Origin of the sequence: Amycolatopsis sp. NPDC088138, assembly GCF_044741685.1 — a bacterium.
Lineage (GTDB): Bacteria > Actinomycetota > Actinomycetes > Mycobacteriales > Pseudonocardiaceae > Amycolatopsis.
On sequence record NZ_JBIUTB010000002.1, the window covers coordinates 162,139 to 217,966 of the forward strand.

Below are 55,828 nucleotides of genomic sequence, written 5' to 3' on the forward strand. Positions count from 1 at the left end.
GTTGCGCCCAAAACTAAATCACCCCCCCCGTTATCCCCGGGGTGGTGGCCCGGGCGCGCTCCCCCCCGCCCCGCGTGTCGTGTGTGTTGGGGGGGTTACCACCCCCCCAAAACACCCACGACCAGCCGCGGCAGACCCCTCGGGCGACCCGGCGCGCTAGGAAACCGACGTCGTCGCGGACGCCGGGGCGGGCTCGACGCGGGGGTCGGCGGGTGGCTGCTCGACAGCCTCCCGCTCCTCGCGCCGGGCTTCCTTCCGGGCGATCACCCGCTTGCCGGCGTTGATCAGGGGCTTCTCCACCCAGCGGTGGATCAGGTCCGCGATCGCCAGTGCGACCAGGAACACCGTCACCGCCGTGACCGTCCGGTTCACCGAGAGCCCCGGCACGGCCTGGACGACGACGAAGTGCACCGGGCCCTGCAGCAGGTAGAGCGAGTACGACCGCTCGCCGACGAAGCGCATCGGGGCCGTGCCCAGCAGCCAGCGCAGCGGGCCCGGGCTGACCAGCACGATCAGCAGCAGCATCGTCAGCGCCGTGTACCCGACCAGCAGGAGCATGTTCTGGTCCGACGCGTGCCACAGGGTGTCGAAGTTCGTGTGCAGCACCGCGAACGCGGCGACGATCGGGATCGCGGCCAGCGGGTGGGTCAGCGGCTTCAGCACCGCGTACCCGCGGCCGTAGTGCAGCAGGATCGCCAGCAGGCAGCCGCCGGCCAGGATGAAGTAGTGGATGGTCGAGGTGTAGAGCGCGACGGGCGATGACCCGACCGTCCAGCCGCTGGTCACCGGCACCAGCGCCAGCAGCACGACCATCGCGGTGCCGACCAGCAGGAACTTGCGCTTGGCCGCGCCGATCCCGATCGCGACCAGCAGGAACGGCCAGACCAGGTAGAACTTCTCCTCGATGCCCAGCGTCCACGAGCCGCTGAAGAAGTTGTCGGCGCCGTTGCCGCCCGAGCCGGGGAAGAACTCGTTGAGGAACGTCAGGTAGTACTTCAGCGCGTGCGGGAAGTCCCGGGTGAAGAACTCCCCGCGCAGGAGCACGTACGCGACGATCCCGCCGAGGATCACCAGGTACGGCGGCAGGATCCGGAAGACGCGCCGGATGTAGAAGTTCGACAGCGAGATCCGGTCGGTGCGGTCCTGCTCGCGCAGCAGCAGCGTGGTGATCAGGAAGCCGGACAGCACGAAGAAGATGTAGACGCCGACCCAGCCCGACAGCCAGCCCCAGTTCGGGCCGCCGAAGTGGAAGAAGATGACCATCGTCGCGGCCAGCGCGCGCAGGCCGTCGAGCCCGGGGAAGCGCCGGCTGCCGAGGTAGTCCTCATGACTCATCGTGCGCAACTCGGTCCCCCGTCGGTGTGATCGTCGGGGGCGAGTATATGGCGTCGCGAAGCGTGATCGAGTCGTGCCGTCACCTCAGGAAGGCCGGGGCAGGTGCCTCCTGGCGAACGCGATCAAGGCCCTGGCCGCGGGTCCGGCGGGGCCCGGATCACGCCACGCCAGGGCCAGCACGCCGCGCAACCGCGGGCGGACGATGTCGAGCACCCGGACGTCGCCCTCGTGGTAGCGGGCGAGTGACTCCGGGACGACCGCTACGCCGAGTCCGCGCAGGGCCAGCTGCACCAGCACGTTCGGGTCGGCGGCCTCGAACGCGATCCGCGGTGTCAGGCCTTCGGCGGCGAACGCGCCGTCCAGCGCGGTGCGCAGGCCCGTGCCCTTCGGCAGCGCCATCAGCGGCGGCCCGGCCAGGTCGGCCAGCGCTACCTCCGTCCGGTCGGCCAGCGGGCCCGACGGCGCCGTGACCGCGAGGAACGGCTCGTCGATCAGCACCTGCGTCGTGATGCCCGGCGGCGGGTCCGTGGCGAGGCCGACCACCGCCAGGTCGAGCCGGCCCTCCCGCAGCGCCGTCAGCATCGTGTCGGAGTTGGCCTCGGCCAGCGTGATCTCCACCGCCGGGTACCGCTCGTGGAACCGGGCGAGCAGGTCCGGCAGGCCGACCGGGCCCGCCGAGGTCACGGCGCCGAGCGCGACCTGGCCGCGGACGAGCCCGGCCAGCTCGTCGACGGCCTCGCGCACCCCGCGCACCGCCGCGAGCGCGGCCCGCGCGTGCGGCAGCGCGGCCGCGCCGACGTCGGTGAGCCGGACCGTGCGGCCGGACCGGTCCAGCAGCTCCTGGCCGAGCTCCCGTTCGAGCCGCCGGATCTGCGCGCTGACCCCGGGCTGGGCGACGTGCATCCGCTCGGCCGCGCGCGTGAAGTTGCCTTCCTCCGCGACCGTGACGAAGTACGCGAGCTGGTGCAGTTCCATAAGCACTGATTCTAGCTACCAGACAAACCAGATCTTGGACTTCTGATCGTCGCAGGCCGAAGGTGGAAGGAGCACCGAAGGAGGAGTTCGCGATGGACGTCACCCCGCTCACCGGCCAGGTCTTCCAGCCCGGCCAGGACGGTTACGCCGAGGAGGTCGCCGGGTTCCAGCTCGCCGTCGCCAGCCGGCCCGCCGTGGTCGTCGGCGCCGAGACCGACGGCGACGTCGTCACCGCCGTCCGGTTCGCCGCCGCCCACGACCTGCCGGTTTCCGTGCAGGCCACCGGGCACGGCCTGACCGCGGGCACCGAAGGCCTGCTGATCAGCACCCGCCGGCTGACCGGCGTCGAGATCGACGCCGAGGCCGGCACCGCCCGCGTCGAGGCCGGGGTCCGCTGGGGCGCGGTCCTCGAAGCCGCCGCGAAGCACGGGCTCGCCCCGCTCAGCGGCTCGTCCCCGGACGTCGGCGTCGTCGGCTACACGCTCAGCGGCGGCTTCGGCCTGATGGCCCGGAAGTACGGCCGCGCCGCCGACCACGTGCGGGCGATCGACGTCGTGACCCCCGACGGCGAGCTGCGGCACGCCGAGGCGGGTGCCGACCTGTTCTGGGCCCTGCGCGGTGGCCGGGCGGACTTCGGGATCGTCACGGCGCTGGAGTTCGACCTCGTCCCGGTGGCCGAGCTGTACGGCGGCGGCCTCTACTTCGGCACCGCCGACATCCCCGCTGTGCTGCGGGCCTGGCGCACGTGGTCGGCGGCCGCGCCGGACACGCTGACGACGTCGCTCGCGCTGATCCCGTACCCGGACCTGCCGATGGTGCCGGAACCGTTGCGTGGCAAGCACATCGCGCACGTGCGCGTCGCCTACCTCGGCGACGGCGGTGACGAGCTGGTGGCGCCGCTGCGGGCCGCCGCACCCGCGCTGATGGACACGCTGAAGCCGATGCCGTTCAGCGAGTCCGGCTCGATCGCCGCCGAGCCGCCGCACCCGCACGGCTACCACGGCACCAACGCGACGGTCACCCAGCTCAACGACGCCATGCTCGACGCGGTCGTCGAGCACGCCGGCCCCGGGGCGGACGTCGGCACGGTGCTGATCGTCGACCGGCTGGGCGGCGCGCTCGCCCGGACGCCGGAGGTGCCGGGCGTGGGATGGGACAGTACGGCCGAGTTCGTCGTGCGAGCGCTTTCGGTGGTCGGCGACGACGGGATCGACCCGGTCCGCCACGCCCACGCGAAGCTGTTCGACGCGCTGGCGCCGTGGACGAGTGGCCGTCTCCTGCCGTTCGTGTACGGCGAGCATGACCCGGCGGAGGTCGCCCGGAGCGTCTATCCGGCCGACGACCTGCGGAAGCTTCGGGAGCTGAAGCCGGGGTTCGGCTCTTGACATGACGTCAACAGCGGCGTTTCCTGGGACGCGGAACCCGCTCACGCGAGGAGGCGTCCCGATGGCCGCGACCGCCCTCCGCGACGCCGTCCTCGGCGCCGGGCTGCTGGCCGGCAGCGCGAACGTGATCATGCAGCTCGCCCGCGCGCCGGTCGGCTACGGCGTGCTGGAGAGCCGCGTCGACAGCGGAAACCTCTTCCGCCACCCGGCGAAGCGGACGCGGACCACCCTCACCTACCTCGCCGTCGCGACCATGGGCACCGACGCCGAGCGCGCCGCCTACCGTCGCGGCGTCAACCGGGCCCACACCCAGGTCCATTCGACGCCGGACAGTCCCGTCGCCTACGACGCGTTCGACACCGATCTCCAGCTCTGGGTCGCCGCCTGCCTCTACAAGGGGTTCGAGGACGTCTACCTCGCGTTCGTGGGCGGCGATCCGGAACGCTTCTACCGCGAGGCCGCGACGCTCGGCACGACCCTGCAGGTCGACCCCGGGATGTGGCCGGGGGACCGCGGCGCCTTCGAGGAGTACTGGACCGACGGCGTCGCGGAGGTCGCCATCGACGACACCGTCCGCCGCTACCTGACCGACATCGTCGAGCTGCGGTTCCTGCCGCCCGCCGCGGCCGCGCTCGGCCGCCCGTTCCACCGGTTCGTCACCACCGGCTTCCTGCCGCCGCACTTCCGCGCGGAGATGCGGCTGACCTGGACCCGGGCCGACCAGCGCCGGTTCGACGCCCTGCTGCGCGCGCTCGGCGTGGTCGTCCGCCGCAGCCCCGGCCCGCTGCGGCGGTTCCCGTTCAACCTCTGCCTCTGGGACCTGCGCCGCCGCCTGCGTACCGGGCGCCCGCCGGTCTGACGAAGCCCCGCAGCGAGTTGACCGCTTCGCGCGCGGAGGCGAAGGTGGGCCGATGAGCAGCGATGAGCTCCGTCACGGCGTCAAGTTGAGCAGTCTCGACCAGGAGGTCTTCCCGGGTGCGGGGGCCACCAAGCGGGAGCTGCTCGACTACCTCGAAGCGGTCGCCGACCGGATGCTGCCGGAGCTGCGCGACCGGCCGCTGTCGGTGGTGCGGGTGCTGCGCGGCCAGGAGCCGTTCATGCAGAAGAACCTGCCGAAGTACACGCCGGACTGGGTGGCGCGGGCGTCGCTGTGGGCCGACCGCTCGCGCCGCGAAGTCAGCTACGGGCTGGCCAACGACGTCCGCACGCTGGTCTGGTTCGGCAACCAGCGGGCGATCGAGTACCACGTGACGCTGTTCCGCGGCGAGCCGGCGACCGGGCCGACGCACCTGGTCCTGGACCTCGACCCGCCGGAGGACGGCCCGTTCACGCTGGCGATCGACGCCGCGAAGCTGGTGCGGGAGGCGCTCAAGGCCGACGGTCTCGACGGCGCCGTCAAGACCAGTGGTTCGAAGGGCCTGCACGTCTTCGTCCCGCTCGCGCCGGGCCAGTCGACCGAGGACATCGCGGCGGCCACCCGGGCGGTCGCGGCCCGGGCCGAGCGCATCGACCCGGCCCGCGGCACGACGGAGTTCGTCAAGGAACGCCGTGACGGCAAGGTCTTCCTGGACTCGACCCGCTCCGGCGGCGGCACGGTCGTCTGCGTCTACAGCCCGCGCGTCCGCCCGGGCGCGCCGGTGTCGTTCCCGGTCCGCTGGGCCGACCTGGACGGCGTCAAGCCGTCGGACTTCACGGTCCACACGGCGCCCGGCCTGCTTGCTCAGGGTGACCCGTGGACCGAGGAGATGCCGGAGCCGTTCGTGCTGCCCGCGGACCTGGTCGAGGAGGGCCACACGATCCCGATCGCCCGGGTCGCCGCGATGCACGAAGGCAAGCGCCGCGCCAAGGCGGCCCGCGAATCAAGCTGAGGTTCCGCCCAAGTCCGTGAAGGCCACATTGAGGGACTCAGAGTCCCTCAATGTGGCCTTCACGGACTTGGCGTTAGGCGGCCTGGTTGTGGCCTGGCCAGGCGGGGCTGTGGCTGGGGGTGGTGCGCAGGCGGCGGGCGCGGGTGATCGTCACGATCGCGCTCGGGCGGGCGGCGGGGACTCGCGTCCGGGCCAGCCAGACGACGTCGCGGCCGAACGACCAGACCAGGGACGCCAGCGCCAGAACCACCGCGGCGAACGTCCAAAGAAGCGGCAGGATCTCGGAGACCGCCACCACCAGCACCACACCCTGGACCGCGGCCACCGTCTTGCGCGCCATGCTCGGGTACAGCGGCGCGGTCAGCCAGGGCATCGCCCACGAAGCCGCGACGAACGCGTACCGCATCAGGCCGATCGCGAGGACCCACAGCCCGGCCGTCTCGGCCACCTGGACGCACATCAGCAGGATCAGGAACGCGTCGACCTCCATGTCGAAGCGCGCGCCAAACTCGGACGTCGTGCCGGTGCGGCGGGCGACCTGGCCGTCGACGCCGTCCAGGAGCAGGGCGACGGCGATGAGCCCGACCAGCCAGGCGTGCGGGTGACCGCCGTCCGCGATCAGCTCGGCGGCGCAGCCGACCAGCGTCGCGCGGGCGAACGTGATCCAGTCCGCCGGGCCGAAGCTCCCGCGCCCGGTGCGCCGCAGGCCCCAGCCCGTCAGCAGCACCAGCGCGAGGCCGAACACGAGCCCGGTCGCCCAGGCGATCGGGCTGACGCCGCCGGCGACGGCCCCGCCGGTGAGCACGCACGCCGGCACCGCCGCACGCACGAGAAGTCCCTGCTTGATCATCGTCTGCTCCGCGAAATGCTCATAGGGTGGCGGCGACACCAGCCTCCGGTCGCCTGCTAGGAGAAACACGTGGAACGTGCTTTCTGGGTTCAAAGTCCCGGCGAAGGCGAGATCCGCGCCGTGCCGATCCGGGACCCCGGACCGGGCGAAGTTCTCGTCCGCACACTGTTTTCCGGCGTCTCCCGCGGCACCGAAACCCTCGTGTTCCGCGGCGGTGTCCCGGCCAGCCAGCACGACGTCATGCGCGCGCCGTTCCAGGAGGGCGACTTCCCCGGCCCCGTCAAGTACGGCTACCTCAACGTCGGCGTCGTCCAAAACGGAGAGCTCCAGGGCAAGACCGTCTTCTGCCTCTACCCGCACCAGACCGCGTACGTCGTCCCGGCGAGCGCAGTGACCCTCGTGCCCGACGACGTCCCGCCCGGCCGCGCGATCCTCGCCGGCACGGTCGAGACCGCGGTCAACGCCGTGTGGGACGCGCGGCCGCGGCTCGGCGACCGGATCGCGGTGATCGGCGCCGGGATGGTCGGCTGCAGCGTCGCCAAGCTTCTCTCCGGCTTCCCCGCGACGCGCGTGCAGCTCATCGACGTCGACCCGGAACAGCAGGAGGTCGCCGACGCGCTCGGCGTCGAGTTCACGACGCCGGAGGACGCGCTGGGTGACTGCGACCTCGTCGTGCACGCGAGCGCGACGGAAGCCGGGCTCACGAAGGCGCTGGAGCTGCTCGCGCCGGAGGGTGAGGTCGTCGAGCTGTCCTGGTACGGCGACCGGCGGGTGAGCGTGCCGCTCGGCGAGAACTTCCATTCGCGGCGGCTGACGATCCGCAGCAGCCAGGTCGGGACGGTCGCCCGCCCGGACCGCGACTACGCGCAGCGCCTCGCCGTCGCTCTCGATCTTCTCGCCGACCCGGCGTTCGAAGCGCTGGTCAACGGCGAATGCGCGTTTGACGAGCTGCCGTCCGTGTTACCCCGGTTGGCCGCGAATGAACTTTCCGCCCGCTGCCTCCGTGTCATGTATCAGCCGCAGTAACCACGTCCACCCGAACGCATCGGAGGTCTTGGTGTTCAGCATCACCGTCCGTGACCACGTGATGGTCGCCCACAGCTTTCGCGGGGAGGTCTTCGGACCCGCGCAACGCCTGCACGGCGCGACCTTCGTGGTGGATGCCACCTTCCGCCGCACCGACCTCGACGAGGACAACATCGTCGTCGACATCGGCAAGGCCACGGAAGAGCTCGGGGCGGTGCTGAGCGACCTGAACTACCGCAACCTCGACGACGAGCCGGTGTTCAAGGGCATCAACACCTCGACCGAGTTCCTCGCGAAGGTCATCGCCGACCGCCTCGCCGACGCGATCCAAGCCGGACGTCTCGGCGAAGGCGCGCGTGGCCTCGAAGGCATCACCGTCTCGCTGAAGGAATCGCACGTCGCCTGGGCGAGTTACGAGCGTGCACTGTGAGCGCCATTTACGTGATCCTGCCGGGTGACGTCGACGACCCGGCCGTCCCGAGCGGCGGCAACACCTACGACCGCCGGATGTGCGACGGCCTCTCCGCGGCCGGGCTGGACGTGCACGAGATCGCCGTCCACGGCAGCTGGCCGCGGCCGGACACCGAGGCCCGCGCGGTACTCGGCCACCTGCTCTCGGCGCTGCCCATCGGGTCCGCCGTGCTGCTCGACGGCCTGGTCGCGTGCGGGGTGCCCGAGGTGATCGTCCCGCAGGCGCGGCGGCTGTCGCTGTCGGTTCTGGTGCACCTGCCGCTGGCCGACGAGACCGGCCTGCCGCCCGCGCTCGCCGCCGAGCTGGACGCGCTGGAGCGCGAGACGCTGCACGCCGCGAGCTCGGTCATCGCGACCAGCGAGTGGGCCGCGCGTCGGCTGATCCGCCACCACGGCCTGGCCCCGCACCGCGTCCACGCCGTGACGCCCGGGGTCGACCCGGCGCCGCTGTCGATCGGCACCGACGGCATGTCGCGGCTGGTCTGCGTGGCCAACGTGACCCCGCGCAAGGGCCAGGGTGTGCTCGCCCAAGCCCTCGAAACCGTCGCCGACCTGCGCTGGACCTGCGAATGCGTGGGCGGGATCCGCCGTGAGACGAAGTACGTCGAGCGCCTGCGCGAACACCGCCTCGGCGCCCGCTTCACCCTCACCGGCCCGCGGTCCGGCCAGGCGCTCGCCACGACCTACCACACCGCCGACCTGCTGGTGCTGCCTTCGCGCGCCGAGACGTTCGGCATGGTCGTCACCGAGGCCCTCTCCCGTGGCGTGCCCGTGCTGACCACCGACGTCGACGCGCTGCCCGACACCGTCGGCGTCGCGCCGGACGGCTCGGTGCCCGGGATGCTCGTGCCGGGCGACGACGTCGAAGCGCTCGGATCCGCGCTGCGCCGCTGGCTGACCGAAGCCGACCTGCGCAAGCGTTTGCGCACCTCGGCGCAGCTGCGGCGCGAGACGCTGACCAGCTGGGACGACACCGCGCGCCGGATCGCCGAAGTCCTCCAGCGGCAGGAGGCGGCGGCATGAGTGCCTACTCGCCCGAGTGGCTGAGCCTGCGGGAGCCCGCCGACGCGGCGGCCCGCGCGCCCCAGCTGCTCGAACCGCTGCGGGACTACCTGACCGACGACGACGAGGTCGTCATCCGCGACCTCGGCTGCGGCACCGGCTCCCTCGGCCGCTGGCTGGCCGCGCGGCTGCCCGGCACCCAGCACTGGATCCTGCACGACCACGACACCGACCTGCTGGCCCACGCCGTCGCCAGCCTGCCGCGGACCGCGCTCGACGGCAGCCCCGTCGAGGTCGTCACCGAGCAGCGCGACGTCACGGCGTTGCGGGCCGCCGACCTCGACGGGACGTCGCTGGTCACCGCGTCCGCACTGCTCGACCTGTTGACCAAGGACGAGGTCACGGCGCTGGCCGGGGCGATCGTCGAGGCCGGCTGCGCCGCGCTGCTGATGCTTTCCGTGGTCGGCCGCGTGGAGCTGGCGCCCGCCGACCCGCTCGACGACGAGATCACCGCCGCCTTCAACGCCCACCAGCGCCGGATCACCGGTGGCCGCCGCCTGCTGGGCCCGGCCGCGCTGGAGGTCGCCGCGACCGCGTTCGGCCGGCTCGGCGCCACCGTGCTCCGCGCGGACAGCGCCTGGCGGCTCGGCCCGGACCAGGCGGAGCTGCAGGGCAAGTGGCTCGAGGGCTGGGTCGGTGCCGCCGTCGAGCAGGTCCCGGACCTGCTCCCTGCGGCCGACGTCTACCTGCAGCGACGGCTGGAGATGGCCGCCGCCGGGGAGCTGTACGCGGTGATCGACCACGGCGACCTGCTGGTCCTGCCGCCGAGCCTGGAGGTGGCGGCGTGAAGCGCGCGCTCGCCTGGCTGCGCATCCTCGGCGCCGTCGGCATCCTCGCCGTCCTCGTCTGGCAGCTCGGCAGTGACGCCTTCCTCGACGGCCTCGGCCGGATCGACACGGTCGGCGTCGTCGCCGCGCTCGGCATCGGCTTCGCGACGACGCTGTTCAGCGCGGGCCGCTGGCAGATCGTCGCCACCCGGCTCGGCCTGCGGCTTTCGCTGCGCACCGCGGTCGGCGACTACTACCGCGCGCTGTTCCTCAACGGCGTGCTGCCCGCGGGCGTCCTCGGCGACGTCCACCGCGCGGTCCAGCACGGCCGCGAGTCCGGCGACGTGCCGCGCGGCGTGCGCGCCGTCGTCCTGGAGCGCACGGCCGGGCAGGTCGTGCTGATCGGCTCCGCCGTCACCGTCGTGCTGGCGTGGCCGGGGGTCGTGCCGGGCGCGTTCCGCCAGGTCGTGACGCTCTGCGGGGTCGTCGTGGTGCTGCTCGCGGTCGCCGCGGTCGTGGTCGGCCGGGTGGCAGGCGGCCGCTGGATCCACAGCCCGTCGAAGGTGCGCCGCGGTTTCGCCGCCACCCTCGCCGACGTCCGGCTCGGCCTGCTGACCCGCGAGACGTGGCCCGCCGTGGGCTTCCTGTCGGTCGCGACGCTGGCCGGGCACCTGGCGCTGTTCGTCGTCGCGGCGCGGGTCGCCGGGGTGGACGCGCCGGTCGGGCAGCTGCTGCCCCTGATGATCCTCGCGCTGCTCGCGATGGGTCTCCCGCTCAACGTCGGTGGCTTCGGCCCGCGTGAAGGCGTCTGCGCCCTGCTCTTCGGCGCGGCCGGCCTCGGCGCCGCCCAAGGTGTCACCGTCGCCGTCGTCTACGGCGTGCTCTCGCTGGTCGCGAGCCTGCCCGGCGCCGGTGTCCTGCTCGTCCGGAGCGTCGCCGGGTTCCGCCTGGCCCGCGCTCCGCACGCCGGAACCGTCGTGCCCGCCCCGCGCAAGGCAGCCGACGCTCCTGTCGAATCGGAGATGGGATTGAAGTCATGACCGCAAGCGAAGCCGTCGAAAACCTGTCGCACCGGGCCGTGGTCGAGCGGGTGGTCGACACCCGGCTCCCGACGCGGCACGGGACCTTCCGCGCGGTCGGCTACCTCGACCGGACCGGCACCGAGCAGGTCGCGCTGGTCCACGGCGAGATCACCGAGCTCGGGACGCTCACCCGCGTCCACAGCGAGTGCCTGACCGGGGACGTCTTCGCCTCGACGCACTGCGAATGCGGCGACCAGCTGGCGGCGGCCCTGGACCGGATCGTCGAAGAGGGCGCCGGCGTGCTGATCTACGTCCAGGGCCACGAGGGCCGCGGGATCGGCCTGCTCGCCAAGCTCAAGGCGATGCGCCTGCAGGACGAAGGCCTCGACACGGTCGACGCGAACGTGGCCCTCGGCCTGCCGATCGACGCTCGCGACTACCACTCGGCGGCCGGCATCCTGGCCGATCTGGGGGTCCGCTCGGTGCGGCTGCTGTCGAACAACCCGGAGAAGGCCAACCAGCTCACCCGCTACGGAATCCGGATCAGCGAGCTGGTTCCGTTGCTGGTTCCGCCGAATCCGGAGAGCCTCCGCTACCTCCGGACGAAGGCCGAGCGGATGGACCACCTGCTCCCGCACCTGTCAGGCGCTTAACACCTCGAGCACCGCGGAGAAGCGCTGGACCAGCGTGTCCAGCACGACGTGCCCCTTCGCCGCGCTCGCCAGCGACGGACGGCCGACGACGCCCGACTCCGTGTACGCCCGCAGGCCCAGCGTCAGCAGGTGTTCGCGGTCGGTGACGTGGTCGGCCGTCTCGTAACCGGGCCGGACCAGGTGCGGGTGCGCGTGCAGCAGGATCGACGTCTCCAGCTCGCCCGCGTGCATGTCGTCGTCCAGCGACGTCCGCAGGCCGGCCGCGGTGTGCGCGGCCTGCCAGTCGGCGACGCCGGGGAACAGCGCCATCGACCCGTTCGACTCCTGGACCACATTGGACAGTACGTAGTTGCCGCCGTGCCCGTTGACCAGCACGAGCCGGTCCACGCCGGACGCTTTGAGCGAGTCCGCGACGTCGGTGACGAGGGCGTGCAGCGTGCGCGCGGAGATGCTGACCGTGCCGGGCCACGCGGCGTGCTCGTGCGAGCAGGAGATCGGGAGCGGTGGCAGGTGCAGCACGGGGTGGGCGTCGGCGACGGCTTGCGCGAGCGTCGCCGCGATGACCGTGTCGGTCACCAGCGGCAGGTGCGCGCCGTGCTGCTCGAAGCTGCCCACCGGCAGCACCGCGACCTTCGCGCCCCGCTGCAGCTCGTCGGCCGTGGTCGCGAGCGGGAACAGGTCGGTCATGGCGCGTCCCTTCTCTATGTTGGGTGGCATGAGCGAGCATGCCGCACTACTGGACGTCGCGCGCGAGGCCGTGGCGAAGGCGACCGGGATCATCCGGTCGCGCCCGAACTTTTCCGTTTCCGCGAAAGGCGATCGCGACCTGGTGACCGACGTAGACACCGCGGTCGAGGACGCGCTGCGCGAGTTCCTCGCCGCCGAGACACCCGAGATCGGCATCCTCGGTGAGGAGCGCGGGCGCAGCGGCGACACCGGTGACCTGTGGTGGGCGCTCGACCCGATCGACGGCACCGCGAACTTCGCGCGCGGAATTCCACTCTGCGGGATTTCCCTGGCGCTCGTGGACGGTGCGCAGAGCACGGTCGCGGCGATCACCCTGCCTTATCTGGGCGTCACCTACACGGCCGCGCAGGGCGAAGGGGCTTTCGCGAACGGAGAGCGGGTCGCCGCTTCCGCCGCGTCCGAGATGCCGGACGCCATGATCGCCGTGGGTGACTTCGCGATCGGCGAACTCGCGGACGAGAAGAACCGCGCCCGGCTGTTGCTCCTTTCGGACCTGGGCGCGCGGGCGCAGAAGATCCGGATGTACGGCAGCGCGGCGATCGACCTGGCGTGGGTGGCGGACGGAAAGCTCGACGCAGCACTGATTCTGTCCAACAACCCGTGGGACACGATGGCCGGCGTGCTGCTCGTGCGCGAGGCCGGCGGCGCCGTCGTCGACCGCGACGGGAGCGAGCATTCGGTCGATTCCGCCGCGACGATCGCGGTCGGTGCCGGGCTGCGCAAGGAGATCGTGGACGCGCTTGATCGTGCGTATGGGGTTGTTCGTTAAGATTTCGGGGTACACGGTGGGCAGCGCCACGTGCGTGATTGCACTGTCCGCGCAAGGTTTTCGGTTACGTTGGTACCGGTCGGCGGATGAGCCTGGCATGCTGGCCGGATCTCGTGGGCCGCTTCGGAGAATGGTGGATGCTCGTGGAAAGTCGCCGGATCCGCGATCGGTACCGGCTGATCGAGCCGATCGGCGGCGGTGCGATGGGCACGGTGTGGCGCGCGCAGGACGAGATGCTCGGACGCACGGTGGCGATCAAGGAACTCCTGCTGCCGCACGACCACGACGAGGACCGCACCGAAGAAGCGAAGAACCGCGCGATGCGCGAGGCGCGGATCGCCGCCCGGCTGCAGCATTCCCACGCGATCACGGTGTTCGCCGTCCTCGAGGAAGAGGACCGGCCGTGGCTGGTGATGGAGTACCTCGCGTCGAAGAGCTTCGCCGTCCTGATCCAGGACGAGCCGGTCCCGGTCGACGACGCCATCCGCATCGGCGCGCAGATCAGCTCCGCGCTGGCCGGCGCGCACCGCGTCGGGATCGTGCACCGCGACGTGAAGCCGGCCAACATCCTGGTCTCCGACGACGGCACGGCGAAGATCACCGACTTCGGCATCTCCCGCGCGATCGGTGACGTCAAGCTCACCGCGACCGGCGAGATCGCCGGAACGCCCGCGTACCTCGCGCCCGAGATCGCCCGCGGCGAGGACGCGAGCTTCGCCGCGGACGTCTTCTCACTCGGCGCCACGCTGTACGCCGCCGTTGAGGGCTCGACGCCGTACGGCACCTCGGACAACCCGATCGCCTTGCTCTACAAGGCGTCCAGCGGGGAGATCGAGCCCCCGGTCAAGGCCGAGCGGCTGACCCCGCTGCTGCTCCGGATGCTCGCCACCGAGCCGGACGAGCGGCCGTCGATGGACGAGGTCGAGCGGGAGCTGCGGGCGCTGCTGACCGACGAGGAGCCGGGGGAGGCCGTGCTCGCGGCGACGATCCCGGAGGCCCCGGCCGCCGTGCCCGACATGCCGGCCTCGGCCGCCATCCCGCCCCCGGCGGGCGAGGTCGCTGCCGTGTCACCCGGCGCGCGCAAGGGCATGATCGCCGTCGGCGCGGGCGCGGCGCTGCTGTGCGTCGCGGTCGTCGTGGCGATCCTGCTGGTCGTGCGCCAGAGACCGCCGCAGGACAACGCCGCCCCGGCGGCGCCGTCCGTGCCCTCCACCTCGGCTTCGGCCGCCCCCTCCAGCTCGCCGTCCCCGACACCCGCGCCCACGTCGGCGCCGTCGACCTCGGTGCCGCCCACGTCACCGACGGTGTCGACGGTGGCGTCCGCGAAGACCGCGGCCGACGCCCTGTCCGCCTACTACCAGTTGCTCCCGGGTAACACCGCGGAGGCGTGGAAGCTGCTCACGGACAAGTTCAAGGCGTCCCGCCACCAGACCTACGCGACCTACACGAGCTGGTGGCGGCAGTTCAAGACGGTGCAGGCCACCAGCGTCACCCAGGCCGGGCCGGACCGGGTCACCGCGCACGTCGTCTACGACGGCAAGCAGCCGGAGACGGACACCTTCACCATGGTCCAGGTGAACGGTGTTTGGATGATCGACGGCCAGAGCTGAACCGAACCGCCGCCGCCCGCGTGTGACAGATGAGCCGTCATCGTCGTCGACCGCGCTGGAGGTAGCCGTGTCCGATTCCACCGCTGTACCCCGGCGCTCACGATGAGGCCCGCGGACCCGATGGTCTTCATCCTGCCGGCCGCGCCGCCGGGCAGTGACACCTACGACAAGCGCATGTGCCAGAACCTGCCCGCCGTCGGGCAGCCGGTGCTGGAGCTGCCGATCGACGGTGACTGGCCGGAGCCGGACGCGACGGCCCGCAGACGGCTCGCGCGGTCCTTGACCGCGCTGCCCGACCGGACGGTGGTGCTGCTCGACGGCATGATCGCGTCCGGTGTGCCCGAGATCGTCGTCCCGCACGCCCGGCGGCTGCGGCTGGCCGTGCTGGTGCACCAGGCCCTCGCCGACGAGCCCGGTCTCGACCCCGCGCACCGCGCCGAACTGGACGCGTGCGAGCGCGAGACGCTGCGGATGGCCGGCATGGTCGTCGCGACCAGCCCCTGGCTGGCCCGGCAGCTGATCGACCGCCACGACTTGGACCCGGGCCGCGTGTACGTCGCCAAGCCCGGCACGGACGCGGCCCCGCTGGCCGCGGGCGCGGACGGCGTGTCCCGCCTGCTGTGCGTCGGCGACGTCACCCGCCGCAACGGCCAGGACGTGCTGGTCGAAGCCCTGGGCGAGGTCGACCACCTCGCGCTGTCGTGCGTCTGCGTCGGCTCGTTGTCCGTTTCTCCCGGCTACGTGGACGAGCTGGGCTGGTCGATCGAGCGCCTGGGCCTGGGCGGCCGAATCACCTTGGCCGGCGACGCAGTGGATTTGGGAGCGGCCTACAACGCGGCGGACCTGCTGGTCATCCCGTCCCGCGGCGGCGCGTCGGGCATGTTCGTCGCACAGGCCCTGGCCCGCGGCATTCCGGTCCTGGCGACCGAGGTAGGCGGGGTCTACGACGCACTGGGCGTCGACGCCGATGGTGAGATGCCGGGACTGCTGGTCCCGCCGAACGACCCGTTCGCCCTGGCGGACGCGCTGCACCGCTGGTACGCGGACCCGGAGCTGCGCCGCTCGTTGCGCACGGCGGCGTTGGGTCGCGGAAGTGCGTTGGAGGAGTGGGACGTAGCGGCGCGGCGGCTGACGCACGTGTTGTCGCGGCTGGCGTCGGAGCCGCGCATCGTGGCTTGACCCTTGCCGCGGGGGCGATGGGTCCGAGAACCTGGCCGGATGTGGCCCAGACGCCGGACCTCGTCGCCGACCGAACTCACTTCCGAGCGAGGCTATTTGGAGCTGGTCGGGCGGCAGCCCGACCTCCCGCTCCGGGACGCTTTCCTCGGCTTCCGCGATCTCGTCTCCGCGGACATCGAGTGGATCGACTCCCGGAAGAAGCGGTTCAAGCGGCCCGCTTCGCGGGTGCGGGTCGCCACGCTGGCGCTCACGGGGTTGTCCACGATCGTGCTCGGCATCCCGGAGATCCCGGCGCGGGCGTCGATCGCCCTGCCACTGGTCGCCTCGGTCACGCTGCTGGCCGGGCTCGAAACCTTCTTCACCTGGCGCTCGCGCTGGCTGCTCATGGAGGAAACGCAGTACCGGATGAACCGGCTGCGTGACGACATGGACTACTACCTGGTCACCACGCCTGCCGCGGATCTCCGGCGGGACCGGCTCGATGGCTTCTACGCCGAACAGCAGGACCTGTGGGCCGACGTGAGCCGCCGGTGGGTCGAGTTCCGGAAACACGACCGAGCACCCCAGCCGGAAATCCGGCCCACCTGAGGCGATTCCTTTCACCGCCCCCGCCGGTCAGAGCATCATGACCGTCGTGACTCCGGACTTCGAGGCCTTCCGGCGTGAGCTGCTGGCGCACTGCTACCGCATGCTCGGCACTCCCGACGAGGCCGAGGACGTCGTCCAGGAGACCTACCTCCGCGCCTGGCGTGCCTACGACCGCTTCGAGGGCCGCGCGTCGCTCCGCAGCTGGCTCTACCGGATCGCCACCAACGCCTGCCTGACTGCTCTCGAACAGCGCGGACGTCGCCCGCTGCCGTCCGGGCTCGGCGCCCCCACCACCGACCCGGACGCCCCGCCGATCGCGGCCGAGGCGGGTGACCTCTGGCCGAGGCCGATCCCGGACGCCCTGATCACCCCCGAAGACGAAGACCCGGCGGCGATCGTCGCGGCCCGCGACGGCGTTCGCCTCGCGCTCATCGCCGGGCTGCAACTGCTCCCGCCGCGGCAACGCGCCGTGCTGATCCTGCGTGAGGTGCTGGCGTTCCCGGCGGCCGAGGTCGCGGAGCTGCTCGGCACCAGCGTCGCCGCCGTGAAGAGCACCCTCCAGCGCGCCCGCGCGACCCTCAACACCACGCCGGACGTCCAAGAACTCACCGAGCCGGAACAGCGCGAACTCCTCGACCGCTACATGACGGCGTTCATGAACTCCGACCTGAACGCCCTGGAGCAGGTCCTGCGCGACGACGCCGTGATCGAACCGGTCCCGTCCCGCACGTGGTTCGCGGGCAAACGCACCTGCGTCGCCTTCCTGCGGCACGTCATGGGCGAGCCGGGCGAGTGGCACATGACGCCGACCCGAGCGAACGGCCAGCCCGCGGCGATCACCTGCTACCGCGGTGAGCCGTACGGCATCGCCGTCCTGACCGTCGCGCCCCGGGGCATCGCGCGGATCACCGTTTTCGGCTTCCCTGACCTGGTGGAACGGTTCGCCGGCGCACCGGCGAACCGAACCGTCACGCCAGGGTGAGCGCGTAGATCTCGACCCGCGGGTCGTTCGGCAGGCTCACCGACTGCAGTGTCTTGCCCGCGTCCAGCGCGGCCGAGACGCCGAACAGCCGCACCGGCGGTCCGTCGACGCCGCTGCCCGCCTTGATGCGGTGCGGCATCTCGAGCACCACCGGGCTGCCCGAGCCGGCCCAGTCGCCGAACGTCGCGGCCAGGTCGGCGCTCGTGCCGTCGGTGTAGTGCGCCGTCAGCGTCGTCGTCACCGGGCCGTTGTGCGACGACCCGGACAGCCGCAGCGCACCGTGCGCACCCGCCGGGAGCAGCAGCGACTGCCCCCGGGCCTCGACGAAGTTCGCCGCGGTGCCCGACGCGTCCGGCGCCGCGTACGTGACGCCGTCCCAGGTCACCGGGCCCGCCGGCGGCAGGAGCGAAGCGTCGTAGCTCCAGCCGCCGCCGTCGAAGTTGCCTTCGGTGGACGCCGCGACCGTCGCCGTGCCGTCGTGGTTGTAGTCACGGCCGAGGTCGACCGCGCACTGCGTCCCCGAGGTCACGCACGCCGACGGCGTCCGCACCTCGATCGTCACCGAGCGGGTCACCGTGTTCGCGCCCAGCCCGGCCACTTTGATCTGCACCGGGTACGTCCCGGCCGCGGCACCCGCGGGCACCGTCACCGTGATCGGCACCGCCTTCTGCACCGGCAGCCGTCCGGACCAGATCAGGTCGACCGGCTGGACCTTGGCCTTCCACCCCGACGGCGCGGTCGCCGTCACGGTCACCGGCTGCAGCAGCGGGTTCTGCGCGAGGACGTCCAGGTCGAGGTGCACCTGCTGCGCCGCGCCGGCGGGGATCACCACGGACGTCTGCCGCAGCGACGCGTCGACGTGCCGCCGCAGGTCACCGACGGCGTTGTTCACCGAAGGCGGCTGGGCGCCGGCGGAAGTCCCCCACGAAGACGGCTTCGACCCGAGTTTGTGCGAAAGCGTCCCGCCGTGGGCCAAAGCAGACCAGTCCAGCGACGTCTGCCGGACGTCACGGCCGTTGAGCGAAACGCTCTGCACGTACCGGTTGGTGTCGCTCGCCCCCGGCGCGTTCACCGTCAGCGTGCCGCCCTGCGAGCGCCCGTACTGTCCGATCCGGACGGTCGCCGACTCGAACTGCGGGCTCGACACGGCGAGGAAGTTCGCGCCGCTCATCGTCGGGTACAGCCCGAGCGACGAGAAGACGTACCACGCGGACATCGTGCCGAGGTCGTCGTTGCCGGTCATGCCGTCCGGGCCGGTGGTGAACAGCGTCATCGCCGCGCGGACGACCGTCGCCGTCTTCGCCGGCGCGCCGACCCAGTTGTACATGTACGGCGCGAGCAGGTCGGGCTCGTTGTTCGGGTTGTACGTCGCCTTGCCGTAGTAGTCGTACGGGCTGGAGATCCAGTCGTTGCGCGCGGTGCCCGCCGGGTCGGTGAGCAGCTTGTCGTAGGCGAAGAACGAGTCGAGCCGCTTCTGCGTCGCGGGCTTGCCACCCATCAGCGAGACGAGCCCGGCCGGGTCCTGCGGCACGAGCCACTGGTACTGGTAGGCGCCGCCCTCGTGGAACTGGTGATCGGCGTCGACCGGGTTGTACGGCGTGAGGAACGTGCCCTCGGTGGTGCGCGGCCGGAACTGCTGCGTTGTCGAGTCCCACAAATTGCGATACCACTGGCCGCGGTCGGCGAACATCCGCGCGTCGGCCTGGTGGTTCAGCCCGCGAGCCATCAACGCCAGCGCCGCGTCGGCCGCCGAGTACTCCATGGTCGCGGACGCCGGGTGCTCGCAGTCGTTGTCGCCGCCCTTGGCCGCGCAGTCCGTACCGAGCGTCAGGCCGCTCGGGATGTAACCGCGGTCGTTGTAGTAGTTGACGCCGGAGCGCCCGTTGTACGGCGAATCGGCGGGTGGCGTGCTCGTCGCGTTCTTCTTGAGCAGCGCGTACGCCTCTTCTTCGTGCCCGGCGAGAAGGCCCTTCGACCACGCTTCGACGAGGAACGGCGTCACCGGGTCACCGGTCATGATGTTGGTTTCGCTCTCGGCCAGCGCCCACCGCGGCAGCCACCCGCCGTCGCGCCCGATGGCGACGACCGACAACGCGACGTCCCGCGCGACCTGTGGTTCGAGCATTTCGAGCAGCTGGTTCTGCGGCCGGTAGGTGTCCCAGAGCGAGAAGTTCTGGTAAGGCGTGTAACCACTCGCCGTGTGGACCTTGCCGTCGAAACCGGTGTACGCGCCGTCCGTGTCGCCGGCGAGGTTCGGGTGCAGCTGCGAGTGGTAGAGCGCGGTGTAGAACGCCGTCTGCCGCTCGGTGGTGCCGCCGCCGATCTTGATCGCGCCGAGCCGGTCGGCCCACTGCTGGTGCAGTGCGGTCTTCGTGGCGTCGAAGTCGAAGTCCTTGGTCTCCGCCGCCAGGTTCTTCCGCGCGCCGTCGAGGCCGGTGTAGGACAGGCCGACCTTGAGGACGACGTCGTGGTCGGTGGTGGCGTCGAAGCTCGCCCAGGCGCCGTTGCCGCCGGTGCCCGCGGCGTCGCGGCTGCCCGGCGTGCGCGTCGAGTCGCGCCAGGTGCCGTACGAGCTGAACGGCCGGTCGAAGGTGGCGGTGAAGTAGACGGTGTGCTCGTCGTGCCCGGCGCAGAACCCGCCGGCGCGCACGCGGCCTTCGAGCGTCCGGTCGCCGACGACGTGGATCTCGGAGTCCTTGACGGACTGGTTGGCCTGCCCGGTGTTGAACAGGACGTTCGCCTGCCCGGTCGACGGGAAGGTGTAGCGCTGCCAGCCGGTGCGCGCGGTCGCCGTCAGCTCGGCGTTCACGCCGTACTTCTTGAGGCCGACGCGGTAGTAGCCGGGTTCGGCGTGCTCGTCGTCGTGGCTGTACTCGGACTTGTAGGCGTCCTTGTCAACGTTGTCGACGGCGCCGGTGGTCGGCATGATCGGCAGCTCGCCCATGACACCGCAGCCGACGCCGGACAGGTGCGTCTGGCTGAAGCCGTAGATCGCGTTCTGCAGGTAGTCGTAACCACCCTGGCCGCCGGTATCGGGGCTGACCTGCACCATCCCGAACGGCGCGCTCGCCCCGGGGAAGGTGTTGCCGAAGTTCTGCGTGCCGACGAAGGGATTGACCAGGCTCACCGGATCCACCGGCGCCGGCGCGGCCTGCGCCACAGCGGGCGCCAGCCCGGTGACCACCACCCCCACCGCCACCGCGGCGGCCAACCGTCTGCTCTGCGACCACATGGGCGCACCTCTCCAGAGATGACAACGTTGTCAGAAGCGGACCTTTGGTCACGTCCTCGGTCCGGTGAGCACCTTTCCACCTCGATGGGCGTTTGAGAAGCCCTCAACCGGCCGCTTCGCGCAGTAACCGGGCAGCGTCACTGACAGCGTTGTCGGCCAGGTTGCCGTACCCGAGCACCAGCGCCGGGTCGCCGGGAGTCACGCGGTAACCGTCGAGATCCGCCACCTTGACGCCCTTGGCGCGCGCGCTTTCCGTCACGTCGGCCGCGTTCCGGTCGAGGTGCAGGACGAGGTGCAGCCCGGCCGCGGCGCCGGAAAGCCGCGCGGGCCCGAGCGCCTCGACGAGCCGGTCGCGCCGCGCCCGGTACCGCAGCCGCGCGGCCCGCAGGTGCCGGTCGTAGCCGCCGTTGTCGACGAACTCGGCGAGTGCCAGCTGGTCGACCACGGGCGGCGCGTGGCCGGGGAGAGTCCCCGGAAGAGTCCACTGTGGAGGGAGGGCGACCCAGCCGAGCCCGAGCGCCGGGCTGAGCGTCTTGGAGACGGAGCCGAACAGCGCGACCCGCGTCGGATCCATGCCCTGGACGGTGCCGACCGGCCGCCGGTCGTACCGGAATTCGGCGTCGTAGTCGTCCTCGAGGATCAGCCCGTCGACGTCCCGCGCCCAGTCGAGGAGTTCGGCACGCCGCCGCGGGGAGAGGACGCTGCCGGTGGGGAACTGGTGGGCCGGCGTGACGAGCACGGCCCGCGTCCCGCGCGGGATCCGTCCGGCATCGATGCCTTCCTCGTCGACCGGCACCGGATCGATCGCCATCCCGGTCGCCGCGGCGGCGCGCCGCAACCGCGTCCAGCCGGGGTCTTCGACGGCCAGCCGTGTGACGCCCCGTTCGCGCAGGGCGTGGCAGACGCGCGTCACGCCGTCGGTGACGCCGCCGCAGATCACGACGTCGTCCGTTTCGGCGCCCCGGACCCGCCGCAGGTACCCGGCGAGGGTCGTGCGCAGCCGCGGGTGACCGGCCTGGCCGGGGAGCCCGAGGTCGGCGTGCGGCACGGTGGTGAGCACGCCGCGCACGGCGTCCGCCCACCGCTGCCGCGGGAAGTGCCGCAGGTCGGGCAGCCCGGGCGCGAGGTCATACCGCGGCGGGAGTTCTTTCCGCGCTGGGGCTTTCGGCGGCGGTTCACTCGCGACGCGGCGCACGCGGGTGGCCGACCCGGTACGCCCGTCGAGGTAGCCCTCGGCGACGAGCTGGGCGTAGGCCTGCGTGACGACCCACCGCGAGCACCCGAGATCGGCGGCGAGCTGACGGCTCGGCGGCACGGCGACGCCGTCTTCGAGCCCGCGGATCGCCCGGCGCAGGGCGCGCGCGAGCTGTTCGTGCTTCGGCCCCGGCCCGCTCAGGTCGAGCAGGACGTCCCAATTGGTCTGTGATCCGGCCACACCATTGGACTGTAGTACCGGACCGATTCTCTTCTAGGTTCGTGGCATGAAGAAGGTGGAACTGGGCCGCACGGGCCGGCAGGTGAGCCAGGTGTCGCTGGGCTGCATGACGATGGGCACGTCGACCGACGAACAGACCTCGGCGCGCATCCTGGACGCCTACCTCGACGCGGGCGGCGACTTCCTGGACACGGCGGACTGCTACGCCTGGTGGGCGGGCCCGTCGTCCGTGGGCGGCGAGAGTGAATCGATGCTGGGGAAGCTGCTGCGCGGCCGCCGCGACCGTGTCTTCCTGGCGACAAAGGTGTCGGCACAGCCCACGGACCTCCCAGCGGCGCGCGCGGCGGCCCGCTCCGATGGCACGACGGACTGGGAAGCGAGGGAACGCACCTACGAAGGGGCGAGCGCCGCGGTGATCCGGCGTTCGGTGGAGGAAAGCCTGCGGCGCTTGGGAACGGACCACATCGACCTGTACTACATCCACGTCGACCTCCGTCGCGAACCGCTGGAGGAAACACTGTCCGCATTGGACACTCTGGTACGCGACGGCAAGATCCGTTACACGGGCTGGAGCAACGTCCGCACTTGGCGCCTGGAGCAGATCCACGCGCTGGCGCTGGCGCACGGGTGGTCACCACCGGTGGCGGTCCAGGTGCAGCACTCGTACCTGCGCCCGACCGGCGCCGACGTCCCCTCCATCGCGGGCGGCGAGTTACTGGACTGGCTGGCGGCGCACCCGGACGTCTCCCTCGCGGCGTATTCCTCGCTGCTGCGCGGAATCTACGACGACACGGCTTACCGGGAGTCCACTCCGGTCTGGCGTGCGTACGCAGGCCCGGACTCAGAATCCCGTCTGGCCGCGGTTGCCAAGGTCGCCTCCACGCTGGGCGCCACAGGCAACCAGGTGGCGTTGGCGTGGTTGCTCCACAAGGGAGTGATCCCGCTGATCGGCCCGCGCACCTGGGAGCACTACGCGTCGATCGCGCCGGCCTTCACCTTGGAGCTGTCGGAGGAGCACATGTCCTTGCTGGACAACGCGTAGGCGAGCAGCGCGGCGACGCTCGGCTTGTGCTCGTCGCGCCGCCGCCAGGTCATGGTGACGGTCGTCGTCTCGCCCGCCAGCGGCACGGCGACCGCTCCCGGGTGGTCGACGACGGCGGGCACGATGCCGCACCCCATTCCGGCGGCGACACACCGGGCGAGCGCGGCGAGGCTGCCGACCTCGGTGTCGACGACCGGCCCGTCGATCCGGTCCAGCATCTCCCGGAAGCCACAGCCCTGCGGTGTGGCCAGAAATCCGACCCCGCGGAGATCGCCAGGCCGGATCTCTTCCTTGCTCGCCAACGGATGTGCTGGCGGCACGATGACAACAAGGGGTTCTTCGCCGAGTGACGCACTGGCGAAGGCGGGATCGTCCGGCGCGTCCCCGAAGGTGAAGCAGACGTCCATTTCGGACGTTCGCACCGCTCGGTAGAGCTCGCCGCGTCCGCCTTCCTTGAGGGAGAGCCGCACGCGCGGCCATCGGTCCCGGTAGGCGCTGAGCAGGCCGGGCATCCGGTGCGCACACAGGGTTTCGAGCGCCCCGACGGTCAGGTCGCCGGCTGGCTCCCCGCGTTCGCCGTCCACGGCGGCCTTGGCTTCCTCCACAAGCGAAAGCACTTGGCCGGCGTACCCGATCAGCCGCTCACCGGCGGCGGTGAGCCGGAGCCGCCGCCCGCGTTCGAAGAGCTTCGACCCGAGTTCGGCTTCGAGGGCCTGGATCTGTTCGGTGACACTCGACTGCGCGTAGTGCAGCTCGGCCGCGGCGTGGGTGAAGTTGAGCGTCCGCGCGACCACGCGGAAGGTGCGCAGGTGGCGCAGTTCCATGGTTTCCCCCATCGGAGTTCCCGATACCGGCCATCGTAACTCCCTGCTTCCGCCGATGTCACGGAGTGTCCAGGCTGGACGGGTGCCAAGACTCCTCACCGGCCTTTCGCTGGGTTACTTCCTCGTCATGCTGGACACGACGATCGTGACGGTCGCGCTCCCCGCGCTGTCCGCCGATCTGGCGGACCAGCAATGGATTTCGAACGGCTACACCCTGACGTTCGCGGCGTTCCTCCTGACGGCAGGAGCGTGGTCCGACCGCTTCGGCGCGCGAAGGGTGTTCTTCACGGGCTTGCTCTCGTTCGCCGCGCTGTCCTTGGTGTCGGCGCTGTCGGTCTCCGCGCCGATGTTGATCGCCTTGCGTGCGCTGCTGGGTATCGCCGGAGCGTTGCTCGTGCCGTCGTCGCTGTCCTTGATCGCGGTCGCCTACCCGGCACCCGCGTCCCGAGCGAAGGCGATGGGCGTATGGGCGGCGTTGAGCGGGACGGGTCTGGTGGCCGGCCCGTTGCTGGGTGGCGTGCTGACGGAGGCGTTCGGCTGGCGGGCGATCTTCCTGGTGAACGTCCCGGTGGCGCTGCTCGCCCTGGCGTTGTCGGCCGCCGCCCCGCTGACCCCGCCCAAGCCCGGCCGTGTCGACTGGACCGGCCAGGTGTCCGTGATAGTCGCTTTGTCGACACTGTCGTACGCCCTGGTCGAGCACGCCTGGTGGGTGCTCCTGCCGTCCACGCTGGCGGCAGCGGTGTTCGTCGTGTCCCAACGCCGTCCGGACGCGATGCTCCCGCGCCGGCTCGTCTCCCGGAACCTGCTGGCCGGCGCGATCGTGAACTTCGGCCTGTCGGGTGTTCTCTTCGTCCTTTCCCTGTATTTCCAGGAAACCCGCGGCTATTCACCATCGGAGACGGGTTTGGCGTTTCTCCCGTTGACGATTCCGACGGCGTTCAACCCGATCTTCACCGGCCGCCTGGTGGCCCGGATCGGCCCCCGGATCCCGGCGGTGTCGGGCTTCCTGCTGATGTCGGCCGGCACGCTGCTCCAGGCATTCGCGCCCGTGCTCTCGGTGATCGCGTTGGCACTGCTGGGTTTCGGGGTCTCGCTGGCCATCCCGTCACTGCTGACCGCCGTGATCGGCTCGGCCCCGCCGGAACTGGCGGGCATCGCGGGCGGCGCGCTGAACGCGTCCCGGCAGACGGGCGCGGTCCTGGGAGTGGCGATCCTCGGCTCGCTGCTGACCGTCACCACGACTCCCGTTGTGCTCGCCGGAGTGGGTGCGCTCCTGCTCGTTTCCTGTTTCCTGTTCCAGTAGTAAACAGTCAACTCCTTGTCGCGCATTCCGGCGTGACGAATCCTGATTGCGGGGCGCGGAAATACCGCGAAAACCCCGGTCAATCACCTTTCCCCAGGAGGATTCGTCATGTCCTTTCCCAAGAAGCTGGCCAGCATCGGCGGCCCGGTGCTCGCGTTCTGCGTCATCGCGCTGGCCCCGCTGATCGGTTCCACCACGGCCTCCGCGGACGGCGACGGCGGGACCCCGCCCCCGCCGTCCACCAGCACCACCCCGCCGCCCGCGGGCACGGACAGCAACCCCTGGCACGGTTGACGGGCGCCGGGCCGGTCACGAGCGGTTCGTGATCGGCCCGGGAGATCACCGGAACCGGCAAGCACATTCCAGGGTCGCGCGTTCCGCACGCACTTCACCGGCCTCGGGCAGCTCGAGCGCGGCGAATCCGGTTTCGGCCGTGACCCAGTGCGTGACGGCGGTTTCGTGGTCGCCCATCGCGTGCAGCGTTTTCGCGATGCCGTGGTGGGCGTGGGCCACATAAGCGCGGTTTCCGTCCCCGGCGGCCAGGTCCAGGGCCGACTTGGCGGCGCTGAGCGCGTCCCGGTGCGCACCCCGGGCGAGGGCGGTCGCGCCGCGGTCGAGGTAGAGCTGTGTCTGCAGGTCGGCGTCGGGCGCGTTCGCCGCCACCTCACGAGCTTTGTCGTGGTAGCGCACGGCTTGCGTGAACCGGCCCAGCCGCCGGTGCACGTTCGCGATGTTGTTCAGCGCGTACGCCTCGACGCAGTGGTCCTCGACCTCGGCGGCGTGTCCGTGCGCCTCCGTGTAACTGGCCAACGCGTCCGTGAACAGGCCGAGTTTCTCCTGTGCGGTCCCGAGGTTGTTCACCGCGTGCGCCAGACCCTGGACGTGGCCGACCTCGCGCAGCATCCGCGCGGCCGCCAAGTGCTGTTCCAGCGCGACGGCGACGTTGCCGTGCTTTTCGTTGAGGTAGCCCAGCATGCTCAGCGCGTGGGCCTCACCTCGCCGGTCCTCGGTCTGCTCGTACTTCTCCCGCGCCGCTTCGAGGTGGGCGATCGCCTGGTCGTGCTTGCCCAGCTCCATCGTCGGGATCGCGAGCGCGCACAACGTCGCCGCTTCGCCGCGGGGGTCGCCGAGCCGGCGCCACTTCGGCAGCGCCCGGGCCGCGAATTCCAGCGCTTCGGCGAGCTGTCCGCGCCGGTCGTTCGCGGTGGCCAGCCGCAGCAGCACGTGCGCCTGGCCGTAGTCGTCGTCCGGATCGACGGTCTCCCAGGCGAGCTCGAGGGTGCCGATCCAGTCCTCGAACTGGCTGGTGGTGTTGAAGTAGCGCCACAGCAGCACCGCCAGCCGCCAGGTGTGCCCGGGCAGGTCGTGCTGGGCGGCGTAGCGGATCGCGGCCACGAGGTTGTCGCGCTCGGCGACGATCCACCGCAGCCCGGCGCCGGCGTCGGCGAAGCCCGGTGTCACCGGGGACGACCGGTCCGTCGCGGGCAGCTGGGCCTTGTCGAACGGGTACGCGGCGCCGACCGCGGCCGCCAGCGTGACCAGGTAGAAGTCGAGCAGCCGCACGAGCGCGTGCCGGGGCGCGGGCTCGGCGCCGGCGAATTCCTTGAGCGGGTCGAGCATCAGGTACCGCTCCGGCGCGGCCTCCTCCAGCAGGCTGACCTCGTGCAGGTCGTCGAGCAGCGATCGGGCCTCGCCGACGTCGCAGCCGGCCAGCGCCGCGCCGCCGGTGACGCCGACGTCCGGCCCGGGCAGGCTGCCCAGCAGCCGGAACATCGCCCGCTGCGGCTCGCCGAGCTGCTGGAAGGACACCCGGACGGCGGTGGCGCCGTCGTCCTCGCCCCACGGCCCGCTCTCCTCGAGCAGGTGGAGCAGGTGCTCCAGCGGCCACCCGCGGTGCCGCCGGAACAGCGCGGCCGTCACCCGGATCGGCATCGGCAGGTACCCGCACCGCTTGACGATCTCGGCCACCGTCGCTGCCCGGCCGCGCACCCGCGGCGGATCGGCCAACACGTGGAACAGCTCGACGGCTTCTTCCGGCGACAACGGGGAAAGCCGCACGGGATCGCCGGTGTCCGCGTCGCCCATCCGGCGGCTGGTGACGACGGCCAGGCAGCCGTCCGCCTCGGGCAGCAGCGGCCGGATCTGCTCCGGCGTCGCGGCGTTGTCCAGCACGATCAGCGTGCGCGTGCCCCAGAGCGTCGTCTGGTAGAGCGTGGCCTTCCGGCCGACGGTGGCCGGGATCTGCTCGGCCGGCACGCCGAGCTCGACGAGCAGTTCGGTCAGCGCGTCACCGACGCTCGCCGGAACTACACCGGGCGTGAACCCGTTGAGCCGGGCGAGGAGCTGCCCGTCGGGGAACCGGTCGCGCAGCCGGTGGGCCGCTTCGACCGCCAGCCCGGTCTTGCCGACGCCGGGCGCGCCGCTCACCCAGACCGCGCTCCGCCCGGCCACGGCCGCCGTCTCGATCGCGGTGAGCTCGGCCGCGCGGCCGGTGAACCCGCCGGGCCGCGACGGCAGTGAGCTCGGCGGTTCGCCGTGCTCCGCCCGCGCGGCGAGGTTGCGCAGCACGGGACCGGGCTCCATCCGCAGCTCGGCGAGGGCGGCGCGGGTGCTCCGGAACACCCGCAGCGCGCCGACCTGGTCACCGCCGGCGAGCAGGGCGCGCATGAGGAGTTCGGCGTGCTTCTGGCCGGCCGGGTCGGAGCGGACGAGCGGCCGCAGCCGGTCACGCGCCGAGCGGTGGTCCCCGGTTTCCAGCTCCAGCTCGGCCAGGTCGCCGACGACGTCGGGCCGGCTCTCCTCCGGGAAGACCACCTCCGGGCCGCCGACGCGGTCGATGTCGATGTCCTCGAGGAACGTCCCGCGCCACAGGCCGGCGGCCTCGCGCAGCAGCTCGACGGCGCGGCGCGGATCGCGCGCCCGGACGTCCGCGGCCTCGGTCCGCAACCGCTCGAACCGGACCGTGTCCAGCTGGTCGTCACCGATCCGCAGCAGGTAGCCCGTGGGGGTCGTCTCGATGGTGACGCCGGTGTCCTGCACGACGTCACGCAGCCGCTTGATGTACCCCCGCACCAGGGTGGGCTTGGTCTCCCGGCCGTTCCAGACGATCTCGGTGAGCCGCGTGGTCGACACCGGCTTGTTCGCGTTCAGGAGCAGCACGACGAGGACGAACCGCTGCTGCTGGTCACCCAGCGGCACCGGCACGCCGTCGTGCCACGCCTCGAGCGGGCCGAGCATCCGAAACTCCACGCCGCCTCCCGGCCGTCAGCTTGCTGTTCGCTGTTCTCATCGTGCAATCGGCCGTAAGGGTTTCGAAAATCCGCATTCATTGCACGTTCGATACACACGCCCTTGCCAGGCTGCGCCCGTGATTCAGGGGCGTGGGTTCAGGGGCGTGAAGGAGAAACCGGAATGCGGTCCGATGTGTTGCCGTGCTACGTCGTTTGCGACGTTTCGCTTTCGATGGCCGACCACATCGACGAGCTGAACACCGGGCTGCGGGAGTTCCGCGGCGCGGTCCACGCCGACGCGTCGGTCACCGACCGGATCCTCTGCAGCGTCGTCGGCTTCGGGGAGTCGCCGCACGTGGTGCAGTCCCTGCTGCCGATGGACGACCTCGCCGAGCTGCCCGCACCGCGCGCGTGCACCGGCACCGACTTCGGGACGGCGTTCACGTTCCTGCGCGAGGTCGTCGACCGCGACGTCAGCGGGCTGGAGCAGCACCGCCTGCGCGTGCACCGCCCGCTGGTGTTCTTCCTGTCCGACGGCCAGCCGACCGACCCGGTGACCTGGCCGGCGGCGTTCGCCGCGCTGACCGACCCGGCGTGGGCGCGGCGCCCCCACGTCGTGGCGTTCGGCGTCGGCGACGCGGACGAGGACGCGCTCGGCCGGATCGGCACGTACCGCACGTACCTCGGCCGCGACGGCGTCCGGCTGGGGACGGCGCTGATCGCCTCGGTGATGCACGTTCTGTCCACTTCCCGTCCACCGTCCGACCGCACGCTGTCCGGAAAGGAGACGTCATGGAAACGCACTGAAGGAGACCACCGTGGAGCGCTCTGAGCTGGTCCAGGAGCTGAAGATCCTCCGCAAGGGCCGCGGCCTGCAGGGCCGGATCGGGGAACGGGTCGGCCCGTTCCTGCGGTCGGCGTGCGCGGTCTCGGCGGACGACGGCCTGGTGGCGGTCCGCACCAAGGTGGCGGGCCGGCTCTCCGAGCTGGCCGCGCACCTGCCCGAGGACCTCCGCCTGGCGGCGCTGGCGGCCTTCGCGATCACCGTGGAGGCCCGCCAGCCGCTGTACCAGGACCGCGTCCGCTGGGCCGCGAACCGCGTCGACCGCGACCCGCGCACGGTCCGGCGTCGCGTCGACGAGGCGATCGACCTGCTGGCCGAGCTGGCGGCGGGATCGTCTTCGCCGCCGCCTTCTTCGTCCGACCGCTGGCACACGACGTCGCTGACGGTGGCGGTGGTGCTGGACCAGCCGCGGCCGTCCGTGCTGGAGCAACGCCGGATCATCGCCGACCAGGACGGGTTGACCGTGCTGGACCTGGCGATCTCGCTCCCGTCCGGGGCCGAGGACCTGTCGGTGACGGTGCTCTACGGCGGGACACTGGTGGACCGCGGGATGGAGGCGACCGACCGCTGGGGCTACGGGCTGGAGCTGCCCAAGCCGTTGTCCCGCGGCGAGTCGTGCGAGGTCGCGATCCTGTTCCGGCCGCCGTCACTGCGGCCGTACGCGGTATCCGTGCCCCGGCACGCGTGTGACCGATTCGACCTGCGAGTCCGGTTCGGCCGCGAGGCTCCCGAGGAGGTCCGGGCACTGGACGGCGTGTTCCAGAGCGACGTCACGGACCCGGGCTACCGCGGCCGCCGTCACGAAGTCGATCCGGCGGGAGAGGTGCACCTGCGGTTCCAGGGCCTCACACCCGGCATGGCGTACGGCGCGAGGTGGGACTCAGTCCAGTAGCCGTTGTTCCTTCGCCACGGCGACGGCGCCGGCCCGCGTGTCGACGCCGAGCTTGCCGTAGATCCGGCTGAGGTGGGTCTTGACGGTCGCCTCGCTGATGAACAGCGCGCGGGCGATCTCCCGGTTGCCCAGCCCCTGGCCGAGCTGCCGCAGGATGTCCCGCTCGCGATCGGTGAGCGCGGGCCGCGGGGTGCGCAGCTGCGCCATCATCCGGTCGGCGACCGGCGGTGACAACGCGGTGCGCCCGGCCGCGGCGGCGTCGATCGCGGCGTACAGCTCGTTGGCGGACCCGGCCTTGAGCAGGTACCCGGTGGCTCCCGCGGCGATGGCGCGGGTGATGTCCGCGTCGGTGTCGTAGGTCGTGAGGACCAGGATCCGGGGCGCGCCGGGCCCGGTGCGGATCCGCCGGGTCGCCTCGATCCCGTCGATGCCGTCGCCGAGCTGCAGGTCCATCAGGACGACGTCCGGGTGCACGGCAGCCGCGGTCGCGACGGCCTCCTCCCCGCTCGCCGTCTCCGCGACGACCTCGATGCCGTCCGCGCCCGCCAGCAGGGCACGCAGCCCGGCCCGCACCACGGCGTGGTCGTCGCACACCAGCACGCGAATACTCATGGGGCAGTCTCCAACGGGATCGCGGCCGAGATCACGGTGCCCTGGCCGGGAGCGGATTCGACGGCCAGCCGGCCGCCGAGCTGCTGCGCCCGGGCCCGCATGGCCGGCAGCCCGTGACCGCGTTCGCCCGGCTCGTTTTCGGTCACGTGGAACCCCCGGCCGTCGTCGGCGACGTCGAGTACGACCTGGTCGTCGAGGTAGGTGAGGGTGACCACGGCGCGGCCGGCCTGAGCGTGCTCGAGCGCGTTGGCCAGCGCGCCCTGGGCGATGCGGACCAACGCGGACTGGACGCGCTCGGGCAGGTGCCGCGAGGTGCCGTCGACACGGACCTCGGCCGGCAGCCCTGCGCGTCCCGCCACCGCGCCCAACGCCTCTTCGAGGGTGGCGTCGGCCAGGTCGGCCGGGGCGAGGTCCTGCACGAGGCGACGTGCCTCCGACAAGTTGCCGGCGCCGACGCGCAGCGCGGAACGCAGGTGCTCGCGGGCCAGCTCGGGCCGCTCCCAGGCCTGGTCGGCGGCCTGCAGCAGCATCGCCTGGCTGGACAGGCCCTGGGCGAGGGCGTCGTGGATGTCCCGGGACACCCGGTGCCGTTCGGCCAGCACCCCGGCGCGCCGCTCGGACTCGCGCAGCTGCACGGTCTGGCGTCGCATGAAGGTGATCACCGCGGCGGTGACCACGGCGATGGCGATCGGCACGATGGTCAGGTTCGGGTCGAAGCCGTCGGCCAGCCGGTTCTGGGAGACGACCACGAGCGCGGTGACCACGGCGACCAGCCCGAGGGCCGGCCCGGTCGGCAGGGTGCGCAGGCCGGTGACGAACAGCGGGATCGCCGACCAAGCGAAACTCGGGGCGAGGACGACCAGCACCACCCAGATCACCAGCACCGCGACCAGCCAGAGCCTGTTCTGGGATCTGATTCCGACGCCGTACGCGACGACGAGGGCCGCGGTCAGCGCGATCACCCACGGCGCCAGTGAGGTGCCCTCGTGGCGCGTCAGGTACCGGACGGCGGAGGCGAGCACCAGCAGGAAGAAGGCCGAGTGCATGGCCGCGGCGAGCCACCGCGCGTCTGTCATGGTCACCTCTTTCTCTTGCACCAGCGTCAGCCGGGCTCGATGCCCGCGCATCAGCCGATCGGCTGACCCGGTTGTCGGCCGATGCAACGACCGGATCAGCCTGGTGGCGGGCTGAAGCTGGAGTCATCGAACCGCACGACTCCGAGGAGCACACCATGATCTCGACCCGCATCGCCGCCTGTGCCGTTGCTCTCGCCGCCATCACGGCCGGCGCAGTGTCGGCCACCGCGGCCCCCTCGACCGGCCTCGTCCAGACGTCACACCTGTCGATCGCCGCGGCGCAGAAGGCCGGCCAGGCGGCACTGAACGCCGCGACCAAGGCGGGCCAGCACGTGTCGGTGGCGGTGGTGGACCGCGACGGCAACACGGTCCTGACCCTGCGCGGCGACGGCGCGGGCCCGCAGTCGTACAGCTCGGCGCAGCAGAAGGCGTTCACGGCGGTCTCGTGGAACGCGAAGACGTCCGAGCTGGCCGGCCGCCTCCAGCAGACCCCGACGCTGAAGGACATCGAAGGCACCCTGTTCCTGGCCGGCGCGGTCCCGGTGACCGCGGGCTCCACCCCGATCGCCGCAGTCGGCGTCGCAGGCGCACCGTCGGGCACCCAAGACGAGTCCTTCGCCCAGGCCGGCGTGGACGCGCTGGGCAAGTAACGTGTCAACGGTGTTGATCAGCGACGTCCGCCCCTGGGGCGGCCCCCGCAGCGACGTCGAGCTTCGCGGCGACCGGATCGCGGAGATCCGCCCGCACGCTCCTTCCGCGTCTCCTTCGGTAGAGGGCCGCGGCCGCCTGCTGTTCCCGTCGTTCAGCGACGTCCACGTCCACCTGGACTCGACCCGCATCGGCCTCCCGTTCCGCCCCCACACAGGCGGGCCGGGAGTGGTCGCGATGATGACAAACGACCGCGACAACTGGCGGACGGCGGAGGTCCCGTTACCGGAACGAGTGGCCGGAACCCTGGAGCGGATGATCGGGTTTGGTACGACCCGGGTCCGCAGCTACGCCCAGGTAGACGTCGACTGCGGCCTGGAGAAGCTGGACGCGGTGCTAGCCGCACGCGAGAAGTTCGCGGATCAGGCCGAGGTCCAGGTGATGGCGTTCGCCCAGGCAGGAATCCTGCGCGAACCAGGCACCCTGGAGCTTTTGGACGCCGCAATGCGCTCCGGCGCGACGGTCATCGGCGGCATAGACCCGTGCACGCTCGATCGAGACCCCAAAGGCCACCTGGACGCGGTCTTCGCCCTGGCGGAGAAGCACCAGGCAGAGATCGACATCCACCTGCACGAGCCAGGCCACCTGGGCCTGTTCTCAACGGACCTGGTGATCGAGCGAGTCCGTGCGCTGGGCATGCAGGGCAAGGTGACGATGTCCCACGCATACGACCTGGGCTCGATCTCGGAGTCGACAAGCCGCCGAGTAATCGACGACTTCGCAGCGTTGGACATCGCAATGACCACTGTGGCCCCCTCTGCCTCTGGCCAACTATCCCTGCTAGACCTGGTCTCGGCAGGCGTCCGAATCGGCCTGGGCGAGGACGGCCAACGGGATTACTGGAGCCCGTACGGCAACTGCGACCTACTAGATCGAACGTGGCAGCTGGCCTTCACCCGAGGCTTCCGCCGCGACTCGCACGTGGAGCTGGCCTTGGCGGTGGCCACAATGGGCGGCGCGTCAATCATGAGCCACGACGTCCCACGCCTGGCGGGTCTTGACGACCGCCCAGGTCTGGCCGTGGGCGACCGAGCGGACTTGGTCCTGGTGGACGGCGAAACCCCGACAAGCGCGGTAATGGACCGAGGTCGCGACCGCACAGTCCTCCACAACGGCGTGGTGGTTGCCGACGGTCTGGAGGTGCTCACGAAATCGGCCTAGCTGGTCATCTCCTCGAGAAAGGCCTGGGTCTCGGGGTCCGTGGAATAGACGGCAGTGCCGCGCATGCCCCGGGTGAGTAAGACCTTGTAGGTGTTCTTGACCAGCGCGGTGAAACGCGGATCGTCGGCGCGCTTGACCAATGGGTCTTTCGAGCCGGATCGGTCTGGTGTCCACATCCCGTCGCGGCGCACCAGATCCGGGCCGAAGATGACTCCGGACCAGTCGTATTCGAAGCCCTGCGCGGTGTAGATGCAGCCGACCTGGCCGAAACCGCGGGTGTCGGTGGCCCAGTAGTCCGACTCGGGGACGTCCGGTATTCGCTTGCCCTCGGACTTCGCGTTCCACGGTCGTTCCCAGGAGCCGATGCGAACGTCGTCGACGAGACGTCGCTCGCCTTCGTCGCCGACCGGGTCACTCCACCGCCAGCAATAGCCGGCCGTGAGCCGGGCGACCCCGCCGTGCGCGGCCTGCTGGCCGAGTACCCAGGCCTCCAGCGACTCCGGCGAGCTCGCACTCGCCAAAGTGATGCCCTGGTCGAGCGGCCCGGCGAGCTTGCTCCACGGAATCGGTTGTTCGGCGGTCCCGCCGAGCCCCAGCAACCGGGCGACCCACGTGTCGTACCAGACGGAACCGCCGCAACGCATCTGGTCGCGCAGCCGGACCACCTCGACTTCACAGCCGAGCGCCTCCGCCGCCGCGGTGATCTCCGTCAACGACCCCATCTCGCCCGGCCGCACGATCTGGTTCTCGTCGAGCAGGAAGACCGGCACGTTCGCGATGTTGATCAGTTCGTCGATCTGCCTGCCGGCTCGTTCTCGCTGTTCCTTCTTGGTGAACCGGTTGATTCCGTTTTCCCGGATGCGGTGTGCCTCGTCGCAGATCACGACGTCCAGCTCCCGTGGATGGCTGCCCACGTAGGAGTTGAAGTACTTGAACAGTCCCTTGACGCGCTGGTTTCCGCGTCCGGCGTACTTCCGCATGGTCTGGGTGAACGCCTTCGAGCCCGTGGCGTGGTGAACCGCCTGGCCCCGGCGTGCGAGCTCGCCGAGGAGGCTCAGCGCGATCACGCTCTTCCCCGAACCGGGACCGCCCTCCACCACCACGATCGTCCGGGTGTGCGCCGCACGCGATCGTTCGACTGCGTTCAGGACCAGTTCGTAGGCGACCTTCTGCTCGTCCAGGAGGACGAACTGTTCGCGCTCCTGTATCTCCTGCGCGGCCAGTGTCAGCAGTGGCTTGGTCGGCCGGTGCTCGAAGTTCAGGAACTCGTCACCGGCCGCGAGGCCGGCGGATCGCCCGGCGTTCGGATCGAGGAGCGACCGCAGGTGGTCGGCGAGCTTCGCGTTGTCGTCCATCGTGAACAGCCGGCCGTAGTCGTCGACCCGGTGGTCGAAGAGCGAGGCGACGTCCGCGCGCCGGGCGTTGTGCAGATAGGCGAAACCATGCAGGGCTCGTGACCGTTCGACCAGGGCGGGTGTGTGGTCGGCGACGTACTGGCAGTAGCCCCGTACTTGCTCGACGGGGTGTAGGTGCCGCCCGGGCATGCCAGGCACGTTCAGGACCTCGGCCAGGTAGAGCTCGGCCTTGGACCACTGCTTGAGCTCCACGAAAACGAAACAGGACTCGGCGGTGCGGGGATGGACACCGCACAACACGACATCGATCCGCTGGCGGCTGTGAGGCAGCTGGTGCTCCAGCAGGACTTCGGTCTCCTCGAGGCCGGCGTCCACGACCAGCTGCAAGAGGATGGGCAAGCTCCGCTGCCACGAGTTGACCTCACCGATCCCCGTGCGGGTCCCGATGACGTACCCAGCCCGTTCGCGGAGCCGGGTGTGCAGGTGACCGGCGCGCGCTTCGATCAGCAGATCACTTGCGCTGCCACGGATCAGAGCCAACGGGGTCCCCCTGGGCGTGCGTCATCGACGTACGGTTTTGGGGGCAGCAACGGAGTGCTCCGGTGCCCGTCGGGCCGTGATCGACAAGCCTAGTGGAAACCCGTCCCGCTGCCCGGAACCCTCGCCGCTGCCTGGCTGTGACCAACTGTGACATTGACTGTTCCGTTTGGTCTAGTGAGGCGGCCGAATGTCGCAACTTCCGAACCCTTCTGGAAATGATTTACGTCTTTTGGTTGCGAACCGTGGTCCCTGCTCGAATGATCGACCCGATCGAGGGGTATCGACGTTGTCGGGAGGGACAAGGTTGGTGCAGGGTTCGGCGCGGAATCTGCTGCGCGAGTTCGAAGAAGGAAAGCTGGTTCCCGCTCTGGCGGCACACGTCGGCGTTCGTTACCGGCCAGACGAGGAACACGGCGAAATCGGGGCGTGGCGGAGGAGTGTTCCGGCGTTGCTGGGGCTGCTCTGCGACTGCGGACTGGGTGATCTCCAGGTCATCCTCGAATACCAGCTGCCGTACAGCCCCAAGCGGGTCGATGCGCTGCTGTGCGGCGTTCACCCGGAAACGGGCTTGCCGGCGTACGTCCTGGTCGAGCTCAAGCAATGGGAAAATGCCAAGGTCGTAGGGCGTGGACTGGTCCGCTACAACAAGCGGAAGGGGCAACCGGTTCTGCACCCGGCGGAACAGGTGCGCCGGTACTGCCTGCACCTCCTCGGATTCGTGCCGGCGTTGGCTCGCACGCCTTCGTGTGTGAAAGGCCTGGCGTACTTGCACAACGCCCACCGCGGTGACGACTGGCAGCTGGACGACTTCGAATGCGACGACTACAGCAGGCTGTACACGGCCGACCAGCTGGGCGATCTTGCCACCGACCTGGTGACGTCCCTGCGAGCCGCCGACGATGCCGCGGACCGGTTGACCCGAGCCAGGCGGGCACCGGCCAGGGCGTTGCTGATCGCGGCCGCCGGTTCGGTGACGGCGCGCACGGACTTCGTGCTATTGGACGAGCAGCAAGTGGCTTTTGAGGCGGTCCGGGGAGCGGTTGCCGACGCCTTCGGCAACGGTGGCGGGCGGAAGAAGGTCGTCCTGGTCCGTGGGGGACCGGGAACGGGAAAGAGCGCCATCGCGCTGAACCTCTATTCGGCGATGGCGCGTCGCGAGGTCAAAGTCGTCCACGCGACCGGCTCGAAGGCCATGACGGAGACGCTCCGGCGATCCGTTTTCCGCGAAAACCAGCGGCAGGGCGAAGACGTCTTCAAGTACTTCAACAACTTCGCCCGTGCTCGCCAGAACGAGCTCGATGTCGTCATTTGCGACGAAGCGCACCGGCTTCGGGGGCAGGCCAACGTGCCCGAGCGCTGGCGCGGCCGGTTGCGCGGGCAGATCCACCAGCTCATCGACGCGGCGAAGGTGCCGGTTTTCCTCCTCGACGACCACCAGGTGGTGCGGCCGGGTGAGATCGGTTCGCCGAGGGACGTCCTGGAAATCGCCAAGGCGATGGACTGCCAGGTCGTCGAGGTGAACCTTGACGGTCAGTTCAGATGCGGCGGATCACCGTTGTTCGACCAGTGGGTCCAGCGCCTGCTCGGCTTGGCCGAGGAGGCGCCGGTCTCGTGGTCGGACCTGGTCGCGGACACCGATGACGAATACGTGGTGGAGTCGGTCGAAGCTCCGCACGCGCTCGAGGCCTGGTTGCGAGCGCGGACTAGGGACACCAAAACGGACGCCCGGATCGCGGCCGGCTTCTGCTGGAAGTGGAAGCCCCCGGTGGAGAAGAACGGGAAGCTCAGCCTGGCCGATGACGTCCGGATCGGCGGCTGGCACCGCCCGTGGAACGCGTGGCCGGACGTGGAAGTCCCGGACGTGCCCGCCACGTCGTTCTGGGCGTCGGACCCGAAAGGCTTCAACCAGGTCGGCTGCATCTACACGGCCCAAGGCTTCGAATACGACTGGGCCGGCGTGATCATGGGCGAGGACCTGGTGATCCGCGACGGGCAATGGGTGGCGCAACACGACCACACGGAAGACCCGGCGCTGAAGGAGACAACCGGGAAAAGGTTCGACCGCCTCGTCCGGAACGCGTACAAGGTGCTCCTCACGCGCGGGATGCAGGGAGTTTGCGTCTACTCGGCGGACCCGGAAACCAATGATTTCCTCCGGAAGCACACGGCATAGATCCCAGACGACGATGAGTGACTGTTCTGGAGCAACTGTCTATGTAGAACTGTGCCCCCGGCAGGATTCGAACCTGCGACACCCGCTTTAGGAGAGCGGTGCTCTATCCCCTGAGCTACGAGGGCCTTGCCGGTGCCAGCGTACCGGGCCCGGGACGGGTGCAGGCGAAGGGGCACGGATGGAGTAGCACGACCTACGTCGTCACCCGACTGAGTGGTTCTGACCGCGGCCCTACACCCCCAGGGTGGGCCGATGGCACCTGACCTGGACGGACCAGCAGGTCACCTGGTCGTGTCTGGTTTCGAACTGCTGAACAACAGTAGGTAACCTTCGTTAACGGGACGCGGGGAGCCGCCTCCTACTGGCTGTTGCGGAGGGCTTCGTTGATCAAGCTCATGTTCGCCGACGACGAGGAACTGGTGCGCTCGGGGCTGCGCGCGATGATGTCCGGGGCCCAGGACATCGAGATCGTGGGCGAGGCGAGCGACGGCAGATCCGCGGTGGAAGTCGCGCGCCGTTATCACCCTGACGTGGCACTTCTCGACATCAAGATGCGTGCTCCCGACGACGGGATCAGGGCGCTGAGGGCCATCCTCGCCCTGCCCGATCCGCCCACCGTCGCCATGCTGACCACCTTCGACATCGACGAGTACGTCAGCCTCGCGCTGCGGCTCGGGGCCAACGGCTTCCTCCTCAAGGACATCGATCCCGCCGCGCTGCTCCGCGCGGTCAGGGACCTGGCCAGGGGCGGGGCCGTCCTGGACCCGGGCGTCGCCGCGCGGATGGTGCAGTCCCACCGGGACGAACAACGCGCTGCTCAGCCTGCCCGGAAGCTGCTCGCCTCACTGTCCGAACGCGAGCGCGAGGTCGTCGCGCTCATCGGGCAGGGGCTGTCCAACGCCGAGATCGGCGGGCGCCTTCACCTGTCCGAAGCCACCGTCAAGGGGTACGTCTCCGCCGTGCTCTCCAAGATCGGGGCGGCGAACCGCGTGCAGGCCGCCCTCCTGGCCTACCGCGGTGGCCTGCTCGACCAGTAGATGCTGCTCACGGCGCTGGAGTTCCTCGGGCTCGTCGCCTTCGCGGCGTCCGGGGCGCTGGCCGCCGTGCGGGCCCGGCTCGACGTCTTCGGTGTCGTCGTGGTCGGGCTCACCACCGCGCTCGGCGGCGGGGTCATCCGTGACGTCCTGCTCGGCATCCACCCGCCGACGACGTTGCGGAACTGGCCCTACCTCGCCGTCTGCGCGGTGACGGCACTGGTCGTGTTCGTCTTCCACCCGCAGGTCGCGCGGCTGCGGCGGGGCGTGCTGCTCGCCGACGCGCTCGGCCTCGGCGTGTTCGCCACCGCCGGGACGACCATCGCGCTCAACGCCGGCGCGACCGTCTACGCCGCGTGCCTGATCGGCATGACGACCGGGATCGGCGGCGGGGCCGTGCGCGATCTGCTGCTCCGGGAAATCCCGCTGGTCCTGCGGAAGGAGATCTACGCCGTGGCCGCGCTGGCCGGCTCGGTGCTCGTCGCCATCGGTCACGCTCTGCGACTGCCGGAGGGGCCGGTGACCGTCGTCGCGGCCGCAGCCGTGGTGGCCGTGCGGATGGTCGCGCTGTGGCGGCACTGGAACGCCCCGGTCGCGCGCGGTCCGGAGTGAGGAAACTCTTTGTGTGTTCTGTGTGTGTTCTTAGGCGAGTCTCAGCACGCTGAGTAAAACTACCGCTATGCGCATCCTTGTGGTGGACGACGACCGCGCCGTCCGTGAGTCGCTCCGGCGGTCCCTGGAGTTCAACGGCTACCAGGTCGAGCTGGCCAGCGACGGTGCGCAGGCGCTGGAAGCCATCATCGCCAACCGGCCCGACGCGATGGTCCTGGACGTCATGATGCCGCGCCTCGACGGCCTGGAGGTCGCCCGCCGCCTGCGCAGCACCGGCGACGACCTGCCGATCCTCGTGCTGACCGCCCGTGACACCGTCTCCGACCGGGTGTCCGGCCTGGACGCCGGCGCCGACGACTACCTGCCGAAACCGTTCGCGCTCGAGGAGCTGCTCGCCCGGCTCCGGGCCCTGCTGCGCCGCGCCATCCCGGACGGCCAGAACGGGCAGGAGACGGAGAGCCTGTCCTTCGCGGACCTGACGCTCGACCCGGGCACGCGCGAGGTCCGCCGCGGCGGCCGCGAGATCAGCCTGACCCGGACCGAGTTCGCTCTGCTGGAACTGTTCCTTTCCTACCCGAAGCACGTCCTCACGCGGGGCCGGATACTGGAGGAAGTATGGGGTTACGACTTCCCGACGTCGGGCAACGCACTGGAGGTCTACGTCGGCTATTTGCGCCGCAAGACGGAGGCCGAAGCGGAGCCGAGGCTGATCCACACGGTGCGGGGGGTGGGTTACGTCCTGAGGGAAACTCCCCCGTGATCGACCCGCCCGCGGAGGAGGACCCGCGCGGCACCCGCTGGGGTACGCGCCGGTTCTCCCTGCGCGGCCGGGTCACGCTGCTCGCCGCGGCGTGTGTCGCCGGTGCCGTCGCGCTGGTTTCGATCGGCGCGTACCTGGTCGTCAGCAGCAACCTCTACCAGCAGCTGGACGACGGCCTCGTCGCGCGCGCCGAGGCGGCGGTCAACTCGCCGCAGGTGCAGACCGAGCTGCGGCAGGTTCCCGGCGCCTTCCTGGCGAGCGCCGACCTGCAGATCGGGCAGCTCAACGCCGCCCCCGACGTCCAGCACGCCGTGATGACCTACCCGCTGTCGAGCTCGGCGCCGCCGTTCGACCAGCGGGAGCTCGACGTCGCCAACGGTGATTCGCCGCAGTCGCTGCGGACGGACTTCCGCACGGACGCCCGGGTCGTCGCGCTGCCGTCCGGGCACGGCGAGGCGATCGTGCTGGCCCAGTCGATGGGCCCGACCAAGCGCACGCTGAACGAGCTCGCCCTCGTGCTGTTCCTCATCGGCGGCGCGGGCATCCTGGTCGCCGCCGCCGCGGGCACCGCGGTCGCGCGCGCCGGCCTGCGCCCGGTCGACAGGCTGACCTCGGCCGCCGAGCGCGTCTCCAAGACCGGCGACCTGCGGCCGATCCCGGTCAGCGGGGACGACGAGCTGGCCCGCCTCACCCAGACGTTCAACACGATGCTCGGCACGGTAGCGGACTCGCAGGAGCGGCAGCGCCAGCTGGTCGCGGACGCGGGCCACGAGCTGCGGACGCCGTTGACGTCGCTGCGCACCAACCTCGAGCTGCTGCTCGCCGCGAGCAAGCCCGGCGCGCCGCCGCTGCCGGACGCCGACCGCGTCGACATCGTCGCGGACATCAGCGGCCAGCTCGACGAGCTGACCCAGCTCATCGGCGACCTCGTCGAGCTCGCGCGCCAGGACGAGCCGCGCGAACGCTTCGAGCGCGTCGAGCTGCTGGACGTCGTCGAGCGGGCGCTGGACCGGGCGCGGCGCCGCGCGGGCGAGATCAACTTCGACGTCTCGCTGCAGCCGTGGGTGCTCACCGGCGACAACAGCTCGATCGAGCGCGCGATCCTGAACCTGCTGGACAACGCGGTCAAGTTCTCGCCGCCGGACGCGACGGTCTGGGTGCGGCTCTACCCGCTCGGCGACGGCACGGCCGTGGTCGAGGTGGCGGACGCCGGCCCGGGCATCGCCGAGGAGGATCTGCCGAAGGTGTTCGACCGGTTCTACCGCTCGTCGGAGGCGCGGACGCTGCCCGGTTCCGGGCTCGGCCTCGCGATCGTCAAGCACGCGGCCGAGCGCCACGGCGGGGCGGTGTACGCGGCGCGGGCGCCCGAGGGCGGCGCGCTGATGACGATCCGGCTGCCGGGTGCGCCCGGCTGAGCGGCCCGAAGCCTTGGTGGTGTTGTTCGGCTGGGGCTTGGTGTTGCCGATCGACCCCGCCCGGCTGTGACCTGGTCTTTCGAAGTTCACCCGGATCTCCGCACCAGATACCGTGTTGAATCGTGTAGGATTTTGTGTGGTTGGGGAGCGACTCGGGACGGAGTGAACGGTGCTGGCGCGTCAGCGACAGGCGGTGATCCTGGAAGAGGCACGCCGGACCGGTGCGGTCCGGGTCAGTGACCTCGTGACCAGGCTGGGCGTGTCCGACATGACCGTGCGCCGCGACCTGGACGTCCTGGCCGGCCGCGGGCTCGTCGAGAAGGTCTACGGCGGCGCCACGTCGATCGTCGGCAAGAGCACCGACGAACCCGGCTTCGAGGCCAAGTCCGTGCGCCAGCGCGCGCAGAAGGACGCGATCGCCGAGCTTGCCGCGACCCTGGTCCGGCCCGGCACCGCGATCGGCATCTCCGCCGGCACCACCACGTGGACGCTCGCGCGGGCGCTCGACGCGATCCCGGGGCTCACCATCGTGACCAACTCGATCCAGGTCGCCGACGTGCTCCGCGGGTCGACCCAGCCGGACCGCACGGTCGTGCTCACCGGCGGGGTCCGGACGCCGTCGGACGCGCTGGTCGGGCCGGTCGCCGTGCACAGCCTGCGGTCGCTGCACCTCGACCTCGTCTTCCTCGGGGTGCACGGGATGTCCGACGGGCCGGGCTTCACGACGCCGAACCTGACCGAGAGCGAGACCGACCGCGCGCTGGTCGAGGCCGGGCGCAAGCTCATCGTGCTCGCCGACCACACCAAGTGGGGCACCGTCGGCATCTCGACGATCGCCGACCTCGACGAGGCCGACGTCGTCGTCACCGACGACGGGATTTCCGACGAGGCCAAGGAAATACTCGCCGAAAGGGCAGGGGAACTCATGATCGCCGAGACGGCGGAGACGGTCGAGGCTGAGGAAGCGTGAAGCGCACGTCACGACACCTGGCCGACGGCCGGGAGATCATCTATTTCGACCAGCCCGGCGCGCCCGAGCGCGTCGCCGAGGACACCCGCGACCTGCCGCCGGTTTCGGCCGCGTCGGAGATCCGGCTCGACCCGCTGACCCACGAGTGGGTCGCGATGGCCGCGCACCGGCAGACGCGCACGTACAAGCCGCCCGCCGACTTGTGCCCGCTGTGCCCGAGCAAGCCCGGAAAACCGAGCGAGATCCCCGAAAGCGACTACGACGTCGTCGTGTTCGAGAATCGCTTTCCCTCCTTCGCCGAGGATGTCGTCGGCGAGCCGTCCACTGTGGATGGTCTGGGGCTGGTACCGACCGCGCCCGGCCGGGGTCGCTGCGAGGTCGTCTGCTTCACCAGCAACCACGACGGTTCCTTCGCCGGCTTGACGCCGAAGCAGGTGCGGGCCGTGGTGGACGCCTGGGCCGACCGCACCGCCGGGCTGTCCGAAGTGCCCGGTGTGGAGCAGGTCTTCCCGTTCGAGAACCGCGGTGAGGAAATCGGCGTCACGCTGTCCCACCCGCACGGGCAGATCTACGGGTACCCGTTCGTCACGCCGAAAACCGCCCGGATGCTCGACGTCGCCCGCGCCTACCAGGCCGAACACGGGCGCGCCGTGCTCGGTGACGTGCTGGCCGCCGAACGCAAGTCCGGCGCGCGCGTGGTGGCCTCCGGCGAGCACTGGACGGCGTTCGTGCCGCCGGCGGCTCGCTGGCCGGTCCAGGTGCAGATCGTGCCGCACCGGCAGGTGCCGGACATCCCGGAGCTGACCGACGCCGAGCGTGACGACTTCGCCGACGTCTACCTGGACGTCCTGCGCCGCTGCGACGCGCTGTACGACCGGCCGCTGCCGTACATCGCGGCGTGGCACCAGGCGCCGGTGCGCCAGGACCGCGACCTCGGCTGGCTCCACCTGGAGCTGTTCTCCGTGCTGCGCGCGAAGGACAAGCTGAAGTACCTGGCGGGGTCCGAATCGGGCATGGCGGTCTGGGTGAACGACGCGACACCGGAGCAAATCGCGGAACGGCTCCGCGCGGCGGGGTGACCCGGCCATACTCATCTCCGATGCACAGGTTCGGCTCAGGAACCTCTCAGGACCGTCCCGCAAGGTGATGACATGACCGAGAACGACCCCACCGCGCACGACCCCGCGACCCCGCGGCCCTCCGCGGACGCCCAGCCCGGCCAGGAGGCCGCTCAGGGCGGTTGGGCCGGGAGTCCCTACGGCGAGCAGAGCGCCACCGCGTCCGGCAGCTCGTACGGTGACCAGGGCGGCAGCCCTTACGGTGACCAGGGCGTCTCGTCGCCCGCGTCCGGCACGCCGCACTACGCGCCGCCGGCCGAGCCGTCCTACCACGCGGTCACGGGGGCCGATCCGTCCTACGGGGCGCCGAACGCGAACCCCTGGTCCGCGCCGGGCGCGCAGACGCCGCCGCACGGGCAGACCCAGCAGAGCGTCTACCCGCCGCCGAACCCGTACGCGCAGCCCGGCACGTCGATCTACAACGCACCCGCCGCGCCGCCGGCGCAGAAGCGCTCCGGCGGCAAGCTGCTCGCCGGTGTCGCGCTGGTCGCGCTGCTGGTCGGCGGGATCGCCGGCGGAGCGGTCGGGTACCTCACGGGCGGCACGTCGGGCCCGGCGAGCAACGCGCTGGACGCGCCGAAGCCGGCCCAGCAGACCGGCAACGCGCCGGCCGGGTCGGTCGAGTCCGTCGCGCAGAAGCTGTCGCCGAGCGTCGTCGAGCTGCAGGTCAGTGGGCAGCAGGGGGCCGGCGAGGGCTCCGGGTTCGTCATCAGCACCGACGGCTACATCCTGACCAACAACCACGTCGTCGAGGTCGCCTCGGGCGGCGGGCAGATCCAGGCCGTGTTCCAGGACGGCCGGAAGGCCGCGGCCAAGGTCGTCGGCCGCGACCCGACCACCGACATCGCGGTGGTCAAGGTCGACGGCGTCGGCAACCTGACCCCGGTCGAGATCGGCCGGTCCGACGACCTGCGGGTCGGCCAGTCCGTCGTCGCCATCGGTTCGCCGTTCGAGCTGGCCGGCACGGTCACCTCGGGCATCGTCAGCTCGCTGCACCGGCCGGTGCGGGCGGGCGGCAGCACCGGTGACCAGACGACGGTGATGGACGCCGTCCAGACCGACGCCGCGATCAACCCGGGCAACTCGGGCGGTCCGCTGGCGAACATGTCGGGCCAGGTCATCGGCATCAACTCGGCGATCTACAGCCCGCAGTCCGCGCAGCAGGGCCAGGGGCAGGGCGCGTCCGAGGGCGGCAACGTCGGCATCGGCTTCGCCATCCCGATCGACCAGGCCCGCCGCACGGCGGACACGATCATCAAGACCGGCCAGGCCGTGCAGACCTACATCGGCGCGCAGGTCAAGGACGCCCCGCAGGGCGGCGCCGAACTCGGTGCCATCACGCCGGGCAGCCCGGCGGACAAGGCCGGCCTGAAGTCGGGCGACATCGTGACGAAGATCGACGACCGCAACATCGACTCGTCCGACACGCTCGTCGCCGCGATCCGCACCCGGGCGCCGGACGAGAAGGCCACGTTCACCCTCCAGGGTGGCCGCACGGTCGAGGTGACCCTCGGCGGGCAGCCCGTCACCCCCAACTGATCCATTCCAGACGCTCGGCCGCCTCGGCGGCGGCCGAGACCAACTTCGGCTCGACCCCCGTAACTTTCGGGGCCGGACCCACAAGGCCACGCGCGACCGGATTTCGATGCCGGTCGCGCGTGGCCGCATTTATGGGGCCTCCGGACGGGCTTCTCGCATGTCTGGCGGGGCTTCTCGCGTGATTGGAGGGGCATCTCGCGTGGTTGGGGAGGCATCTCGCGTGATTGGAGGGGCGTCACGTGTGATTGGAGGGGCGTCACGCGTGTCCGGAGGGTCGTCACTCGTGATTGGGAGGTCGACACGCGTACCTGGACGGTCGGCTCGCGTGCCTGGAGGGGCGACACGTGTGCCTGGAGGGTCGGGTCGCGTGCCTGGAGGGTCGGGTTGCGTGCCTGGGTGGGCGGCTCGTGTGGCTGGCGGAGCGGCTCGGCGGTGGGGGATCAGGTGGTGGCGTAGCGCTGTGAGGATGGCGATCAGCCAGACGGCGGCCAACGTGAGGGTCAGGCCTAGGGCTGGATTGCCGTCGTGGAGACCGGGCATGGGGGCTGTGCCGTAGGGGCGCCAGAGGAGCGGGAACGCCAGGATTGCCAGGACGCCGGTGAGGACTGTGGCCGTGACTACCGGGGTTTTCCAGGGGGCGGGTAGCGCGCGGGCCAGGGTGAAGCCCAAGAGGGCTGTTAGTGGGGCGATTAGAGCATCGTTGAGGATCGGGCCGCCCACCAGCCAGCCGACGGTGCCGAACACGTCTGGGCGCAACGGCAGCGCGTATTCGGCGAACAGGACCGCGCCCCACGCAAGGGCTGCTAGCCCGGGTAGAGCGAGGAGTGCACGGGCGGTCTTCACAGCGCCTCCAGTTTGGTGACCCACTTCGTCTGCAGCACTCCGGGCCGGTTCGGCGCGATGATCCGACAGGGGAAGCCGTGGTCGATGTCGAGGACTTCGCCGTTCAGTTCCAGTGCGAGCAGCGTCAGGTCGTCGGCGGTGTGCTCGCCCGGGAGCACGCTGACGCCGTACAGCCCGGCACGCTCCAAAGAGGACACTCGCACCGCCGTGCCCGGTTGTGAGCCGGTGGCTTTCAACAGTGTCGGCAGGGAGATCCCGCGCCAGGTCGCCGACTGGCTCCAGCCCTCGACGCACGCGATCGGCAGCTCGGCGGTGGTCTGCGGGAGGGCGCGCAGCTCGTCGAGCGAGAACGCCGTGGTGCCGCGCGGGGTCACCACCGAGAGACGCCAGGTCGCCGCTCGCGCGGTCTGCGTGACACCCGCGGCCACCGCGGTGCGGTTCACCGGCAGGCCCTGCGTGCCCTTGCTCGTCTTCCACGCGAGCCCGGAAACGCCGCGCAGGAACGGAACCGTGGCCCCGGCCGTGGCGACCACCGCGACACCGGTCGCCAGCCCCGTGGTGCGCAGGAAGGCGCGCCGCGACAGTCCTGTGGTCGAAGGCTCTTCGCCGTTGATCCGGCTCAGCGCGCGGCGGATGACGGGCAGCTTGACCGCGACGTGCACCAGGATCGAGCCGATCGCCAGCCACGCGACCGCGTAGTGGACCTGCGGGAAGTAGAACGTCCACGGGTAGTTCTGCGCGACGTTCAGCAGCCCGGTCGTCAGCTCGAAGAACGCCGAGCCCGACAGCACCAGGATCGACAGGCGTTCCAGGGCGTGCGGCAGCGAGCGGACCAACGGCCGGCCGAACAGCTTCGGGTAGACGCTCCACAGTTTCGCCAGCAGCAACGGGATCGACGCCACTCCGGAGACCACGTGCAGCCCCTGCGTGACCCGGTAGAGCCCGGCCGGGCGGCTCGGCCAGAAGAACCACTCCGGCGGGTGCTGGATCAGGTGGCTGATCAGGCCCGTCACGAAACAGGTCGTGAACGTGACCGCCAGCGCCAGCCCGATCTTCGACGTCACGCGCTCGTTGTGGGCCGCCGCCTTGAACTGTTTCTCGTCGGGGATCGGCAGTTTCACGGTTTCTCCAACCGGGCGAACCAGCGGTGGCCGTGGCGGATGGTGCGGTCGACGTGCAGCCCGGCCCGGTTCGCGACCTCGGCGACGGCGTCCGCGCCGACCCAGGCCCAGGTGAACCACGCGACGTCCGCGTGGCCGGGCCGCAGCCGGACGCGCTCGTGCCGCAGGCCGCCGCCGGGCGGGTCCAGCTCGACCAGGACGTCGCCGTCCGCGGCGATCAGTTCGGCCGCCCGACGCAGCAACGTCGTGGGGTCACCGCCGATGCCGATGTTGCCGTCGGCCAGCAGGACGTGCTGCCAACGGCCTTCGCCGGGCACGTGGTCGAAGACGTTGCGGTGCAACGCACTCCCGCCGCGGCGGCGGGTCAGCCGGACCGCCGTGCGAGAGCTGTCGACGCCCAGCGCGACGACGCCGCGTTCGGCCAGCGCGGCGGTGAGCCGGCCCGGGCCGCAGCCGATGTCGAGGGTCGGGCCGGTACAGGCGTCGAGCAGCACGTCGTCGCCGTCGGACGCCTGGGCCCAGCGCTCGACCGGCAGTTCGATCCGCTCGCCGTTCGGCAGTTCGAGCCAGCAGTGGTGGCCGAGCAGGCCGTGGTCGAACTCGTTCCCGGTGCTCGCCGGCGCCGTCATCACGCCACCGCCCGGCCGCGGACCGCCGCGACGGCGCGGGCGAACCGGCCGCCCGGGCATTCGAGCACCACCCCGCGGGCGTCGGCCATGGTGTCCACATCGGACAGTTGTGCTGCCTGCGAGGGCTCCAACCCGCAGGCGATCAGAGCGCGCAGCGTGCGCGCGCCGGTGTCGTCGCGGGACATCGGGACGCCCGCGAGGACCTGGGCCCGGCGCGGGTCGGCGAGCCCGAGGGCCCACCAGCCGCCGTCCGCGGCCGGGCCGAGCACCGAGTCGTGGCCGTGCCGCACGATCGGCGCGATCGTCGTGGCCAGCGACTCCGGCGTGACCTGCGGGGTGTCCATGCCGATCTGGAGGATCGGCAATCCCGCGTGCACGGCCGCCGAGTCCGCATGCGCGTTCGCCAGCCGGGTGCCGAAGTCCCAGCCGCGTTGCGGGATCACGGTCGCACGGCGCAGTGCGAGGCCGATTTCGGCACCCCTCGTGGCGGCGTCGAGGTCGCCCGTCATCGCGACGACCGGCGCGGCGCCGGGCACCGCGCAGACGGCGTCGAGGGTGTCGAGCAGGGCGGCCGCGGCGATTTCTGCCGCCTGAGCCGGGGTCGCGGGCGGGCAGAGCCGGGTCTTGGCGAATCCCGGTACCGGTGCCTTGGCCACGACCAGCAGGACGAACCGGGCCGTCATCGCGCCAGCACCCGCCCGAAGTCGCGGACCGCGCGCAGCGTGCCCCGCACCGACCCGGACACCTTCGACCTCGTCCCCTTGGCCCGCTCGCCGTAACGGACGTCGAACTCGCGGACCCGCCACCCGGCGCGCTGAGCCTTGATCAGCAGCTCGAGGGGATAACCGAACGCGCGATCCGTGACGCCGAGCCCGAGCAGCGCCCGCCGGTCCGCGGCGCGCAGCGGCGCGATATCCCGCACCGGCAGTCCGCGGGTGCGCAGCAACAGGGACAGCACGACATTGCCCGCCCGCGCGTGCCACGGCCAGACCCCGGGCCCGGTCGGCACCCGGCGTCCGACGGCCAGGTCGGCGCCGTCCACGACCGCGGCCACCAGCCGCGGCAGGTCGGCCAGGTCCAGGGAGCCGTCGGCGTCGGCGAAACACACGATGTCCGCGGTCGCGGCCTCCAGGCCGGCGTGCACGGCGGCGCCGTACCCGCGACGCGGCTCGTGGATCACCTTCGCGCCGAGCGCGGCGGCCACTTCGGGTGAGCCGTCGGCGGAACCGTTGTCGACCACGATCGCGCGGTAACCCGGCGGCAGCGCCGCGAGCACACCGGGCAGGGCGCCCGCCTCGTCGAGGCAGGGGAGGACCGCGTCCACATCCAAGTCAGTCACGCCGCTGACCGTAGGTCTACCGTGGACAGTGGGAAAGCGTTGTGCCGCTTACCAAATCATGACAATGACCAACAGGGTGACGAGTTCTTACCGGCTCGTTACGGCTGCCGTCACCAGGCCGTGAAACCCGGCAACCGGCCCTAAGGTGGACGGCGATGAGCGAGCCGAATTCGGCAGCCAGGCTCGCCGAGCCGCCTGCCCGCGAACCCGGAGACCCGGCACCCGATCGACCCGAGCGCCGCGCCCGCCGGGCCGATCTCCTCGCCGTCGCGGCGGCCGTGGTGCTCGTCGCCGCGGCCGCCGCGGTCGGCCTCTATTACAACCGCCCGAACTCCGGCGTGGTCATTTACGCGTCCGCGCCACCGTTGTTCGCGTTGCCGCTGCCGCACGTCGGACCGGGCACGGTCTTCGCCGTCGTGATCGCGGCCGCGGTGGTGCTCTGGGGACCGACGCTGGCCGCTCGTTTGCCGTGGCGACGCGCGCTCGCCGCGGGGTACCTGGCCTCGCTCGCCTGGATCCTCTCGCTCGCCATGGTTGACGGCTGGACCCGCGGCTTCACCGGGCGGCTCACCACGCTGCAGGAGTACCTCCACGAGGTGCCCGGCATCACCGACGTCCCGCGGATGCTGCGCGAGTTCTCCTCCCGGATCCTCGACTTCCAGCCGGATTCCTGGACGACCCACGTCTCCGGCCACCCGCCGGGCGCGACGCTCGTGTTCGTCTGGCTGGACCGCCTCGGCCTCCACGGCGGCGCCTGGGCGTCGACGGCCGTGGTGCTCGTCGGCAGCCTGGTCGCGGTGGCCGTGCCCGCCACGATCGCCCTGCTGGGCCGCCACGACGCGGCCCGCGTGGTGCTGCCCTTCGCCGTCCTGTCGCCGGGCGCGGTGTGGATCGGCGTCTCGGCGGACGGCCTGTTCGCCGGCGTGACCGCCACCGGCATCGCGCTGCTCGCGCTGTCCGCCACCGGGTTCACGCGCGGACGGCGGTACGCGGTCCCGGCCGGCCTCGCCGCCGGGCTGCTGCTCGGCTTCGGCATCTTCCTGTCCTACGGCCTGGTCCTGCTCGGCCTGGTCGCGCTGGCCGTCGCCGTGCTCGGCCGCCGGTGGCGCGCCGCCGCGCTCGCCGTCGTCGGCGCGCTCGCCGTTGTAGCCGCCTTCGCGCTGGCCGGCTTCTGGTGGCTCGAGGGCTACCACCTGGTCGTCGAGCGGTACTACCAGGGCATCGCGACGCTGCGGCCGTACTCCTACTGGGTGTGGGCCGACCTGGCCGCGGTCGCGATCGCCGCCGGCCCCGCCGTGGTCGCGGCCGCCCGCCGCGGGGTGTCGTTCCTGCCGAAGCCGCGGAAGGCGCTGTTCGCCGAGCCGGCGGTGCTCATCGGGGTCGCCGCGCTGGTCACCATCCTGTTCGCCGACGTTTCCGGGCTGTCGAAGGCCGAGGTCGAGCGGATCTGGTTACCGTTCGGGGTGTGGCTGCTGCCGATGACGGCGTTGCTGCCCCGGCCGGGCCGCCGGTGGTGGCTGGCCGCGCAGGGGGCGACCGCGCTGGCGGTCAACCATCTGCTGCTGACGAGCTGGTGAGGGAGACGTGATGAACGATCAGGCCGGGCGTGTGCTCGTGGTCGACGACGACGAGACCGTGCGCGACGTCGTGCGCCGCTACCTCGAGGTGGCCGGGTTCACCGTCGACATGGCCGGCGACGGCGCCGAGGGCCTGGCGAAGTTCGCCACCCACGAGCCCGACCTGGTCGTCCTCGACGTCATGATGCCCGGGATCAACGGCCTCGAGGTGTGCAAGCGGCTGCGCCAGGTCAGCCAGGTGCCGATCGTCATGCTCACCGCGCTCGGCGAGGAGGAGAACCGGATCGCCGGACTCCAGCTCGGCGCCGACGACTACGTGACAAAACCCTTCAGCCCCAAGGAACTCGCTCTCCGCGTGGCGTCCGTGCTGCGCCGCGCGCGGATGCCCCGGCCGCAGCCCGTGGCCGCGGAGCTCGTGGACGGCGCCCTGCGGCTGCAGATGACCGCCCGCACCGCGACCCTCGGCGGCCGTGAACTCCCGCTCACCACCCGGGAGTTCGACCTGCTGGCGTTCTTCCTCGGCCACCCCGGCGTCGCCTACTCGCGGGCGGACCTGCTGGAGAAGGTCTGGGGCTGGGACTTCGGTGATCAGTCCACTGTGACCGTCCACGTGCGACGGTTGCGCGAGAAGATCGAGCGCGAACCGGCCAAGCCGACCCGGGTCGCGACCGTGTGGGGCGTCGGCTACCGCTACGACCGGGAGCAACCGTGATCGAATCCGGTGAACCCTTCGCCGACATCCTCACGCACCTCTGGCACATCCTGCCGCTGGCGCTGCTGTTCGCGCTCCCGGTGGCCGTGCTGGGTGGCGTGGTGCTCTACGTGCTGCGCCGCGGTTCCCTGGCCACCACGCTGACCGTGCTGGTGCTGATCCCGGTGCTGGCGACCCTGGTCGGCGTGCTGGGTGTCAGCGGGTTCATGTTCACCCCGGCGCTGACCACGATGCTGCTGGTCTGCCTGCTCGTCGGGGTGGTCACCGTGCCCGCCGCGATCATCCTCGGCCGGGCCATCGCGCGCCGCAGTGTGTGGGAGCGGGAAGCGCGGGACCGCGAACGTGCGGCCGAGGCGTCACGGCGCGAGCTGGTCGCCTGGATCAGCCACGACCTGCGCAGCCCGCTGGCCGGCATCCAGGCGATGGCGGAGGCCCTCGCCGACGGCGTCGTCTCCGAACGCGACGAGGTCGCCGACTACGCCCAGCGGATCAGCGGTGAGACCACCCGGCTGTCCGGGATGGTCGGCGACCTGTTCGAGCTTTCGCGGATCACCGCGGGCGCCCTCGAGCTGACCATGTCCGCAGTGCCGCTGCGGGACGTCGTCAGCGACGCCGTCGCCGCCCAGAGCCCGGTCGCGGAGCGGAAGCGGGTGCGGGTGCTCGCCAACGCCGAGAGCTGGCCGATCGTCTCCGGCAGCGACCCGGAACTGGCCCGGATCGTGCGGAACCTGGTGTCCAACGCGATCCGCCACACCCCGCCGGACGGGACGGTCGCGGTCCAGATCGGCGTCGACGGTGACGAGGCCCTGCTGGCCGTTGACGACTCCTGCGGCGGCATCCCGGACGACGAGATCGGCCGGGTCTTCGACGTGGCCTTCCGCGGGACCCAGGCCCGCACACCCGAGCGCAGCGGGACGACCACCGGCGGCGGGCTCGGCCTGGCCATCGCCAAGGGCCTGGTCGAGGCGCACCGCGGGAAGATCGGCGTGCACAACCACGGCCCCGGCTGCCGGTTCGAGGTTCGTTTGCCTCTCGCGATGTCGTAGATCCGGGTGACACCCACATCGGTGGGAGTTCCGCTCGATCCGAGTCCCGGCCGCCGCGGCTGGTCACCTTCCGGTCAGAGGCTGGATCACTCTGACCAGGGAGGAACCATGAAACGGACGTTGACCGGGCTCGCCCTCTGCACGTTCTTGGCCTTGTCCAGTGCGGGGGTCGCGGAGGCGGCTGCACCCGCCTTTGTCCCGCCTACCGCCGCCGGCTGTGGTGGCACCGGCTACGCGCCGCCCGGTGGTGGCTGGGGCGCGGTCTCGAACTCGAGCTGCGGGCTGGCCGGTTCGCCCGGCCTGAAGATCAGCTACAGCTACACCTCGCGCTCCGACGCGAGCCCGATCCACGCCTCCGCCAAGCACTACACCACCGCGGCGGGCAGCAACCCGGGCCCGGAGAAGTGGACCGAGTTCGGCGCCGGGACGCGCGGGGACAGCGGCCCGCTGCCGTGGGGGAACTCGCTGGCCATGAAGTCGATCAAGTTCCAGTCGATCAACGTGCTCGGCGCGATCGTCGACTGGTCGTGATCCGGACGCTGTGCTGGGTCCCGGCCCTGCTCGTGCTCGCCGCGTGCGGTGCGCAGGCGGCGCCGGGACCCGGCGCGGTCGAAAGGACCGTGCGCGACTACGTGGCTTTGCGCAACAACGGCGACCTGCGGGGAATGCTCGGCAAGTCGTGCGGTGGCCTGTACACCGCGACGAGCAACCTCCTCGCGCAGAGCCCGGACCGGCAGCGGGAGATCACCGGGTCGATGCGCGGTCACCCTGTCGACGTCGCATCCGTCGTCGTCGACACGTCCGGCGACCACGTGTTCGCCACCACGATGACCGGCTCCGCGCAGACCGCCCGCGGCCGCGAGACGGCGAGTCAGCACGTGGAAGTCCGCCAGTACCAAGACGGTTACCGCGTCTGCGAGATGGAGCCTTAGACGGCGACCGGGGTCCGCCCCGGGCCGAGGCGGAGGAACTCCAGGCCGGGGAAGTGCGCCGGCGCGATCACCGCAGACGTGCGCTCGGCCTCGTCCAGCCAGCGTTGCCGGGTGCGCGCTGCTTCGGCCGGGTCGTGGTCGGCGATGAAGTGGACCCGGTCGTCACGCAGCTGCACCGGCGTGTGGATGACGTCGCCGAGCAGGATCAGCCGCTCGTCGTCCGCCTCGACGTCGAGGACGTAGTGCCCGGGGGTGTGGCCCGGCGCGTGCCGTGCGGTGATGCCCGGGGCCAGCGGGACGGCTTCGCCGTGGATCGCCTCGACGTTCCCGGCCGCGCGCACCGCTTCCAGCCCGACCCGGCTCCAGTCGTCGTGGCTCAGCCGTTCGACCATCGGGTGCCAGTCCGCCGCGCCGTGGACGATCCGCGCGCGGGCGAACGCCGGCGTGCCTTCCGGCGCCAGCCCGCCCACGTGGTCCGAGTGCAGGTGCGTGACGAACACCGTGTCGACGTCCTCGGGTCCCGCGCCCGCCTTGGCCAGTGCGGCCAGGAGGTCGCCGCCTTCGCCCATCGGCGGTGCCGGGTCGCCGATGGCCGGCGTGACGCCGTGCGGGAAGCCGGTCTCGCGTGGGCCGAACCCGGTGTCGACGAGGATCGTGCGGCCCTGGCCGCGGACCAGGAACGCGCCGATCGGCAGGTGCACGGTGCCGTCCGGGTCGAGGACGCCCGGGTGCTCGTCCGGGTCCAGTCCGGGGAAGAACGGGACCGGGATCCGGCACAGGCCGTCGGTCAGAGCTTCGATCGTGTAGTCGCCCACGGTGATCCGCTGCATGACAGGGACAAGTTCGGCGGTCGCCGGACCATTCCCGTCAGGCCGAAACCGGGTCCCGCAGTTCCGCCGTCGCGAAGCCGTCGATGCCGGCGGCGAACCCGACCTCCGCGGTGAACCCGAGCAGCTCCCGGGCCCGCGCGGGGTCGGCGACGACGTGCCGGACGTCCGCGGTCCGCGCGCCGCCGACGACCCGCGGTGCCGGGCCGTCGCACGCCCGCGCCAGCTCCTCGGCCAGCTCGCCGACCGTGTGCGGGATGCCCGAGCAGACGTTGACCGGGGTGATGTCGCCCTCCGGGCCGTCGGCGCCCAAGGCGAGCACGTTCGCCCGCGCGACGTCGTCGACGTGCACGAAGTCGCGCTGCTGACGGCCGTCCTCCAGCACCCGGGGTGCTTCGCCGCGGACCAGCGCCGACCGGAACAGGGACGCGACCCCGGCGTACGGGGTGTTCTGGGGCATCCGCGGCCCGTAGACGTTGTGGTAGCGCATCGCCCAGACGCTGCCGCCGGTCTGGCGCGCCCACGCGCCGGCCAAGTGCTCCTGCGCCAGCTTCGTCGCCGCGTACGTGCTGCGCGGGTTCAACGGCGCGTCCTCGGGCACCAGCTGCCACGCCAGCTCGGTACCGCAGACCGGGCAGCGCGGCTCGAACCGGCCGGCGTCCACATCGGACGCCCGCCGCGGCGACGGCGGGACGACACCGTGGTCCGGGCACGAGTACCGGCCTTCGCCGTAGACGACCATCGACGACGCCAGCACCAGCTTCCGCACCCCGGCCGCGTGCATCCCGGCCAGCAGCACCGCCGTACCGTAGTCGTTGTGCAGGGCGTACGACGGCGCGTCCGACGGGTCGACGCCGTGCCCGACGACGGCCGCTTGATGGCACACCGCGTCGACGCCGTCCAGCAGCTCCGCGACGATCTCGGTGTCGGTGACGTCGCCGCGCAGGAACCGGTGCCGCCGCGTGTAGGCCGGTGGCGTGCGGGAGCCGTGCGCCGTCGGGAGCAGGTTGTCGAGCACCACGACGTCGTCGCCCGCATCGGCCAGCCGATCGGCGATGTGGGACCCGATGAACCCGGCTCCGCCGGTGACCAGTACGCGCACAACGGACACGCTAGGTGCGCGCGCCGGGTGCCGTCGCGACGAGCGCGGTCACGTCACGGAATCGTCAGAACTCACCGGGCACCTCCCGGCGGCGGACCGCCGAAACCGACTACGGTGGGCGCATGGAACGGAGTGCACAACGGCTGGGCCGGGCCCTCGTGGTCATCGTGGACGATCGCGTGGCGCACGGCGAGCACGAGGACGCCACGGGACCGCTGGTCACCGAGCTGCTCGAAGAAGCGGGCTTCATCGTCGACGGCGTGGTGGTCGTCGAGGCCGAGACCGTGGGGATCCGCAATGCGCTCAACACCGCCGTGATCGGCGGTGCCGACCTGGTGATCACGGTCGGCGGCACCGGTGTGCTGCCGCGTGACAACACCCCCGACGCCACCGCCGGTGTGCTCGACCGCCCGATCCCGGGCATCAGCGAGGCGATCCGCGCGTCCGGCCTGGCCGCCGGCGCCGTCGACGCCGGGATCTCCCGCGGGCTCGCGGGCGTTTCCGGCAGCACGCTCGTGGTCAACCTCGCCGGCTCG

General features: G+C 71.3%; 52 protein-coding genes and 1 tRNA gene (1 of these 53 cut by a window edge). 35 read left to right on the forward strand and 18 right to left on the reverse strand.

The genetic code is table 11. The features are described from left to right. Nucleotides 1-156: 156 nt before the first annotated feature. Together ACIOD2_RS08260 and ACIOD2_RS08265 are read right to left on the reverse strand one after the other, a co-directional pair. Nucleotides 157-1,335, reverse strand: a complete 1,179-nt coding sequence (locus ACIOD2_RS08260) for an acyltransferase family protein (RefSeq protein ID WP_400535790.1) — start codon at nucleotides 1,333-1,335, stop codon at nucleotides 157-159. 84 nt (nucleotides 1,336-1,419) lie between these two features. Next, the gene (locus tag ACIOD2_RS08265) at nucleotides 1,420-2,310 is read right to left on the reverse strand and encodes a LysR family transcriptional regulator (RefSeq protein WP_400535793.1); all 891 of its coding nucleotides are present in this window, start codon (nucleotides 2,308-2,310) and stop codon (nucleotides 1,420-1,422) included. Between the two features lie 92 nt (nucleotides 2,311-2,402). Between ACIOD2_RS08265 and ACIOD2_RS08270 the strand changes: the two genes are divergently transcribed. The 3 genes from ACIOD2_RS08270 (at nucleotide 2,403) to ligD (ending at nucleotide 5,563) form a co-directional block, all read left to right on the forward strand. Then, a complete protein-coding gene (locus ACIOD2_RS08270; RefSeq protein ID WP_400535796.1) occupies nucleotides 2,403-3,695 on the forward strand; it encodes an FAD-binding oxidoreductase in 1,293 nt (430 codons plus the stop codon). Nucleotides 3,696-3,756: 61 nt separating this feature from the next. Beyond that, on the forward strand, nucleotides 3,757-4,554 hold the full coding sequence (locus ACIOD2_RS08275) for an oxygenase MpaB family protein (protein WP_400535799.1): 798 nt from the start codon (nucleotides 3,757-3,759) through the stop codon (nucleotides 4,552-4,554). 52 nt (nucleotides 4,555-4,606) lie between these two features. Beyond that, the gene (gene ligD, locus ACIOD2_RS08280) at nucleotides 4,607-5,563 is read left to right on the forward strand and encodes a non-homologous end-joining DNA ligase (protein ID WP_400535802.1); all 957 of its coding nucleotides are present in this window, start codon (nucleotides 4,607-4,609) and stop codon (nucleotides 5,561-5,563) included. Between the two features lie 73 nt (nucleotides 5,564-5,636). Here ligD and ACIOD2_RS08285 read toward each other — a convergent pair whose 3' ends face one another. Further along, nucleotides 5,637-6,413, reverse strand: coding sequence for a CDP-alcohol phosphatidyltransferase family protein (locus ACIOD2_RS08285; RefSeq protein WP_400535805.1), 777 nt, complete (start codon nucleotides 6,411-6,413; stop codon nucleotides 5,637-5,639). Nucleotides 6,414-6,482: 69 nt separating this feature from the next. Between ACIOD2_RS08285 and ACIOD2_RS08290 the strand changes: the two genes are divergently transcribed. From ACIOD2_RS08290 to ribA, 6 genes are read left to right on the forward strand one after another with little or no spacing between them, the layout of a single operon-like run. Continuing rightward, the gene (locus tag ACIOD2_RS08290) at nucleotides 6,483-7,439 is read left to right on the forward strand and encodes a zinc-binding alcohol dehydrogenase (RefSeq protein WP_400535808.1); all 957 of its coding nucleotides are present in this window, start codon (nucleotides 6,483-6,485) and stop codon (nucleotides 7,437-7,439) included. A gap of 31 nt (nucleotides 7,440-7,470) precedes the next feature. Then, a complete protein-coding gene (locus ACIOD2_RS08295) occupies nucleotides 7,471-7,869 on the forward strand; it encodes a 6-carboxytetrahydropterin synthase (RefSeq protein WP_323323953.1) in 399 nt (132 codons plus the stop codon). Between the two features lie 5 nt (nucleotides 7,870-7,874). Beyond that, a complete protein-coding gene (locus ACIOD2_RS08300) occupies nucleotides 7,875-8,933 on the forward strand; it encodes a glycosyltransferase family 4 protein (protein WP_400537949.1) in 1,059 nt (352 codons plus the stop codon). Then, nucleotides 8,930-9,760 carry an SAM-dependent methyltransferase gene (locus ACIOD2_RS08305; RefSeq protein WP_400535811.1) on the forward strand — a complete coding sequence of 277 codons (831 nt, stop codon included), beginning with the start codon at nucleotides 8,930-8,932 and terminating at the stop codon, nucleotides 9,758-9,760. The genes ACIOD2_RS08300 and ACIOD2_RS08305 overlap by 4 nt, the downstream gene beginning before the upstream one ends. Further along, entirely contained in the window at nucleotides 9,757-10,779 is a 1,023-nt protein-coding gene (locus ACIOD2_RS08310) for a YbhN family protein (RefSeq protein WP_400535814.1), read from the forward strand. Before ACIOD2_RS08305 ends, ACIOD2_RS08310 begins: the two co-directional genes overlap by 4 nt. Then, the gene (gene ribA / locus ACIOD2_RS08315) at nucleotides 10,776-11,414 is read left to right on the forward strand and encodes a GTP cyclohydrolase II (protein WP_400535817.1); all 639 of its coding nucleotides are present in this window, start codon (nucleotides 10,776-10,778) and stop codon (nucleotides 11,412-11,414) included. The genes ACIOD2_RS08310 and ribA overlap by 4 nt, the downstream gene beginning before the upstream one ends. Here the strand turns inward: ribA and ACIOD2_RS08320 are convergent. Next, entirely contained in the window at nucleotides 11,403-12,101 is a 699-nt protein-coding gene (locus tag ACIOD2_RS08320; protein ID WP_400535820.1) for a creatininase family protein, read from the reverse strand. The genes ribA and ACIOD2_RS08320 overlap by 12 nt on opposite strands. Before the next feature lie 28 nt (nucleotides 12,102-12,129). Between ACIOD2_RS08320 and ACIOD2_RS08325 the strand changes: the two genes are divergently transcribed. The 5 genes from ACIOD2_RS08325 to ACIOD2_RS08345 all read left to right on the forward strand — a co-directional run bounded on the left by ACIOD2_RS08325 (nucleotide 12,130) and on the right by ACIOD2_RS08345 (nucleotide 17,289). After that, entirely contained in the window at nucleotides 12,130-12,930 is an 801-nt protein-coding gene (locus ACIOD2_RS08325) for an inositol monophosphatase family protein (RefSeq protein WP_400535823.1), read from the forward strand. Between the two features lie 137 nt (nucleotides 12,931-13,067). Then, entirely contained in the window at nucleotides 13,068-14,540 is a 1,473-nt protein-coding gene (locus ACIOD2_RS08330; protein WP_400535826.1) for a serine/threonine-protein kinase, read from the forward strand. A gap of 39 nt (nucleotides 14,541-14,579) precedes the next feature. Further along, nucleotides 14,580-15,719 (forward strand): glycosyltransferase, encoded by a 1,140-nt coding sequence (locus ACIOD2_RS08335; protein ID WP_400537951.1) that lies wholly within the window; start codon nucleotides 14,580-14,582, stop codon nucleotides 15,717-15,719. 39 nt (nucleotides 15,720-15,758) lie between these two features. After that, nucleotides 15,759-16,307, forward strand: a complete 549-nt coding sequence (locus tag ACIOD2_RS08340; RefSeq protein ID WP_400535828.1) for an SLATT domain-containing protein — start codon at nucleotides 15,759-15,761, stop codon at nucleotides 16,305-16,307. Nucleotides 16,308-16,344: 37 nt separating this feature from the next. Then, nucleotides 16,345-17,289 carry an RNA polymerase subunit sigma-70 gene (locus ACIOD2_RS08345; RefSeq protein WP_400535831.1) on the forward strand — a complete coding sequence of 315 codons (945 nt, stop codon included), beginning with the start codon at nucleotides 16,345-16,347 and terminating at the stop codon, nucleotides 17,287-17,289. Here the strand turns inward: ACIOD2_RS08345 and ACIOD2_RS08350 are convergent. Together ACIOD2_RS08350 and ACIOD2_RS08355 are read right to left on the reverse strand one after the other, a co-directional pair. Beyond that, entirely contained in the window at nucleotides 17,276-20,521 is a 3,246-nt protein-coding gene (locus tag ACIOD2_RS08350) for a GH92 family glycosyl hydrolase (protein ID WP_400535834.1), read from the reverse strand. The genes ACIOD2_RS08345 and ACIOD2_RS08350 overlap by 14 nt on opposite strands. Nucleotides 20,522-20,624: 103 nt before the next feature. Beyond that, nucleotides 20,625-21,956 (reverse strand): PLP-dependent aminotransferase family protein, encoded by a 1,332-nt coding sequence (locus tag ACIOD2_RS08355; RefSeq protein WP_400535837.1) that lies wholly within the window; start codon nucleotides 21,954-21,956, stop codon nucleotides 20,625-20,627. Nucleotides 21,957-22,002: 46 nt separating this feature from the next. Here ACIOD2_RS08355 and ACIOD2_RS08360 point away from each other — a divergent pair, with 46 nt between their 5' ends. Continuing rightward, on the forward strand, nucleotides 22,003-22,998 hold the full coding sequence (locus tag ACIOD2_RS08360) for an aldo/keto reductase (protein ID WP_400535840.1): 996 nt from the start codon (nucleotides 22,003-22,005) through the stop codon (nucleotides 22,996-22,998). On the opposite strand, the gene ACIOD2_RS08365 is transcribed toward ACIOD2_RS08360, so the two are convergent. Further along, complete coding sequence (locus ACIOD2_RS08365) at nucleotides 22,926-23,834, reverse strand: LysR family transcriptional regulator (RefSeq protein ID WP_400535843.1); 909 nt, start codon at nucleotides 23,832-23,834, stop codon at nucleotides 22,926-22,928. The genes ACIOD2_RS08360 and ACIOD2_RS08365 overlap by 73 nt on opposite strands. A gap of 70 nt (nucleotides 23,835-23,904) precedes the next feature. Between ACIOD2_RS08365 and ACIOD2_RS08370 the strand changes: the two genes are divergently transcribed. Further along, nucleotides 23,905-25,125: an MFS transporter gene (locus tag ACIOD2_RS08370; RefSeq protein ID WP_400535846.1), complete on the forward strand. Its 1,221-nt coding sequence runs from the start codon at nucleotides 23,905-23,907 to the stop codon at nucleotides 25,123-25,125. Nucleotides 25,126-25,233: 108 nt separating this feature from the next. Then, entirely contained in the window at nucleotides 25,234-25,419 is a 186-nt protein-coding gene (locus ACIOD2_RS08375; protein ID WP_400535849.1) for a hypothetical protein, read from the forward strand. Nucleotides 25,420-25,464: 45 nt separating this feature from the next. Here ACIOD2_RS08375 and ACIOD2_RS08380 read toward each other — a convergent pair whose 3' ends face one another. Beyond that, nucleotides 25,465-28,374 carry a BTAD domain-containing putative transcriptional regulator gene (locus ACIOD2_RS08380; protein WP_400535852.1) on the reverse strand — a complete coding sequence of 970 codons (2,910 nt, stop codon included), beginning with the start codon at nucleotides 28,372-28,374 and terminating at the stop codon, nucleotides 25,465-25,467. A 162-nt stretch (nucleotides 28,375-28,536) separates the two neighbouring features. Here ACIOD2_RS08380 and ACIOD2_RS08385 point away from each other — a divergent pair, with 162 nt between their 5' ends. Both ACIOD2_RS08385 and ACIOD2_RS08390 read left to right on the forward strand, forming a co-directional pair. Beyond that, nucleotides 28,537-29,187, forward strand: a complete 651-nt coding sequence (locus ACIOD2_RS08385; protein ID WP_400535854.1) for a hypothetical protein — start codon at nucleotides 28,537-28,539, stop codon at nucleotides 29,185-29,187. Then, nucleotides 29,174-30,091, forward strand: coding sequence for a hypothetical protein (locus ACIOD2_RS08390; protein WP_400535857.1), 918 nt, complete (start codon nucleotides 29,174-29,176; stop codon nucleotides 30,089-30,091). The genes ACIOD2_RS08385 and ACIOD2_RS08390 overlap by 14 nt, the downstream gene beginning before the upstream one ends. On the opposite strand, the gene ACIOD2_RS08395 is transcribed toward ACIOD2_RS08390, so the two are convergent. Together ACIOD2_RS08395 and ACIOD2_RS08400 are read right to left on the reverse strand one after the other, a co-directional pair. Next, nucleotides 30,080-30,703 (reverse strand): response regulator, encoded by a 624-nt coding sequence (locus ACIOD2_RS08395; RefSeq protein WP_400535859.1) that lies wholly within the window; start codon nucleotides 30,701-30,703, stop codon nucleotides 30,080-30,082. The two genes, ACIOD2_RS08390 and ACIOD2_RS08395, sit on opposite strands and share 12 nt — an antisense overlap. Beyond that, nucleotides 30,700-31,779: a sensor histidine kinase gene (locus tag ACIOD2_RS08400; protein WP_400535862.1), complete on the reverse strand. Its 1,080-nt coding sequence runs from the start codon at nucleotides 31,777-31,779 to the stop codon at nucleotides 30,700-30,702. The genes ACIOD2_RS08395 and ACIOD2_RS08400 overlap by 4 nt, the downstream gene beginning before the upstream one ends. 155 nt (nucleotides 31,780-31,934) lie before the next feature. On the opposite strand from ACIOD2_RS08400, the gene ACIOD2_RS08405 reads away from it, so the two are divergent. Then, nucleotides 31,935-32,429, forward strand: a complete 495-nt coding sequence (locus tag ACIOD2_RS08405) for a heme-binding protein (RefSeq protein ID WP_400535864.1) — start codon at nucleotides 31,935-31,937, stop codon at nucleotides 32,427-32,429. Between the two features lie 10 nt (nucleotides 32,430-32,439). Beyond that, nucleotides 32,440-33,648, forward strand: coding sequence for an amidohydrolase family protein (locus ACIOD2_RS08410; RefSeq protein ID WP_400535867.1), 1,209 nt, complete (start codon nucleotides 32,440-32,442; stop codon nucleotides 33,646-33,648). Here the strand turns inward: ACIOD2_RS08410 and ACIOD2_RS08415 are convergent. Then, on the reverse strand, nucleotides 33,645-35,543 hold the full coding sequence (locus ACIOD2_RS08415; protein ID WP_400535872.1) for a DNA/RNA helicase domain-containing protein: 1,899 nt from the start codon (nucleotides 35,541-35,543) through the stop codon (nucleotides 33,645-33,647). The two genes, ACIOD2_RS08410 and ACIOD2_RS08415, sit on opposite strands and share 4 nt — an antisense overlap. Nucleotides 35,544-35,850: 307 nt before the next feature. On the opposite strand from ACIOD2_RS08415, the gene ACIOD2_RS08420 reads away from it, so the two are divergent. Continuing rightward, nucleotides 35,851-37,716, forward strand: coding sequence for a DNA/RNA helicase domain-containing protein (locus ACIOD2_RS08420; protein ID WP_400535875.1), 1,866 nt, complete (start codon nucleotides 35,851-35,853; stop codon nucleotides 37,714-37,716). Nucleotides 37,717-37,768: 52 nt separating this feature from the next. Here ACIOD2_RS08420 and ACIOD2_RS08425 read toward each other — a convergent pair. Beyond that, nucleotides 37,769-37,841 (reverse strand) — tRNA-Arg (locus tag ACIOD2_RS08425). A 258-nt stretch (nucleotides 37,842-38,099) separates the two neighbouring features. On the opposite strand from ACIOD2_RS08425, the gene ACIOD2_RS08430 reads away from it, so the two are divergent. From ACIOD2_RS08430 to ACIOD2_RS08460, 7 genes are all read left to right on the forward strand, one after another. Beyond that, entirely contained in the window at nucleotides 38,100-38,753 is a 654-nt protein-coding gene (locus ACIOD2_RS08430; RefSeq protein ID WP_003087851.1) for a response regulator transcription factor, read from the forward strand. Continuing rightward, on the forward strand, nucleotides 38,754-39,362 hold the full coding sequence (locus tag ACIOD2_RS08435) for a trimeric intracellular cation channel family protein (protein WP_392755789.1): 609 nt from the start codon (nucleotides 38,754-38,756) through the stop codon (nucleotides 39,360-39,362). 67 nt (nucleotides 39,363-39,429) lie between these two features. After that, nucleotides 39,430-40,122 carry a response regulator transcription factor gene (locus ACIOD2_RS08440; protein ID WP_400535879.1) on the forward strand — a complete coding sequence of 231 codons (693 nt, stop codon included), beginning with the start codon at nucleotides 39,430-39,432 and terminating at the stop codon, nucleotides 40,120-40,122. After that, nucleotides 40,119-41,537: an ATP-binding protein gene (locus ACIOD2_RS08445; protein ID WP_400535882.1), complete on the forward strand. Its 1,419-nt coding sequence runs from the start codon at nucleotides 40,119-40,121 to the stop codon at nucleotides 41,535-41,537. The genes ACIOD2_RS08440 and ACIOD2_RS08445 overlap by 4 nt, the downstream gene beginning before the upstream one ends. Before the next feature lie 169 nt (nucleotides 41,538-41,706). Next, nucleotides 41,707-42,507: a DeoR/GlpR family DNA-binding transcription regulator gene (locus ACIOD2_RS08450; protein ID WP_323323904.1), complete on the forward strand. Its 801-nt coding sequence runs from the start codon at nucleotides 41,707-41,709 to the stop codon at nucleotides 42,505-42,507. Then, on the forward strand, nucleotides 42,504-43,586 hold the full coding sequence (galT, locus tag ACIOD2_RS08455) for a galactose-1-phosphate uridylyltransferase (protein ID WP_323323902.1): 1,083 nt from the start codon (nucleotides 42,504-42,506) through the stop codon (nucleotides 43,584-43,586). The genes ACIOD2_RS08450 and galT overlap by 4 nt, the downstream gene beginning before the upstream one ends. Nucleotides 43,587-43,658: 72 nt before the next feature. Continuing rightward, on the forward strand, nucleotides 43,659-45,164 hold the full coding sequence (locus tag ACIOD2_RS08460; protein ID WP_400535886.1) for a trypsin-like peptidase domain-containing protein: 1,506 nt from the start codon (nucleotides 43,659-43,661) through the stop codon (nucleotides 45,162-45,164). Nucleotides 45,165-46,003: 839 nt separating this feature from the next. Here the strand turns inward: ACIOD2_RS08460 and ACIOD2_RS08465 are convergent. Genes ACIOD2_RS08465 through ACIOD2_RS08480 form a run of 4 tightly spaced genes read right to left on the reverse strand, consistent with a single transcriptional unit; the run spans nucleotide 46,004 to nucleotide 49,081 of the window. Then, nucleotides 46,004-47,128, reverse strand: coding sequence for a molybdopterin-dependent oxidoreductase (locus ACIOD2_RS08465; RefSeq protein ID WP_400535888.1), 1,125 nt, complete (start codon nucleotides 47,126-47,128; stop codon nucleotides 46,004-46,006). Continuing rightward, a complete protein-coding gene (locus ACIOD2_RS08470) occupies nucleotides 47,125-47,757 on the reverse strand; it encodes a methyltransferase domain-containing protein (RefSeq protein ID WP_400535891.1) in 633 nt (210 codons plus the stop codon). The genes ACIOD2_RS08465 and ACIOD2_RS08470 overlap by 4 nt, the downstream gene beginning before the upstream one ends. Beyond that, nucleotides 47,757-48,440: a DUF2064 domain-containing protein gene (locus ACIOD2_RS08475; RefSeq protein ID WP_400535893.1), complete on the reverse strand. Its 684-nt coding sequence runs from the start codon at nucleotides 48,438-48,440 to the stop codon at nucleotides 47,757-47,759. Before ACIOD2_RS08475 ends, ACIOD2_RS08470 begins: the two co-directional genes overlap by 1 nt. Further along, a complete protein-coding gene (locus ACIOD2_RS08480; RefSeq protein ID WP_400537953.1) occupies nucleotides 48,437-49,081 on the reverse strand; it encodes a glycosyltransferase family 2 protein in 645 nt (214 codons plus the stop codon). Before ACIOD2_RS08480 ends, ACIOD2_RS08475 begins: the two co-directional genes overlap by 4 nt. 170 nt (nucleotides 49,082-49,251) lie before the next feature. On the opposite strand from ACIOD2_RS08480, the gene ACIOD2_RS08485 reads away from it, so the two are divergent. The 5 genes from ACIOD2_RS08485 (at nucleotide 49,252) to ACIOD2_RS08505 (ending at nucleotide 53,363) form a co-directional block, all read left to right on the forward strand. Beyond that, nucleotides 49,252-50,673 (forward strand): hypothetical protein, encoded by a 1,422-nt coding sequence (locus ACIOD2_RS08485; RefSeq protein WP_400535895.1) that lies wholly within the window; start codon nucleotides 49,252-49,254, stop codon nucleotides 50,671-50,673. Between the two features lie 10 nt (nucleotides 50,674-50,683). Beyond that, nucleotides 50,684-51,385, forward strand: a complete 702-nt coding sequence (locus ACIOD2_RS08490) for a response regulator transcription factor (RefSeq protein WP_400535898.1) — start codon at nucleotides 50,684-50,686, stop codon at nucleotides 51,383-51,385. Next, nucleotides 51,382-52,431 (forward strand): sensor histidine kinase, encoded by a 1,050-nt coding sequence (locus ACIOD2_RS08495; protein WP_400535901.1) that lies wholly within the window; start codon nucleotides 51,382-51,384, stop codon nucleotides 52,429-52,431. Before ACIOD2_RS08490 ends, ACIOD2_RS08495 begins: the two co-directional genes overlap by 4 nt. Before the next feature lie 108 nt (nucleotides 52,432-52,539). Beyond that, complete coding sequence (locus ACIOD2_RS08500; RefSeq protein WP_400535904.1) at nucleotides 52,540-52,962, forward strand: hypothetical protein; 423 nt, start codon at nucleotides 52,540-52,542, stop codon at nucleotides 52,960-52,962. Further along, nucleotides 52,959-53,363 carry a hypothetical protein gene (locus tag ACIOD2_RS08505; protein WP_400535907.1) on the forward strand — a complete coding sequence of 135 codons (405 nt, stop codon included), beginning with the start codon at nucleotides 52,959-52,961 and terminating at the stop codon, nucleotides 53,361-53,363. Before ACIOD2_RS08500 ends, ACIOD2_RS08505 begins: the two co-directional genes overlap by 4 nt. On the opposite strand, the gene ACIOD2_RS08510 is transcribed toward ACIOD2_RS08505, so the two are convergent. After that, nucleotides 53,360-54,193, reverse strand: a complete 834-nt coding sequence (locus ACIOD2_RS08510) for an MBL fold metallo-hydrolase (RefSeq protein ID WP_400535909.1) — start codon at nucleotides 54,191-54,193, stop codon at nucleotides 53,360-53,362. The two genes, ACIOD2_RS08505 and ACIOD2_RS08510, sit on opposite strands and share 4 nt — an antisense overlap. Nucleotides 54,194-54,230: 37 nt before the next feature. Next, a complete protein-coding gene (locus tag ACIOD2_RS08515; RefSeq protein WP_400535911.1) occupies nucleotides 54,231-55,292 on the reverse strand; it encodes an NAD-dependent epimerase/dehydratase family protein in 1,062 nt (353 codons plus the stop codon). Between the two features lie 122 nt (nucleotides 55,293-55,414). On the opposite strand from ACIOD2_RS08515, the gene ACIOD2_RS08520 reads away from it, so the two are divergent. Continuing rightward, nucleotides 55,415-55,828: the 5' portion of a molybdenum cofactor biosynthesis protein B gene (locus ACIOD2_RS08520; RefSeq protein ID WP_323323880.1), read on the forward strand. 87 nt of this gene lie beyond the right edge of the window; the window shows 414 of its 501 coding nt (coding positions 1-414); the start codon lies at nucleotides 55,415-55,417; its stop codon lies off the right edge, out of view.

Coding starts and splice junctions, on each gene's coding strand:
- ACIOD2_RS08260 (WP_400535790.1), bottom strand. CDS start 1,335: ATGAGTCATGAGGACTACCTCGGCAGCCGGCGCTTCCCCGGGCTCGAC.
- ACIOD2_RS08265 (WP_400535793.1), bottom strand. CDS start 2,310: ATGGAACTGCACCAGCTCGCGTACTTCGTCACGGTCGCGGAGGAAGGC.
- ACIOD2_RS08270 (WP_400535796.1), top strand. CDS start 2,403: ATGGACGTCACCCCGCTCACCGGCCAGGTCTTCCAGCCCGGCCAGGAC.
- ACIOD2_RS08275 (WP_400535799.1), top strand. CDS start 3,757: ATGGCCGCGACCGCCCTCCGCGACGCCGTCCTCGGCGCCGGGCTGCTG.
- ligD (WP_400535802.1), top strand. CDS start 4,607: ATGAGCAGCGATGAGCTCCGTCACGGCGTCAAGTTGAGCAGTCTCGAC.
- ACIOD2_RS08285 (WP_400535805.1), bottom strand. CDS start 6,413: ATGATCAAGCAGGGACTTCTCGTGCGTGCGGCGGTGCCGGCGTGCGTG.
- ACIOD2_RS08305 (WP_400535811.1), top strand. CDS start 8,930: ATGAGTGCCTACTCGCCCGAGTGGCTGAGCCTGCGGGAGCCCGCCGAC.
- ribA (WP_400535817.1), top strand. CDS start 10,776: ATGACCGCAAGCGAAGCCGTCGAAAACCTGTCGCACCGGGCCGTGGTC.
- ACIOD2_RS08320 (WP_400535820.1), bottom strand. CDS start 12,101: ATGACCGACCTGTTCCCGCTCGCGACCACGGCCGACGAGCTGCAGCGG.
- ACIOD2_RS08325 (WP_400535823.1), top strand. CDS start 12,130: ATGAGCGAGCATGCCGCACTACTGGACGTCGCGCGCGAGGCCGTGGCG.
- ACIOD2_RS08330 (WP_400535826.1), top strand. CDS start 13,068: ATGCTCGTGGAAAGTCGCCGGATCCGCGATCGGTACCGGCTGATCGAG.
- ACIOD2_RS08340 (WP_400535828.1), top strand. CDS start 15,759: ATGTGGCCCAGACGCCGGACCTCGTCGCCGACCGAACTCACTTCCGAG.
- ACIOD2_RS08345 (WP_400535831.1), top strand. CDS start 16,345: ATGACCGTCGTGACTCCGGACTTCGAGGCCTTCCGGCGTGAGCTGCTG.
- ACIOD2_RS08350 (WP_400535834.1), bottom strand. CDS start 20,521: ATGTGGTCGCAGAGCAGACGGTTGGCCGCCGCGGTGGCGGTGGGGGTG.
- ACIOD2_RS08360 (WP_400535840.1), top strand. CDS start 22,003: ATGAAGAAGGTGGAACTGGGCCGCACGGGCCGGCAGGTGAGCCAGGTG.
- ACIOD2_RS08365 (WP_400535843.1), bottom strand. CDS start 23,834: ATGGGGGAAACCATGGAACTGCGCCACCTGCGCACCTTCCGCGTGGTC.
- ACIOD2_RS08375 (WP_400535849.1), top strand. CDS start 25,234: ATGTCCTTTCCCAAGAAGCTGGCCAGCATCGGCGGCCCGGTGCTCGCG.
- ACIOD2_RS08385 (WP_400535854.1), top strand. CDS start 28,537: ATGCGGTCCGATGTGTTGCCGTGCTACGTCGTTTGCGACGTTTCGCTT.
- ACIOD2_RS08395 (WP_400535859.1), bottom strand. CDS start 30,703: ATGAGTATTCGCGTGCTGGTGTGCGACGACCACGCCGTGGTGCGGGCC.
- ACIOD2_RS08400 (WP_400535862.1), bottom strand. CDS start 31,779: ATGACAGACGCGCGGTGGCTCGCCGCGGCCATGCACTCGGCCTTCTTC.
- ACIOD2_RS08405 (WP_400535864.1), top strand. CDS start 31,935: ATGATCTCGACCCGCATCGCCGCCTGTGCCGTTGCTCTCGCCGCCATC.
- ACIOD2_RS08435 (WP_392755789.1), top strand. CDS start 38,754: ATGCTGCTCACGGCGCTGGAGTTCCTCGGGCTCGTCGCCTTCGCGGCG.
- ACIOD2_RS08440 (WP_400535879.1), top strand. CDS start 39,430: ATGCGCATCCTTGTGGTGGACGACGACCGCGCCGTCCGTGAGTCGCTC.
- ACIOD2_RS08460 (WP_400535886.1), top strand. CDS start 43,659: ATGACCGAGAACGACCCCACCGCGCACGACCCCGCGACCCCGCGGCCC.
- ACIOD2_RS08470 (WP_400535891.1), bottom strand. CDS start 47,757: ATGACGGCGCCGGCGAGCACCGGGAACGAGTTCGACCACGGCCTGCTC.
- ACIOD2_RS08475 (WP_400535893.1), bottom strand. CDS start 48,440: ATGACGGCCCGGTTCGTCCTGCTGGTCGTGGCCAAGGCACCGGTACCG.
- ACIOD2_RS08485 (WP_400535895.1), top strand. CDS start 49,252: ATGAGCGAGCCGAATTCGGCAGCCAGGCTCGCCGAGCCGCCTGCCCGC.
- ACIOD2_RS08490 (WP_400535898.1), top strand. CDS start 50,684: ATGAACGATCAGGCCGGGCGTGTGCTCGTGGTCGACGACGACGAGACC.
- ACIOD2_RS08500 (WP_400535904.1), top strand. CDS start 52,540: ATGAAACGGACGTTGACCGGGCTCGCCCTCTGCACGTTCTTGGCCTTG.
- ACIOD2_RS08510 (WP_400535909.1), bottom strand. CDS start 54,193: ATGCAGCGGATCACCGTGGGCGACTACACGATCGAAGCTCTGACCGAC.